This window comes from Brucella gallinifaecis, from assembly GCF_006476605.1.
GTDB lineage: Bacteria > Pseudomonadota > Alphaproteobacteria > Rhizobiales > Rhizobiaceae > Brucella > Brucella gallinifaecis.
On the sequence record NZ_ML636803.1, the window covers coordinates 229,673 to 287,343 of the forward strand.

Sequence of the window (57,671 nt, forward strand, 5' to 3'; positions counted from 1 at the left end):
CCCTTGATAGTGAGAATATCGTTGTTAACACTGCACCGGGTGCAATCGAATATCTCAAAGGTGCACAATGGGGCGACAGACTGCCTAATCTGGTTCAGTCGCGTCTGGTGCAGGCATATGAAAACACTGGCGTATTCGGTGGTGTTGGTCGTCCTGGCGATGGTCTGGCGATCAACTATCAAATTCTCAGTGATCTGCGGGTGTTCAGCATTCAGACCTATGGTTCACAGCGCGCAGCAGTCGTAGAGATTGCCGTCAGGCTGATGAATGATAAGAATGGTGAAGTCCGTTCCACGCGCGTTTTCCGCGCTTCAACACCTGTTTCCGGCACATCAAACAACGAATATGTAAGAGCCTTGGATAAGGCTTTTGATCAGGTCGCAAGTGAGATTGTCAGATGGACGATCTCTTCGCTTTGATTGGCTAATAGCTATAAACACTTCAAAGGCAGCCGGTAAAACGAGCTGCCTTTTTTTATTAACAACCAAAAACTTGATGCAAAAAAACGCAGCCCATAGGCTGCGTTTTATTAAAGCGCATCCCGAAAAGTGTGAAACGGTTTTCGGATAAAGATGCGTGTTAAAATAAATATTTAGAGCGCCGATCTGATTCAATCAGATCGACGCTCTAATTTGATGCACTTATTTTACTTAGCGCAAACGTCCACTTGCGTGAGCAAGCATGGTGTAAACTTTGCCCGTATCTGAAGTCAGGTAAGTCTGTGTAACCATGTTGTCACGGTCGTTACGTGCAACGTCTTCTAACAAACGCTGGAAGTCGTCCATGTAGCGATCAACAGCGCGGCGGAACTCGCTATCGGTCTGGTATTTGCGTTTGATGTCATCAAACGTCTGCTGTCCCTTGAGGGTATAAAGTCGGCGCGTGAAGACATTGCGCTCACCGCGGCGATAGCGATCCCACAACTCGACAGATGCCTCATGATCAATCGCACGTGTAATATCGACTGAAAGGGAGTTGAGCGATTCAACCACATGATTTGGCGAGCGGGAAGTCTGTGTGGACTGGGTTTGTGTCGGTGCAATTTCTTCATCTTCACGAGAAGCACGTGCCAGAAGATCAGATACCCAACCACGTGGCTTTTCAGACGACTGCGCTGGCTGAGGCGCTTTTGGAGTCTCGATCGAACGAGCACGAACTGCTACATCAGCCTGTTGTGGGCGTTGCGTTGCCGCAGGTGCCGTGACAGGGACAGGACGCTGGGTTTGAACCGGTCGGGAAACAGGGCGATCTGCGCGACTTTCACCAACATCAACCAGACGTCCAGACTTGTTGACGATTTCTGCCAGCTCCTTGAGAGCATTGATCTGTTCGCCAACAGCTTTGCGCATTGCGCTTGTCGTTTCCTTGGCTTCGGCAGGCATATCAAGAACGCCGCGCTTGAGTTCGCTGCGTGTTGTATCGAGCTCTGCACGAATTTCTGTAGCTGTGCGACGAATATCGTCAGTTGCCGCAGAGAACTTCTGCGAAGCCTGTTCAACGATTTCAGCAACGCTTTCGCGCATCTTTTCAGCCGAATTGCGTGTCTGACCCTCTGCACGCTGGAAAGCCAGTGTCACGACGGCCTCAAACGACTGCATCAGCTTCTCTACACTTTCAGACTTTTCAACCAGACCTGCAGCCAGCTTATCAAGTGCCTGATGACGATCTTCAAGCGTGCCGGCAAGACCATTCTGCGCGGTGCTGATCATGTCGGAAGCAGATGCGAGTACCTTGCCATGCTCTTCAAAGCGTTCTGCAATATCTGCAATCTGCGACAGCGTACCATCGGACAGCGCACGAAGCGTACCGATATTGTTATCAATGAGACCAGTCGAAGCCTGGAACATCTGCGCCGCACGATTGGCATTTTCAACAAAGCTGCTTGTTGTTTCAACAAGGCGCCCATCAATATTCGTGAGATTGCTTGCAGCGGCATCAATCAGTTTGCCAAGTTCACCATTTGAAGCGGCGAGGCGGTCAATCAATTCGCTGATATTGTCAGACAGACCAGCCTTAGCCTGTTGAACGGCAGCAATGGTTTCTGCTGTTCGGCTTGCCAGAGCATTGACCAGAGCTGCATTTTCCGCACGCAGGCGATCTGTTGCTGCATGCGTTGCTTCTCCGAGCTGTTCAGCAAGGCCACGTCCGCTATCCGCCAGACGCTGCACGAGCGGCTCGGCAGTATCATTGAGAATCTGAGTGATTTCCTGTGAACGCGCTGCGAGAACTGCATTAAGTTCACGGGTACGTTCTTCCAGCGTGACGGCCGTCGTGTCTGTAACCTGAGCAATACGGGCTTCAACAGAACCCAGTTCCATCGTAATGCGCGAACCAATGTCACCAAGGCGCATTGCAATGGCATCTGCACGTTCTGTAAGACGAGCTTCAGTTCCAGAGAGGTTTTCTGTAACGCTTGACGAGAAAGCTTCACTATATCCAGCAAGCGTTTCACTTGTCTTGGCCGCAGTATCTGCAATGCTGGTTTCAATCTGCGACAGGCGCGAAGCAATTGCATTCGCACGTTCGCCAAGACGCTCTTCGGTTGCTGCAAGATTGGTGTTGAGATTGGTGCTGAAGCTTTGGCCAAACCCTTCCAGCGCTTCGCCAGCCTTGGCAGCTTCTGCTGAAAGAATGCCGGCTGATTCCATAATCTTTTCACGCAATGAACCTGCGACTACACCTGCGCTCTGTTCAAGTGCACGACGCACATTATCGACACCGATTGTGAGAGCCTTTTCCATGGTCTGGGTGCGCTCTTCGATAATGCCGGTCTGACCTTCAAAGGCACGGCTGATCGTAGCACTGCTGTTTTCAATCGAATCATGCAGACTGGCCGTACGCTGCGAAAGAATATCACCATGATCCTGTAATGTCTGGCTCAGCGAAGCCGTGCTTTCGGTTAGCGTCTCGCGAATTGCAGATGTACGACCTTCAATGGTCTGCTCATGTCCTTCAAGAATATGGGCGAGGGCACTGTTATGGTCACTTAATACTGTACGCAACCCACTTGTACGCTCTTCAACATGCTGCACATGATTGTTGAAAGTTGCCTCAAGCGCATCACGGCTTGCACCAATCGTTTCGCTGATAATATGCGACCGCTCTTCAAATACGCGTGCAAGCTCCTGCTGATTATCCGCAATAAGTGCCTGTAGCGTGTTTACACGTTCATCAAAGGTACGGGCCAGCACGTCACGATTTTCATTGAAACTATCGCGCAGTGTCGCTGTGCGTTCATCCATCAATTGAGCGAGCATGGCCTGATTGCCAGCAATTACGCTGTTAAGAGAAGCTGCACGTTCGTCTAGTGAACGGGCATGGTCCGCAAAACTTGCATCAAGACGCGATGCATTATTGGCCATTGCTTCCTGAAGAGCACTGGTTCTCTCGGCAAGAATAGCGGCATGCTGTTCGGCAGCCGAATTAAGCGCTGACGCACTGTTGCTGATCGCATTTTCAATATCGCCAGTACGTGCGGCAAGCGTATCTGCATGGCTGCGAATAGCAGCCGAAGCACGTTCTGTTTCGCCTTCAAGAGAAGTTGCCAGAGCATCGCGGCTTTCAGCCAGCTTGCTGGCAAAGGCAGACGCCTTGTCATTGAGAACTGTGCCAACGCTTTCGCTGATCGAATTCAGATCATCACTGATCCTGACCTTGGTTTCATCGATCATTGTGCTCAAGGCATTGCGGCCACCGGTGAAGGTTTCGGCAATTTCCCGTGTTCTGGCAATGAGGTTTTCATTGATCTGGCGTGAACGGGTTTCAAGAGCAACATTGAGCTTTTCCGTGCTGCTATCGAGCGCATGAGCACGGGTTTCAAACTCTGTGAGCAACGCGCGACCACGTTCATTGAGCGTTGTGTCAAGCTGTGTAAGACGCTGATCAAACTCGCTGATCATCGATTGTGTTGCACCACCAAGCAGTGTTGCAATACCGGCAGTGCGCTCGTCAAGCGCAGAACTTACGCGCTCTGAAATCTCACGCGACTGCTGGTCAAGTGTAGAAATGCGACTGTCGAGCTCGTTCGAAAAAGCTTCACCCGACGAGGTGATACGTGTTGCAATATCACCGGTGCGGGTCTCGATTGCCTCGGCAATCGCGCTACCGCTTTCATTAATGCTGGTAATCAGGCGTTCACCGGAATCACCAAGCAGCGAACTAAGTTGTTCAGATGCCGATGCAACATTATCGCGTATAATATTGGCAGCACTGGACAATTCTTCCTTGAGCTGTTCATGCGCTCCTGTGATGGAAGAGCGGACACGTTCGGCATGGCTGACAACTGCTTCGCGTTCATTACCAAGGTCGCTGACGAGCGAACGAATACGAACTTCATTGTCACTGTAAGCGCGTTCAAGCTGATTGACCTCTGACTGAACGAGAGTTTCAAGTTCAACAGCACGTGCAAGTGTGCGTTCAATACCTTCGTTCATCGCAGCAACTTCGCGTCGAACGGCCTGACTGAGTGTCGATACACGATCACTGGCAGCGGCTTCAGGCTGCAAGAGCTTGATGGCTGCTTCCGACATGCTGCGTGCCGCAACATGCATTTCCTGTGCTCGCTTTACGATATGAGCAAAGCCCCAGAACATGGCAACAGGAAGTGCCACACCTGCCATCACACCGATACCGGCAGGCGAGGTAAAGAAATTGGTGGTTGCCTGAAGGCTTGAGAAAACATCAGGGCTGATTGCCTTGCTGATTGCAACACCACCGGCGGCCCATAGCACGCTTATGGCGGTTGTTGTCCAGTACAGCTTGGAAGAGCGTTCTGTTACGCGGCGCGGAGTAGCGGTAATGGATCGGCTGTTACGGGAATCGTCATTGGCCGGTGTAAGGGCTGCGGCAGGCGTGGCGGCAACAACACCGGATGCTGATGCAGCAGCCGAATTGGATGATTTAGACGCAGCTTGCTGAGAAGGGCTCTTGGACTTTGTCTTCTTGGCGGGTTTCGATGCAACATTGGCAGCGTCAAGGGAGGCAGATGCTAAGGCAGCATTGACAACGGGCGGCACCGGTGGTGCGGCAGGGCTTGCAATGACCGAAACCGTCGCAATTGTTTCAGCCTTGGCAGTTCCTTCAGTGGCAATATCGACAGGAGAGATTTCCGCGGCATCGACCAGCTTCGTGCTTTGTTCTGCAACCAGTTCTTCGGTTGCCCGCGAAATCTGTTCTTCCAGATCATCGACCGAGATATCAGTATCAATCGCACTCAGGTCCATATCAATATCGAAATCATCGCCGAATTCGATATCGAGCGCCTGTTCAAGTGCCTGTTCAACCTCATGGTCGAGCTTTTGCGCCTTGGATTTAGAAGCCATAGCCTTGCCTACCTCGTACTCATTACTGCGACGGCCGGATCAATTCAGAGCCGTTACAAAACTCACTCCGCCATTTTTATCGTATCGGCTCGGACTTGTTAAGGAAATAGGCATCCGAGCAGGATGTGTAAAACTTTAAATACAAGGTTAACAAAAATGTTTGATTTTTTAAAAAACCCAGCAATACAAGGAGATAAAGTAACTGATCATACTGTGGAAATCAAACTGATCATGCTTACATATCTACCGCATGATCGTTAATTCGTTAACAAAAATACACGCATAAAGAGAGTTAAAATCATGTAGCAATTAGAAGTGTATTCGTACTGTGCAATAATTGTAAGCCTGAATGCGTTTTCATTCAACCTTATGCGAGAGGCTTTAATCTCATATATGGAGTTTTTAACGGCATATTGGCGCAGTTTGCCTTCAGGGCAGGTTCGCATGGTTGAAACTCGCTGAATTAGGCCGTATTTGCCTCATCAAGAAATCAATGAAACTTGTTGCGCTAATTTTAGTTTCGCACAACATCTGTCAATCGCGCTTTCGGGCGTGTTCAGGAACTTAAAATGACAAAGATTATCTTCGTATCCGCAGATGGTGCCTCACGTCTGGAGGTTGAAGCAGATAACGGATCGAGCGTGATGGAGGCTGCAATTCGCAATGGTGTTCCGGGCATTGATGCAGAATGCGGCGGCGCCTGTGCATGTGCAACATGTCACGTCTACATTGATGAGAGCTGGACAGAGATTGTTGGCGGACCGGATGCGATGGAAGAAGATATGCTGGACTTCGCATATGAACCGCAGGCCAATTCGCGGCTTTCGTGCCAGATTCGTGTCAGCGATGAAATTGATGGCCTTGTCGTAAAAGTGCCAGAACGCCAGAATTGATTTTTAGAGCATAATCCGATCTTCGTTCAACGAGGATCGATAAGATTATGCTTCAAGTAAAAGACTTTAGAACGCCGATCTGATTCAATCAGATCGGCGTTCTAGTAGTAAGATCTGTGTACCGATGAATTCTGACTACACGATTCATCGGCATATGAACTTCAAGGCTGCTGAATCATTTTTTCAAGATTATATGTCAACAGACGCTCAAAACGCCGTTCAAAATTGATCGTCTCGACCTTGTCGAAATATTCCTGCGCCTTGTCATGAGCAATCATCAGACGATCAGTCACTTTGTCGATATTGGCACGTAATGTAGCGCAATCCTTTTGACTGCGCAGTGCTTTTATCTGACGTTCCATTTCACTGGCATGGCTGCGTGCAATTACAATATGACTTTCTTCGTGGCGACGAATATCCTGATACAGCGTATCCCAGATCAATGCGAGTTCAGGACCGGCTTTTCGGCGTTGTTTCCAACGTGGCAGCATGACTTTGGCATATACATTCACATAAACGTCCTGAACCTTGCAGGCACGATCACCTGTTGCACGTCCATATCGAACTTTGGCATCAAAACGAATCTCGGCTGCACCTGGATGATGTTGCCCGGTCTTTTTAAGAAAAGGTCCGCTGCGTGAAAGCGCCTTGTCCAGATCTTCCGCGGTCTTTCCATTAATATTATAATAGTTGAAAGTGCGGAAGATGGAGGCGGCCTGCACCTGTGGTGACATGATGACAAATGCAAGCCCCAATGCCAGAACCCGTTTCTTCAAAGACATGTTCCGGCACCTCTTCATACATCAAAAGAAAAATAGACATTCATTGATCAGCAACATGGCATGCAATCGTCAAGAGAACTATAACGCAGTTCATAAAATCGCATCATGTGTGGATGGTTGCGTCAAAGCGTCGATAAACAATTGGAATATTCATTAATGATCAAACAATGGCAACTTGCTCATGGCCGTAGTCTCCAATTGGGTTCAAAATCTGTCATCATGGGCATTTTGAATGTTACACCAGACTCATTTTCTGATGGTGGTCATCACCTTGATCTGGATAAGGCGCTGATTGCCGCCAAAAAAATGCTCGAAGAGGGTGCAACAATCATCGATGTAGGTGGCGAATCCACCCGCCCTGGCGCTGTGAATATTGACGCTGAAACAGAGGCTGCACGGGTTATTCCTGTCATTCATGCGCTTGCTCAGGAATTTGACTGTGCAATCTCGATTGATACATATCGCGCATCGACAGCGCGGCTTGCGGTTGAAGCCGGTGCACATATCGTCAATGATGTCTGGGGTTTGCAAAAAGAACCTGAAATAGCACAAGTTGCAAAAGATACAGGAGCAGGTCTTGTTATCATGCACACCAGCCGCGAACGAGATCGCAATCGCGATGTGATTGCCGATCAGTTTGCCTTTCTCGATAAATCTCTTGAAATCGCGGGCAGGGCTGGCATTGCTGCTTCCCATATCACTCTTGATCCGGGTTTCGGCTTTGGCAAGGATGCGGACGAAGACATTTCGCTGATGGCGCGTCTGGAAGAATTACAAAATTTCGGTTATCCCTTGCTTGTCGGAACATCGCGCAAGCGTTTTATTGGCGCGATAACCGGGCAGGCTGACCCGTTGATGCGTGATGCAGGAACGGCAGCGACATCTATCGCACTGCGATTGGCAGGAGCCGACATTTTCCGTGTTCACAATGTCGCTTTTAACAAAGACGCTCTTGCAGTTGCAGATGCTATCCTGCAAAGCAGGTCCAACTCGAAACAGGAAGCATAGCCGTGTACACCATCCGCATCATGAATTGCGCATTCTTTGCGCATCACGGCGTTTTTGATGAAGAACACAAGCTTGGGCAACGCTTCTATGTCGATGCGATCCTTGATGTCGATCCCGGCAATTCACTGGAAAATGATGACATTGAAGGCACGGTTCATTATGGCATCGCTTTTGCAGTTATTCAGGATATCATCACGGGCCGCCAGCGTTATCTGATTGAAACCCTCGCACTCGATGTTGGCAAAGCACTGGTGGCACGTTTCCCGCAGATAAAGCGGGCTGAAGTCACCATTCGCAAGCCGAATGCTCCGGTTGCCGGCGTGCTTGATCATGTTGAAGTAACAGTGGTTTACCCACGCTGATGAACCATACCATGCCTTATCGTGCCTGGCTTGGCCTTGGCGGTAATATCGATGACCCCATTCTATCAATGGCAAAAGCGCTGAAGCTGCTTGATAGAAGTGAAGATATAAATGTAGTTGCTGTATCAAAGGTCTATCGCACTCCACCCTGGGGGAAGACCGATCAGGCGTGGTTTCACAATGCATGCGCGGAAATTGAAACGTCGCTTACACCACTTCAACTGATCAAGACCTGCCTTGATGTTGAGCGTTCACTCAAGCGCATACGGCTGGAACGCTGGGGACCACGCATTATTGATATTGATATTCTTGCAATGGAAACGATCGCAGGTGACGCGATCATTATGAATGAAGCGGCACTTGAACTGCCTCATCCACGCATGCAGGAGCGTGCATTCGTTCTGGTTCCGCTCAACGATATTGCACCAGAGCTTGAAGTCGCAGGTCAAAGCATAGCTGAATGGAACGCTGTCTGTGCAAGTTCCGAAATAGAAAAAGCCCGCACGGATGCGGGCTGGTGGCTTGAATAAGATCAGTTTTAATTTTTAGCTATGCTGCCAACAGCAATATTGTCGACGCGCTTGAGGCTCATACCGATCACCGGAACCAGTTCCTTATCAACGCGCACAGATACCGTTACATTCATGGTGTTCTTGTCAGCAACGCGAGCAAGCATGGCCCCATTGAGTTCCTTGCGGTTAAGCCCAAGAACGACTTTATTGCCTGACACAGAACCCGAGGTGACATTCAGGCCTTTGCCTTCTGCACCATCATTGAATTTGCCAGAATAGCTGGAACCATTGCGGGTCACAGTCGCTTTCATCTGCTGTGAGAATACACCAACGCGGCACGTGCCATCAAGCGTCATGCCAACTGTGGTATCAGGCGTTGTACCGGCAAGATTACAGACGAATTTTGTACCTTTATATTTGCCGGCAACGATTTCACCCGGACCAGACCACTTGCCTTCAATCGTCTGAAAGAACTGTTCATCCTTATCTGCGGCCATTGCTGGCGCAGCAAAAAATGATACGGGCAGTAGCGTCAGGCATGCAGCAATGTAATTTTTCATAGTCAGCTCTGTCCCGAAATCTCGATCTGAAAGGCACTATTCCAATAGATTATTTACCAACACGCCGCAACCGGATACCCCATATGCTCCAGAAGCCAGAGTGTTTTAAAGGTACCGGAATCGCATTATCGAGCACCTATATTTTCAGTCTATATTCGCCGTTAATGGTTAACGGTTGGTTTTCTTTGCCGTTGAAGCTACAAAATTCACGGATTATTTGCGCTCGTTTTTTGTCGGCTTTTCACCATTAATACGCGCAATATCGCCAATGAAGTCACCAATACCGGGACGTCTTTCTGCATTGAACGGGAAGGGGCGCACAACATCCATAGCTGCAATACCGATGCGTGCTGTCATCAAACCATTGACAACACCTTCGCCGAGCTTGGCCGAGAGGCGCGATGCCAGTCCATGGCCGATAAGCTGCTGAATGACACTGTCGCCCATTGCAATGGTTCCTGTGACCGCCAGATGCGCTACAACACGACGTGCAAGTTTAAGAAACCCAAGTGTTCCAGGGCGACCACCATAGAGTTGCGATAATCTGCGAATGAGACGTGCGGATTCAAAAATCACATAACCGATATCAACAAGCGCACGCGGACTTATCGCTGTTACGATAGATACCCGCTTGGAAGCATTGAGAATCAAAGCACGCGCTTCACGATCCAGAGGACGCAATATTTCGGTTTCAGCAAGGCGGATGAGATTGCGCCCATCAATGATCTCGTCGCTCAGCCCATCGAGCATCTGGCGACCGCGTGCCGTTTTTGGCAGGCTGACCGCAATTGCACGCAGCTCATCAACGGATTTACGCGCTGCCACCATATCATCATGTTCGGCTGCATCGGCAGCATGTTTTCGCAAATGCTGTACAGATGCCAGCCGGCGCAAGGCAATCAGTTCGCGTGTAATTATTGCTGCAAAAGCCGCAAGTGCGACCATTGCCACACCAAATGCTGTCCAGCCCAACCAGTCAGCTCTGGCGAAAAGCGACTGGATGAGATCCTGTATCCAGATGCCGATGGCAAAAGAAGCGAGAATACCCAAGGCACCGAATAAAACCTTGCTCAAAGACCAGCCACGGCGAGAAGGTGCTTCAAAAGCCGGATCCAGAATTTCAAGTTCTGCCGCTTCCTCTTCGCTCAACGCAAAAACATCAATCTCCGGTATAATATTTTCGAGATCCGTCACAGCGCGGGGACGGCGCGGAATTTCTTGCTCAGCCTGTTTTTCGACAGGCCGCTCAACGGTAAATGACATCGGCTTGCGGGGAGGTTGCTCACTCATGCCAGTCGATCTCCAATCAGAAACTGCAATGCACGATCAAGCCGGATATGGGGCAGTGAAAGAGTTATGCCCTCTGCCGTCCTCTCCAGACGCGGAGGCCTGAAGCGTACAAAGCGTATTGCTGGCTCATCATTGGAAAGGGAAGATTCAAATATTACATTAGGATTCTTTGGTAAATCACCGGGAAATATAGCAGTTTCTGTTTCACCATCAAAGACTTCACCGTCAATGCGCTCACCTTTAAGTGGCGTTCCGATGATAACAGGTAGCGTGTCCCTGCCTTCTTTCACAGTAGCCTCGCGGGTGGAACGAACGGCAGCCATGGCCAGCACTTCAATATCGGCACCCGAAAAATCCGCACGCTCAATTGCACGTTCAACGAGACGACGAACAATAGCCTGCAACCTGTCATGGCTTTCATGATGCAGATGATCCGCCTTGGTAGCTGCAACGAGAATTCGACCAATGCGGCGCTGTATGAGACCGGTAAGCAGGTTAACACGTCCAGGTCGGAAGCAGGAAAGAATATCTGTGAGTGCACGTTCAAGGTCGGCAACCACGGCCCCACCGGCATTCATCGCCTGCATGGCATCAATCAGGATAATCTGACGGTCAAGCCGTGCAATATGCTCACGAAAAAAAGGCTTTACGACATGGGTTTTGTAAGCCTCATAACGACGCGCCATCATCGCTGCCAGACTGCCGCTTTTAAAATTTTCCGCTTTTAGGTCGGGCAAAGGTGCAAATGTGAGTGCTGGCGAACCTTCCATGTCACCGGGCATCAGAAAACGCCCTGGCGGAAGGGTCGACAATGCACGCTCGTCGGCCTTACCAGCGCGTAAATATGCGGTGAAGCTTTTGGCCAGTCTTTGCACAATCAATTCATCGGCATTATCAGAAGGCCTCACTGCTTGCGCTTCTGAAAGCCAGTCCTGCGCCAGATCGATATGGGTTGGTTCCTTGGCAAGGGCGAAGGAATCCGCACTGAATTCACTATAGGTTTTGCCGAGCAAGGGCAGATCAAGCAGCCATTCACCGGGATAGTCAACAATATCAACGGACAGGCGCCCCGGTGAAAGCCAGCGTCCCCACGCCGATGCCGTCTCATATTCAATGGTTAAACGTAGCTGGGAAATTGCACGTGTGGAATCCGGCCAGATGCGCTCGTCCAACAGCGCTGCAAGATGCTCTTCATATTGAAAACGAGGCACGGCATCATCGGGCTGAGGCTCCAGAAGCGAGCGTGAAATACGACCGGATTTATATGCTTCAAACAAGGGCAGGCGGCCACCATGGAGCATATTATGCACCAAAGCTGTGATGAAAACAGTTTTTCCGGCACGCGAAAGCCCTGTTACTCCCAATCTGAGCGAAGGCGATATCAAGCCTGTCGCCCGCTCGGTCAGGGTGTCAAATGCAATCTTTGCTTCATCGCCGAAACTGGTCAGTTTTGCCAATTCGTCCCTCGCAGAATTTATCGCCTCAAAACCATAAATAGGAACTTGCAAGCTCTATCAACAGGGCAGGGCCTCTCGCCCTGACGAAACTGGTTAATGAGGGTGCGGAAAACTTTCCAGATACCCTTTGCCGGGTGCAATGTCTGAAAGAGGACCATCAAAAGCAATGATTGCAAGAGCAGCCGTTGGAAATCCTGCTTCAAGACGAGCCATACTGGGTTCGTGGCCATCATTGCAAAGCGCAAGTGCCAGATCCTCGATGCTCGGATTATGCCCAACCAACATTAATTGTCTGGAGCCTGCATTGTTTTTTATAGATTGCAGATACTCCGCCGCGCCGCCGCTATAAATCGTGTCGTCAATAATCATTTCAACATCTATGCCGAGGCACTCAACCAGTATTTCTGCTGTCTGTCGCGTACGATGAGAGGCTGAAAGCACGATACATTCAGGGAGAGTACCAGCTTTTTGCATGGCTTGTGCCAGATTCTCCAAAGAGGCAATTCCTTCTTCCTCCAGTGGTCTGTCAAAATCCTTTGTCGAAGGTTTTGCCCATTGAGCTTTGGCATGTCGGAGAAGGAAAAGACGACTCATGAAAGGTTTCCAACTGCATTTTGTGACCGAACGGGCATCAGTCTATGCTAAAATTTCTACAAAAGATTGCCATAAGTCGCAATTTTGGCTGATTTTTTTGACGAAAAGAATAAATATACACAGATAGTTATGCTGCAATAATGGGCATTATTTTAACGAAAGATTGTATAAGTCTGGCAATTATGTTTCACAAAAGCATATCAATCTGAAAAGATTAAAATGTTTTTTAGAAATAAAAACGAATAAACTATAATTTGAAATTTATTTGCTTATTATTTCATCATAATCACACAATTTTGATGCATTAAAAAATTGCGAACCACGTGTGATTAATGTTGTGTCGCAGTTATGATCGACTTATATAACCGCACGCGTCTCCTAGATGTGGGGTGATTCAGAATGAGTGAATTGATCGACCTTGACTATAGGCCCACTGAAGACGAGCCGTTCATGAATGAACGGCAGAAGTCTTACTTTCGTGCAAAGCTTGTTGCATGGAGGAATGATATCCTGCGCGAAGCTCGGGAAACTCTCGATGCTCTACAGCAGGAAAATGCAAACCACCCGGACCTGGCGGATAGGGCATCCTCCGAAACGGATCGGGCAATTGAACTTCGCGCTCGTGACAGGCAGCGCAAGCTGATTTCTAAAATCGATGCAGCCATGAGCCGTATTGACGAGGGGACTTACGGTTTTTGTGAGGAGACCGGTGATCCAATCAGCTTGAAAAGGCTGGATGCACGACCAATCGCAACACTTTCAATTGAAGCACAAGAGCGCCACGAGCGCCGCGAAAAGGTTTATCGCGACGATTGATTTCCAGACAATCGACAAGAATTTTACAGGCTGCGATTTTCGCAGCCTTTTTCTTTTTAATCGCAACCTGTAAAAAAAGGCGCTACTTGCTTAGGGTCAGGACTCATTAATTTGACGGGAATGGTGTGAGGCCATCCGTTCGGATACGAGAAGGAAAGGCGAAGGAAATGTGGTTCATTTTCAAGACTTTACGACGAAGTAGGCCGGGCGGATGGACCACATCCTTCGGACATCGAAATGACTTGGCGATCTGCTGCGTCGAGCCGCTCAACCGGGGGAACCACCCCGGTCCTCACGTCTCTCCTTGCAAATCTGGTCATTTCAGATGCCATTTTCATCAAATTAATGGGTCCTGACCCTAGAGCATGATCCGATCTTCGTTCAACGAGAATCGATAAGATTATGCTTAAGGTAGAAAGAGTTGGAGCGCCTTCCTTCTTTTCATATCGTTCACTTGGAATTCAATAGAGTTTATACATCAGAGCTTGCGTGCTTCATCGCGCGTAAGTTCTCCAAGTAATTTTTCCATTTCATCCTCAATACTACTATCTGACTCCCCATCACTTGGAGAAATATCAAGTGATCCCAGAAGTTCTTCCTCGAAAATATCAACTTCCAATATGCCGGGGTCCTGGGCATTTTCAGCCGCCGTATTGTCACTTCTGAGATCGGCCATGATCGCATCATGTAAAGCCCCGCCAATATCGCCCAGATCATCATCTGGCGTAATTGCTACTGCTGGTTCTGGCTTTTTGGAAGCAGATAAGTCAGGTGCTGATACTGGCATGACAGGTGGACTGGGCATGGCAGTGCTGGTTTCAGGCGTTTTTGCTTTGATATTTGTCGGCGCATCAGCGACAGGCGTTACGTTGCCAAGACTGGAACCTGCAAGCGTGGCAGCAGCGGCTGTGACATTTGAACCCGTGCCGGAAGTTGAATTCAGAACACCGCGTGAGACCTGACTTAATGGATAAGCTGGATGCAGGCGTTGTGTATTTGATTGTTCCGCTGAATGTGCGGCGGGAAGAACCGTGCGTGGCTGCGGCGGATAATTAGGGGCAGGGCGCGGTGTCTGGGAGCGTGCTGATGTCGTGACAACGGGTGCTGGGGGCGTAACCGGCGCACGCGGAGGTGTACGAAACTGGGGTGTTTCCTGCTTTATGTGCTGTGAAGGAGTTTCACGGATTGGTTCCGCTTTGCGCTCCAAAAGTGGTTCGATTGCTGAGTTAAGCTGAATGGGTTCTTGTTTTTCCACCTGCGGCTCAACAGGTTGCGACAATGCAGGGCGATCTGTTTCATCAGAAGTAATACCAGCTTCATGCTGGCGAAAACGTTCAATATGTTCCGGGTCAATGCGTGATGGTTGCGAACGTGGATTCGTGCGCGATTCCATAACAATATTCTGTTCAACAACAACATCCGACGGTCCACCGATCAGCAGAAGATGCTCAACATCATCGCGGCGGATCAGAACGAGTTTACGACGGCTATCGACTGCGGCCGCATCCATCACCGAAAGTCTTGGCTGGCGCCCTGATCGACTATTCGAGGAAAAAGTTCCGCCACTAAAACGCCGGATTATGCTCAAAACAACAAAAATACCACCAAGAATGATCGCAAAAATAAGGATGAAGCCGACAATATTTGCCATACCTTCCCCGACAAGACCGCTGAGCCATTCCTTCATGCGGATATCCCTCTCAATATAAAAACGATAATGCCGGCAATGGGAAGCTGGAATTCCACACGCTTCCATTCACTGCGACAACAGATGTTTAACGCAATAATAGTTTAATTAGACCGCATTGGGAATGTTCCATTGATTGATGAAAACATATGATCCCAAGCCAAAACAGTGCAAAACACATAGAGCCATACAGTTTTAAAGGCTCAACGCTTGTGCTGTCCGGCAATTAACGCATTCTGCGAATCGTATATACCCTGCAATATGTGTGAAACTCTGGCACGACACATAAAGCTGGAAAACGTTTCAAGAAACGTGATTGGTTTTGCTTGATGAATGAAATAGCGCTTAAGCTGAAACAAACAGCAAAAGGATGCTTTTACGTCCTTGCAGCTCAGCGAAACAGCAGGAAAGGGCGGTGGGCATGATGTCACGACCGACGGACAATAATTATCCGAAACCGCTCGTTATGCCAAAGCGTGGCTCAAATTCCGCCCTGCGGCTTCTGTTTATCGGTATTGTTCTGATCGTTGCAGCAGTTAGCTATTTCTTGTTTCGCGATCAGCTCGGAGATGGGTTTGCAATCATATTGATGGGCATCCTGTCCATGATCGGTGTTTTTTATCTCTTCGGAGCCGCCACCGGCCTGATCGGGTTCAGTCAGCGCCACGGCGCACAGGATCTTGCACATCGCTTCATGGATACCATGCCAGAAGGCACAGTCATTTCTGATGCACGCGGCCAGATTATCTATGCCAACAACGCCTATACCAATATGATTGGTGCAGCGGCTGCGGATGGAGTGCGCTCCCTTGATAATATTCTGACAACAGAGCCAGCGGCTTCCGATGCAATTTACCGCCTCACAAATGCTGTGCGTGATGGTCTGTTTGCGCAGGAGGAAGTCCGTATTTCTGGCGGGCTTGCACATGATGAGAAAAATATAGCTATCCCGTCCTGGTACAGGATCAAGGCAAGGCCGGTTGATGGCGGACAGGATTACAAGGGGCAACTTGTTGCCTGGCAGATTTCGGATATCTCCGATGAGCGTGCTGAACAGGAGCGCTTTTTTCAAGAATTGCAGGAAGCAATCAATCACCTTGATCATGCACCGGCAGGTTTTTTCTCGGCTGATCCTTCGGGGCGTATCATCTATCTCAATGCCACGCTTGCAGAATGGCTTGGCGTTGACCTAACACAGTTCACGCCGGGTTCTCTCACGCTCAATGATATTGTTGCAGGCAGCGGCATGGCGCTTATCAAAGCCGTCAAAGTAGAGCCGGGCACCAGCCGTAACACAGTCATAGACCTCGACCTTATCAAGCGTAATGGTCAGAGCCTCGCTGTTCGCTTTTATCACCGTGTTCAGGCAGCACGCGACGGTACGCGCGGCACAAGCCGCACCATCGTTCTTGATCGTGCCGAGGGTGAAGATTCATCCGCCGCATTGCGTTCGGCTGAGGTGCGTTTCACACGCTTTTTCAACTCGGCTCCAATGGCAATTGCAGCAGTTGATGCCCAAGGACATACTTTACGTACCAATGCACGTTTTCTTGATATTTTCGCACCGGTCGTTGATCGCGATGCCGTAGATAACCGTATCAAGCTTGAAAATGTTGTTCATGAACGTGATCGAGAAACCTTTAATAAGGCGCTGGCTGCGGCTTTTGCAGGGCAGGCCAGCATCTCACCGGTCGATACGGTTCTTCCGGGCAATGAAGACCGGCATATCCGCTTTTATCTTAGTGCCGTTACAGATTTGCGCGAAACCAGTGAAGAAGCAGCCATAATTTCCGCGGTGGAAACCACCGAGCAGAAAGCACTTGAAAATCAGATGGCACAAAGCCAGAAGATGCAAGCTGTCGGACAGCTCGCCGGCGGTATTGCCCATGACTTCAACAATGTGCTGACTGCTATTATCATGTCGTCGGATTTGCTCTTAAGCAATTACCGTGCTTCCGACCCGTCTTTCCCGGACATTATGAATATCAAGCAAAATGCTAACAGGGCTGCATCTCTTGTGCGGCAATTGCTTGCATTCTCACGTCGTCAGACGCTGCGTCCTGAAGTTCTGGACCTGACCGATGTTCTGGCTGATTTGCGGATGCTGCTTGCGCGTCTGGTTGGCAAAGACATTACACTTAAAATCGAGCATGGACGCGATGTATGGCCAGTAAAGGCCGATCTTGGCCAGTTTGAACAGGTCGCGGTGAATCTTGCCGTAAATGCCCGTGACGCAATGCCTGAGGGTGGCGAGATCACGCTTCGCACGCGCAATGTCAAAGCGCAGGAAGTCGCTACCCTTAATTATCGCGATCTGCCGGAAGCAGATTATGTCGTCTTTGAAGTTGAAGATACTGGTAGCGGTATTCCGGCTGACGTACTGGAAAAAATCTTTGAACCGTTCTTTACCACCAAGGAAGTCGGCAAGGGTACAGGTCTTGGCCTCTCGATGGTCTATGGCATTATCAAACAAACCGGTGGATTCATTTATTGCGACTCTGAAGTCGGCAAGGGAACCACATTCAAAATCTTCCTGCCAAGCCATATTGAAGAAAAAGGCGCTGAAAATGCGCCTGTAGCGACCAAGGAAAAGAAGCAGGAAAAGGCGGCAGACCTTTCGGGTTCGGCTACAGTTCTTCTTGTTGAAGATGAAGATGCGGTTCGCATGGGGGGCGTACGCGCTCTGCAATCACGGGGCTATACAGTGCACGAAGCGGCATCAGGCGTTGAAGCACTTGAGGTGCTTGAAGAACTCAACGGTCAGGTTGACATTGTTGTTTCTGACGTTGTCATGCCTGAAATGGACGGGCCGACACTGCTGCGTGAATTGCGCAAGACGCACCCGGATATCAAATTCATCTTTGTTTCCGGTTATGCAGAGGATGCATTTGCACGCAATCTGCCTGAGGATGCAAAGTTTGGATTCTTGCCAAAGCCGTTTTCTCTCAAACAGTTAGCGACATCTGTTAAAGAAATGCTGGAAAAAGAAGATTGACCCATGTCTTCAGCGCTGAAAGCGATGCGTAAGAAGGTTGTTGCTATCTTCGGTGGTGGGCCTGCTGGATTGTTCGCCGCCGAAATTTTATCAGCGCTTGGCTATTCTGTCACTGTTTATGAGAAAATGCCGACAGTCGGGCGCAAATTTCTGCTGGCTGGAAAATCGGGTCTCAATATCACACATTCCGAAGATTTTGTGCGCTTTGCGCAGCGCTATGGTGCGAGCAATGATCTGCTCTCATCAGCCTTGCAGCAATTCACACCTCAGAATTTACGAGAATGGGCAGATATGCTCGGTGCTGAAACCTTTGTCGGTTCCTCAGGTCGGGTGTTTCCCAAGGCCATGAAAGCTTCTCCATTGTTGCGCAGATGGATACAAAAACTGGAAGCGCAGGGTGTCAAAATATGCACTCGCCATAAATGGATCGGTTTTCAGTCGGGTAAGCCTGTAATCCAGACCCCTTCAGGCACAGAAATTATATCCTGCGATGCCGCTTTGTTTGCTTTCGGTGGCGCAAGCTGGCCCAGGCTTGGATCTGATGCTTTATGGATGAAACCATTCGCAGAACAAGGTGTTAAAATTGCTCCTATGCGCCCAGCCAATTGCGGCTTTGATGTCAAATGGAGTGATTTTTTTGCTGAGCGTTTCGCAGGCGAGCCAGTCAAATCAGTGACGATCACCAGCAAGGCCGGTGTAACGCAGGGCGAATTCGTAATCACAAGCAGCGGTGTTGAAGGCAGTCTCGTCTATGCCCATTCAGCTGCCTTGCGTGATGAGCTTGAACACCAGGGCTGTGCCAATCTGCTCCTTGACCTCGCGCCCGGCCGCTCTCTTGAACGCCTGACACTTGATCTTTCTCGTCAAGATAAGAAAACAAGTATAAGTAATATATTAAGAAAAGGAGCTTCACTGACAGGCGTCAAAGCGGCTCTTGTGCTTGAATTCCAGCGGGACAAAGATCCTGTCAGGCTTGCACAGAATATCAAAGCTCTGAAGGTTCCTCTTTTGCGTGCTCGCCCTATTGATGAGGCTATATCTTCTGCAGGTGGCATAGAATGGAGCGAGATTGATGAGCATTATATGCTTATCAAAATGCCAGGCCTTTTTGTCGCCGGTGAAATGATTGATTGGGAAGCCCCAACCGGCGGCTATCTTTTGACGGCATGTTTTGCAACTGCGAAAGCTGCGGCAAACGGAATGGATAACTGGCTGAGAAAAAGCACTTAGCCCTTGCAGCATTGGGGAGGAGACATAATGCGTTTTTTGAAAATTATCGGCTTTATTTTCCTCCTATCTCTGCTGGCCATTATCCTATGGCTGAGTTTAAGGCCACCAGAACTTCTTAAAGTTGGCACCGGTTATGCTGCCAAAATTGTCTGTTCCAATGTATTTCTGGCAAACCGAAATCCGCAGGATGTATTGGCGCTTGATGTGCAGGCTCCGGGGCATCCACTGCTTAAATTTGTAGATGTTTCAATCGATAATGCCAGTGACACAGTGACGGCGCATATCTTTGGCTTCTTTGCACCAAGTAAAGCCACTTATCGCCCGGGGCTTGGTTGTGCCAATATTCATGCTGCTGACCTGCGCCCGAAACTTGATATGACTATCGACGCTGCGGCGTCCACGGCTGACATAAATATCAATCCGGCTATCCAGAACATCATTGAAAACCCGGATTTGGCAGGAGCGGGAATGCGCGCCATTGCGGTCTTGAAAGATGGGCAACTTGTCGCTGAAGCATACGGAGAAGGTTTTGATGCCAACACAGCTTTGCTCGGCTGGTCCATGACAAAATCAGTTATGGCAATGCTGATCGGAATGCGTATTGCTGAAGGCAAAATGAATTTACAACAAGACCACCTCTTGCAAGAGTGGGAAAAGGATGACCGCTCGAAAATCAGGCTTTCTGATCTGTTGGCAATGGAGAGTGGTCTCAAATTCGATGAAGATTATGGAAATGTTACAGATGTAACGCGCATGCTTTTCCTCGAAAATAATATGGCTCAATTCGCAGCCTCGTTGCCGCTGGAAGCGCAGCCCGGCAGCCATTTTAACTATTCAAGCGGTACCGCCAATATTCTGTCAAAGCTTTTTATGGACAGTTTCGATACTCCAGAAGAAGCTTTTACTTATGTGCAGGAAAAACTCTATCAACCTTTAGGGATTACGAGCGCCACGTTGGAAGCTGACGCCAGCGGTGTTCTTGCCGGTTCATCATATCTTTATGCCAATGCACGTGACTGGTTATCGATTGCCAGTCTATTGCTTGATAAGGGCAAAATCGGTCAAAAACAGTTATTGGATGATGATTTTATCCGTTTGATGCAAAAGCCTTCAGCGGCCTCCAAGGGCCGTTACGGATCAGCCCAGACATGGCTACAGAGTGCAGGAGTGAAAGCCGGAACAGATGGCATCCCGTCTGATGCCTTCTGGATGTCGGGTCATGATGGTCAGAGCCTGATCATCGTACCATCGATTAAACTGGCGATTGTCCGCCTTGGTCTGACACCAGGGCGAACAGGATATAAAGTTCCTGCACTTCAGGCCGAAATTATCAGGACCCTGCAGAAGACGGAGTAATATCCGCAAGATTGAGCTTGCGAAAATCGCCACCGCTTGGATTCTGGAATGGATAAAGGCCAAATTCCGGCATCACCGCATAGAGATGGTCGAAAATATCGGACTGGATTTGCTCATAAGCAGCCCAGACCGTCGTATTGGTAAAGCAATAGATTTCGAGCGGCAGACCATCTGGTGTCGGATCCATCTGGCGCACAAGCAAAGTCATGCCTTTATGAACATTGGGGTGGTTTTTCAGATAGGTTTCAACATAAGCGCGAAAAGTTCCAATATTGGTAAAGCGGCGCCTGTTAACCGGGTTCTTCGCCTTATCGCCGAGTTTTGCATTCCATTCGGCGATTTCCTTTTCTTTCTTCGACAGATAGACGGATAACTGATCAATAGAAGCAAGGCTTTGAATCTCATCTTCGCTCAGAAAACGGATTGTTGCCTGATCGATAAACAGCGCTCGCTTGATGCGGCGGCCACCGGATTGCTGCATTCCACGATAGTTTTTCATCGGTTCAGTGATGAGTTTGCGGATCGGAACTGTCGTAATAGTCTTGTCGAAATTCTGAACTTTCACCGTATAAAGCGCGATCTCGACCACATCGCCATTGGCATCCAGATTTTTCATTTCGATCCAGTCACCCACGCGTACCATATTTGATGACGCAATTTGCATACTGGCTACAAGGGACAAAATCGTATCCTGAAATACCAGAATGAGTACTGCCGCCATAGCTCCAACACCTGAAAGCAGAATGACAGGTGATCGGTCGAGAAGTGTAGCGATGATCAACACCACCGCCACAATATAAATGACGAGCTTGCTGACCTGAACATAGCCCTTGATGGGACGATCTTTTGACTCTTCCCGGCGGCTATAAAGCGTATCAACAACGCTCAGTGCTGCGCTGATCGTAAAGGCCAGTGTTAAAATAATGAATGCTATCGCAACATTGCTGATAATTTTGTAGGCAGTATGCGGAAGCTCTGGCACAGCTGCAATACCCGCCGAAATGATCAGCGCCGGAACAATATTGGCAAGACGAGCAATCACGCCGTGTCGTTTAAGCTCTTCATCCTGCCCAAATGATGTTTTCTGAACAATCTTATCCAGGATTTTCAGTAATATCGCCTTGATAAGAAAATTTGCTACAAATGCCGCAAAGAAAAGGCCTACAAGGGCTGCAACCGTCTGCGCCCAAGGGTGAGTAGTGAAAAATTCAGACAATAGACTATCCCGATTAACGTCCAAAATATGATTCAGTTATTGGAGTTGAATACACTTATCACTCATAGAGTTACGTGCCGGTGTCCATGAAATCAACTCTCACGGCTATTTTAAAGAAAAATCCCGACCTGAAGCCGGGATTACTGAATCTGGATATGAGTTTCATCTAATTATTGTGCAGGTGCAGGCGCAGCAGGCGCGGGGGCAGGGTCACTCGCTGGCGTATCCACTGCGGGGGCATTTGTTACGCTGGAAGCAGTTGAATCAGCTACACCATCAACAAAGAGTGCCGAACGATCAAAAACTGGCGCTTCGGTCAATTGATCCTTGCTGGCTTTAATTACGAGCCATTTCTTACCATCACTGCGCTTTGCGAGCTGCAACTGGTCGGGACTTACAGCAACATCCTTTTCACCCACTCCAAGAAAGCCACCGACGCCAATGATTGCGGCCTGAATTTGACCCTCAGGGCTGACAATAAGATCGTTGAGTTTGCCAACAGAGGCGGCATCGGCTGCATCACTTTCATAAACGGTTTGGCCTATGAAACTTGAAACAAGTATCTGGCCATCTTTTGCTTCAATGAAACCAATCTTGTCCGTATCTTCTGCTGATGGGCTGCCAAACATATTCTGGGATGAAACAGGGAGATCTGCCGCCGCTGGCGCTACTTCGGCCGGTGCCGGAGTTGCAGTCTGTGCAAAGGCTGATCCACCGATAAACAATGCACACGTCGTTGTCAGAAGTGTTGTTCTAAGCATAACTATCTCCTTTATACGCTCGGTTGCATTGAATGAACGTAAAAAGTCGAATTGAGTTCCAATATTTTTATATCTTATTCAAGTTTTTGAAGTTCAATAACAAAAAGTATCAGGATAATAAATTTTATTACCAAACAAAAACAGGCTGGATCACTCCAGCCTGCTTTCTATGCTTAGCTTACTCTCGGATTTTAGCTGCAGCCACTTGTTGCACCACATGTATCGCATTTCAGACAAGTGCCATTACGCACCATCGTGAAATTCTGACATTCAGTGCAACTATCACCGGTATAACCCTGCATCATCGACTTGATACGACGATCCGCTTCAAGCTTCTTGGCTGCATTATTGGTCTCTGAACGGGCCGAAGCTGCATCAGCGGCCGCTTTGTCAGAGAAAAGTTCTGTGGCAGCCATATTGTCCTGCTGAGGTGTAGCTGTTGGCTGTTCTTCAAACTCACGTTTGAAAGCCGTTGCCCCATCCGTCACCAGACCAACCGTTGCAGAGCGGCTCAGCGAAGACTTGAGCGTGGTTACATTCGACACCTGTTGGGGAGCCGATGTTGCAGACCCCTTCGATTCATTCCCGGACGGGCTGTTTGACACAAGCGTAGGCTTATAGCCTCGAGTCCAGCCCGTGGAAACAAGATTGGTCTTGCCTTCCTGAATGCCTTTGCCAAGTGCCGTATTCGAGAAATCGCTTGTATCCACATGCGCAAGATCGTTGCGGCCCAGATAAGACACAGCCAACTCACGGAACACATAATCAATGATCGAGGTTGCTGTCTTGATGGCATCATTACCGATCACCATGCCAGCAGGCTCGAATTTGGTGAAGGTGAAAGCTTCGACATATTCTTCAAGCGGCACGCCATATTGCAGGCCGAGCGAAACGGCGATAGCGAAATTATTCATCATCGCACGGAAAGCAGCGCCTTCCTTGTGCATATCAATGAAGATTTCACCCAGTCGCCCATCACCAAATTCGCCGGTGCGCAAATAAACCTTGTGACCGCCAACAACTGCCTTCTGCGTGTAACCCTGACGACGGTTCGGCAATTTTTCGCGCTCATGAACGATCTTTTCAATGACCTTTTCGACAACACGCTCGGTGATCTGAACGGCGCGTGCAGCAGCAGGTGCTTCGATCAAGGCATCAACCGCATCATCTTCATCATCTTCATCCGCAATGAGTGAAGCATTGAGCGGCTGTGAAAGCTTGGAGCCATCACGATAAAGCGCATTGGCCTTGAGTGCCAATTTCCATGAAAGCATGTAAGCGCTTTTGCAATCCTCAACAGTTGCTTCATTGGGCATGTTGATGGTCTTCGAGATTGCGCCCGAAATAAACGGCTGTGCAGCTGCCATCATCCAGATATGGCTTTCAACCGAGAGATAGCGCTTGCCGATTTTGCCGCAAGGATTAGCGCAATCGAAGACGGCATAATGCTCCTCCTTGAGGAAAGGGGCTCCTTCAAGAGTCATCGCACCACAAACGTGAACATTTGCAGCTTCGATTTCCTTTTTGTCAAAGCCAATAGCAGGCAATAATTCAAATGAGAAATCATTAAGCTGCTCATCGCTCAGCTTGAGAACATCCTTGCAGAAATCGTCGCCAAGCGTCCACTTGTTGAAAGCAAATTTAATATCAAAGGCGCTTTTCAAGGCTGCATTCAGCGCTTCAATCTTCTCGTCTGTAAAACCCTTGGCTTTCAGTGTCGAAGGATTAACACCCGGCGCCTGATTGAGATTGCCATGGCCGACAGCATAGGCTTCGATTTCAGCAATCTGGCTTTCTGAATAACCGAGTGTCCGCAGCGCTTCTGGTACAGCACGGTTGATGATCTTGAAATAACCGCCGCCAGCAAGCTTTTTGAACTTTACCAGTGCGAAGTCTGGTTCAATACCCGTGGTATCGCAATCCATAACAAGGCCAATCGTGCCGGTCGGCGCGATAACAGTTGCCTGTGCATTGCGGTAGCCATGCTTTTCACCGAGCTCCAGCGCCTTGTCCCATGCAGCGCGTGCGTGGCTGATCATGTCCTGATCGGGACAATCTTCTGCAATCAGGCCAACCGGATTAACCGCCAGACCTTCATAGCCATCACTTTCGCCATAGGCAGCACGGCGATGATTGCGAATAACGCGCAGCATATTTTCAGCATTTGGCTCATAGCTGGGGAAGGTACCCAGTTCTTTGGCCATTTCAGCCGAGGTCGCATAAGCAACGCCCGTCATGATTGCTGTCAATGCGCCGCAGATCGCACGGCCTTCAACGGAATCATATGGAATGCCCGATGTCATCAGCAGGCCGCCAATATTGGCATAACCCAGACCAAGTGTACGGTACTCATAAGAAAGACGGGCGATTTCCTTGGACGGGAATTGCGCCATCATCACCGAGATTTCGAGAACCATCGTCCACAAACGTGCTGTGTGCTCATAAGCCTCAATGTCGAACGAGCCATCCTTGTTGCGATAGGTCAGCAGGTTGATTGATGCCAGATTACAAGCCGTGTCATCCAGGAACATATATTCCGAACACGGATTGGATGCCCGGATCGGGCCAGCAGCAGGGCAGGTGTGCCAATCATTCATCGTGGTGTTGAAGTGGAGACCCGGATCAGCCGAAGCCCATGCCGCATAACCGATTTTTTCCCAAAGATCGCGTGCTTTCAGCGTCTTCATCACGCGGCCATCACGGCGGGCCGTCAGGTTCCAGTCACCGTCATTTTCAACAGCACGCAGGAATTCATCCTTGAGCGACACGGAATTATTCGAATTCTGACCAGCAACAGTCAGATAGGCTTCGGAATCCCAGTCTGTATCATAGGTCTTGAACTGAATGTCAGTATAACCCTGACGTGCAAATTGAATAACACGTTTGACATAGTTTTCGGGAACCTGATTTTTCTTGGCAGCCTTGATTTCGCGCTTGAGGGCAGGGTTCTTGGATGGATCAAAGCAATCATCACGTGTTTCAGAAGAGCCGGCTTCGCAATTGATGCAAGCTTTCATGATTGCGCTCAGATGCTGCTTGACGATCTTGGAGCCTGTGACGAGAGCCGCAACCTTCTGCTCTTCCTTCACTTTCCAGTCGATATATTCTTCAATATCCGGGTGATCGACATCAACAACCACCATTTTGGCCGCACGGCGCGTTGTACCTCCCGACTTGATCGCACCCGCTGCACGGTCGCCAATCTTGAGGAAGCTCATCAGGCCGGAAGATTTACCACCACCCGAAAGCTTTTCGCCTTCACCGCGCAGATAGGAAAAATTGGAGCCGGTGCCCGAGCCATATTTAAACAGACGTGCTTCGCGAACCCAGAGGTCCATGATGCCGCCTTCATTAACGAGATCATCGCCAACCGACTGAATAAAGCAGGCATGCGGCTGAGGATGCTCGTAAGCGGACTTGGATTTCGTCAGCTTGCCGGTCTGCCAGTCAACATAGAAATGACCCTGACCCGGACCATCAATACCATAGGCCCAATGAAGGCCTGTATTGAACCATTGCGGGCTATTTGGCGCCACACGCTGTGTTGCCAGCATAAAGGCAAGCTCATCGCGGAAAGCCCGCGCGTCTTCTTCAGAATTGAAGTAGCCGCCTTTCCAGCCCCAGTAAGTCCATGTACCTGACAGGCGATCGAAAACCTGACAGGCATCCATCTCAGAACCAAAACGCTCTTCTTCCGGCAGCTTCGCAAGAGCATCTTCATCCGGGACCGAGCGCCAGAGCCACGATGGAACATCGTTCTCTTCAATTTTTTTCAGACATGCTGGAACACCGGCCTTGCGGAAATATTTCTGCGCCAGAATGTCGGCTGCAACCTGACTGAACTGCGCCGGGACATTGATATCCTCAAGACGAAACACGATCGAACCATCGGGATTCTTGATCTCACTCGTTGCCGTGCGGAATTCAATCTCCGCATAGGCCGACTGATTTTCTTTCGTAAAACGACGTTCGATCTTCATCTGTCCCATCCAAACATTCTATATATAGTAGCCAGTCTGATTAATTTCAGCCCTGGTTCCGTCTTGGCCCGCAAGCCATAAAAGGCATTCTGCATATCTGCCCCGAGCATAAGTCCGGTACAGATGAGGTGTCATATCAAGGAGCACGCTCCTTTAAAATTCTTCAGCCCTTCTTGCTCTTTTGAGTGTGAGCTGCGTTTCAGCCACAAGTCCTGCTTGATTTAAAGACAAACAAGCTTCCGGGCGACATTTCCTTCATCTGGTACGGTATCATGATTAAAAATACTAAATCTAGTATTAACTCGATATCCACACCAACAAAAAATGTTTCCTGTCAAGCTAAGTCTATAAATTCAGGCGCAAAAAAACTCGCGCGATAAATGCCTATTTAACGCAACGCCCGTCACTCACTTCGCAAAATTGAAAAAAAGACCGACATAATTTGACGCACGGCCACGCCACTTACGCAACGACAATTTTATAAAAAACGACTCGGGCATAAGCGTCAAGCTTTGGTTTACCATAAGCTCCCCAGGACTAGATATTGTGATCAAGGCCTGGGGGCGAATGTGGATAACGGGGAGAATGACAATTATATGAAGACAGGAAAAAACATCATAGCCAGATACCATCTATCCAGTTTGACGGACGATCAGGCATTGTGGCTATAGTTTAAATGTGGCGCTTAGGGTAGGCCTCTAATCAAAACTTGAACTACAAATAAATGTTCATTCATTTATAATTTTCAGGAGGAAACTTGAAACCTTTATATATTGCATCCGTACTTTTAACTGCACTTTCTCTGAACGCGTGCACAGCCACGTCTTCATCTACTCCGCACTCGGTGACAAAGTCTGATACCTGTGGTGCTTCCAAATATCAAAAATTGGTTGGTGGGCCCTCTTCAGCAACAACAGGATTAAAAATTCCTGGAGATTCACGCCATTACGGGCGTAAGGAGACTGTTGCTACAGACACACCGTCGCGTTTGAATTTTGTTCACAGCGGCACAGCAACTGAATCCGTGCTAAATCCGAAATCGACTGTAATACGTGTATTTTGTGGGTAAAAATCCCATAAAGTAGCGATGATACTCAATATAATAAGTTGCTTTATGCCGCAATTATAAAACTCTACAACATGCCTCAATCAGGTTTGAGGCATGTACCCGACAAAACTATTCTAAAAAAGGCTGAAAGCACTATTCAGCGGCAATCGCAGTGGGCAAACCAGTAAAATTGAGAAGAATATCTTTCAGATCATCTTCATCAACACGTTTTGCCGCCTGAGATGGTGACACCCATTCGCAAATACGCTGCTCACGTTCAGGCCAATCCTTTGCACGTTCGACACAGAGCAAAGCATAGACAGCCACTGTAAAGTGATTAATGCATTCACGTGGCAGATCATTTTTTGAATAGTCAAAACTGCCAATTGGGTGAGGTGACACCTCTCCACGCACGCCGGCCTCTTCATAGGCTTCACGCGCAGCCGTCTGGGCGAGTGTACGACCAATTTGTGGCCAACCCTTTGGAATGATCCAGCGCCCCGTACCGCGGCTTGTAATGACAAGAATTTGTAATTCACCGAAATGATAACGGTAAACAAGTGCTGCAACTTGCTGCAAACGACCAGAAGGCGTCAGAATACGCTTCTCCGTTGCTACAAATTTTTTAGCCTGTGGTTTCACCGCGAAAGTCCTGTCATTTTCCATACACAATGGATCGATTCGCCAAAATGACAATGGATATATTCTACAGGACGGCATATCAAAAAGCTAAAAAATGCTTTTATCTTTAAGACCTTACTGAAGTTAGCAAACAAAAAACTTTAAATAAAATGCTTTGTGCCAACACCCATATCATTTCGGTTGACTTTCAATATAGTGTGATTGCGGCGATTTTACCACCGCAAACACCTTTCATTTATTTTCGTTTATCCGCGTTTTCCACCGGCAATCGGTTCCTGATAGGTAAAGCCCATATCCCATGGAAAATAAATCCAGGTATCCTGTGAAACTTCTGTAACGAAAGTATCGACAAGTGGCCGGCCTTTCGGCTTGGCATAAACGGTTGCAAAATGCGCCTTTGGCATCATTTCACGAACGATCGCAGCCGTTTTTCCTGTATCTGTCAGATCGTCGACAACGATTACGCCTTCGCCATTGTTTTCAAGCAGCGGCGCACTGATTCCCTTAAGCACTTCCATTTCGCCTTGCGACGTATAATCATGATAAGAAGCAACACAGACCGTTTCAATCAGGCGGATACCCAGTTCGCGACAAACAATGGCAGCAGGAACCAAACCGCCACGGGTAATGGCCACAATTGCACGCCATTCACGGTTCATATCAGCAATACGCCAGGCAAGTGCGCGGGCATCACGGTGGAACTGATCCCAGGAAACCGGGAATGCTTTATCGGGCAACGACATCAAAACGCTCCATGGTAATCCGGCTATGACCGGATCAATAAAACCAAAAATGCGCGATGACGGATGCCATTCGCGCTGAACTGTATGGATCTGCTGCTTTCCTTAATGCGCGCACAGCATCATATGCATGCAGCACAAAAACAAAAGGCTCTCCGACCGGCACAGTCAGCGCCGGGTGATGCTGATAACCGCAAAAATACCTGTAACGCAAGAGCCGTGTGAGGTGGCTGGGCAGTCAAGAAAGATTTAGCGCTCATAAGCAGCTAAAAACGCAACTAAAAACATTCTGCCCATTTCATTTCACCAGACGGCACAAATGATATTTTAGCGGGAAAAAAGTGTCAGGATCGGCAGATCATTCAGCATGGAACGAGTAACCCCGCCAAATACCAGTTCACGAAGACGCGACCGGCTATATGCGCCCATGACAAGCAGATCAGCGCGCTGGGCAATAATATGTTCACGAAGAACATCCTGCGCATTACGGTTATTGGATGCAAGTGGCACAAGACTGACATTCACATCATGACGTGACAAGGCTTCAGCCAGTTCACTACCAGCCAGCGCCTCATCTTCTCCCTCACGCTCAGGAGGGTCGATCCAGACAAGTTCTGTCCGGGTTGCAATTTTCATGAGTGGCAAAGCATCAAACGCAGCGCGAGCTGCTTCGCGCTTACCATTATATGCAACCACAATACGATCGATAGATTCGAGCGGAAGCACCGGCGCATAAGGCGCCAACAGAACCGGGCAACTGGAATTAAATACCAGTGTATCGGCTGTTTCATCATTGGTTGCAGGATCATCAGGGTCTGGCTGCCCAGCCACCAGCAATTCGGCTCCAAGACATAAACTCAGCACGCCATCTGCGGCTGTGCCTGTTTCCGAACGTATTATGCGGAACTCAGAATTGATCCCCTGACGGCGCATTTCTTCTTCAAAATGCTGCTTCAGGCGCTCCGACAGCTCTTTATGCTGCTTGTCGTGCAGCTCAAACATACCGGGATCAATAAATCCGTTAGGATCCGCATAAACGATAGGAGAGGGAACAGAATAAACGCCTATGACATGAATATCCGGAGTTTTTCGACTCAAAAGAGTAACTGCCGTCAGAACACGATTCAGTTCCGCTTCACTACGGGAGTAAGCCACCACCGTCTTATAGGGCATCTCAGTTCTCCTTCCGTCTATATTTCCATTCTATCATATGATGAATTCTAAGCTGAGATAAATTGAAAAATTAAGCTGCGCCCTGCTTTTGTAATTGAGCAATCATCCCTTCAATTGCACTCACAGCCCTATCAATTTTTACCTCATCACTGCCACGAACAACCAGCTCTGTACTGAACCGGCCATTTTCAAATTTTGGATAGGATCCAATGATCGTTTCCGGGTTTTCTTTCTGGATTTCTGCAAGTGGCGCACCAATAACACCCTCGCCAAACTGACAGCGCACAGCCTTCGACAAAAGTTTACGCCCTGTTTTCAACGTGGGCAGAATATTATCAAGCATGGCCTGAAAAACCGATGGAACTCCCGCCATCACATAGACATTGCCAATATGAAAACCGGGTGCAGCGGATACCGGATTCTCAATATGCTCAGCCCCCTGCGGCATGCGTGCCATGCGCTTTCGTGAATCGGTAAATTCAAGGTCTCGCTTTGCATAATTTTCAGCCAGCAACTGCATGGCTTTTTCATCATAAATGCAAGGCACTTCGAAAGCGCGTGACACAGCATCGGCGGTAATATCATCATGCGTAGGCCCAATTCCACCCGAGGTGAAAACATACTCATGGCCTGAGCGTAAAGCATTAAGTGCTGCAACAATGGCATCTTCATCATCAGGCACAATACGCACTTCTTTGAGATCAATACCGGCAGCCGTCAAAACATCGGCCAGATGACTGATATTCTTATCCTTTGTACGACCGGAAAGAAGTTCATCACCTATAGCAAGCATTGCAGCCGTCACGGTCTGCTGCGGGATATTCGTCATGCCCGGACTCCATTGTGTATATGCATAGTTAATCCCCGGCATAAGGATGCTGCAACTGATTTTATGTATTTTTGAAATTGGAAGACAGCCGTGAGATTATCCACTATCATCTAAACCAGTTGTTACAACTGCTCAAAACAGCTTGAATTTGCTCCACAAATCATGACATAGAAAAGTCCTGCTGCGGTCGTGGCGAAATTGGTATACGCAACGGACTTAAAATCCGTCGCCTTTTAGGCTTGCGGGTTCAAGTCCCGCCGACCGCACCACCTGTCCTCTCAAAAAAACACAACTGTTTTACTCATGTATTTTTTATGTTTCGTGCTTGTTTGCAGCATGAAAGCCATGTAGCCATGCGCAAATATTTTTATGGATGCAGAAAGCCAACCGATGACCGCCTTCGTTAAAGCCGTAGTGCAAGCTGAAACTTCCATGCGAGCACTCTTCCCTGAGACACCATTGCAGCGCAATGACTATCTTTCTCGTAAATACGGTGCGGAAGTCTGGCTCAAGCGTGAAGACCTGACCCCGGTGCGCTCTTATAAAATACGCGGTGCTTTCAATTTCATTTCACGCGCAGTAAAAACTGCCGATGAAAATGCCGTCTTTGTATGCGCTTCTGCTGGCAATCATGCGCAGGGTTTTGCCTTCGCCTGTCGGTATTTTGGTCGCAAGGGCGTGGTTTTCATGCCCGTGACAACGCCACAGCAAAAAATTGATAAAACCCGTGCCTTCGGTGCAGAATTTATCGAAATCAGGCTTGTCGGTGACATTTTCGATGTCTGCTACGCTGCATCGCAGGAGTTTGCCGCAGAGAATGGCGGTGTCATGGTACCGCCATTTGATCATCAGGGCATCATTGAAGGGCAGGCGACAGTTGCGCTTGAAATCGAACGGCAATTGCCGGATGGCAAAAAGCCGGATTATGTCTTTCTGCCTGTCGGTGGCGGCGGCCTGTCTGCGGGTGTTACACAATATTTCGATGGCCTTGGCTGGACAATTGCCTATCGCTTTATCGAACCACAAGGAGCTGCAAGCCTGAAAGGTAGCCTTGAAGCAGGCAAGAGGATCAAGCTGGGACAAGTCGATAATTTTGTCGATGGTGCTGCGGTTGCAGAAATTGGTAAGGAAAACTTCAAACTTCTCAAAGGCTTCGACAAGGATACTGTCATTACGGTTCCGGAAAACCGCCTATGCTCAACCATGATAGAAATGCTGAATATAGAAGGTGTTGTTTTAGAACCTGCCGGTGCGCTCGGTATTGATGCGCTCAAGGATTTCAAGAAAAGCGAACTCAAAGGCAAGCGTATTGTCATTGTCGTATCCGGCGGTAATTTCGACTTTGAACGCCTGCCAGATGTAAAAGAACGTGCCCTTCGCTATGAAGGACTCAAGAAATATTTCATTTTCCGCTTCCCGCAGCGCCCCGGTGCACTGCGCTCATTTCTTGATCTGCTGGGGCCGGAAGATGACGTTGCCCGCTTTGAATATCTGAAAAAATCTGCACGAAATTTTGGTTCCGTTCTGATTGGTATTGAAACAAAGAATGCCGCGAATTTCAAAATTCTTGAAAAGAAGTTTGCTGAAGCAGGATGGGCCTATCAGGATATTACTGACAATCAGGTACTTGCCGATTTCATTATCTGATTAAGCCAAAGACAAATTTAATTTGATTTTTTGGGCAAAACACCCCATATGGCGGTTCAGGCGCATGGGCTGAATAATTTCAGCCTTCCCGGAATCGGACTTGTTGCGTCTCGCCTCTTGCAGTCAAAATGGTTTGGCAGCAGGGGAGACCCGACTGGTTTCGGGCACGGCAGCGCAAGTCGACCGGATTATCCGGCGTCCCGTCGTACATTCACGAAATTCCCGTTCGGCAAGTTGCGCTTGCCCGAAGTTTTTAAAGTGGACCGCAACCATGTGGTGCCGCCGAAAGAGTTTAAATTGACCACTGAAATTATTGGTGAAAATATTGGCGGCTTTGCTGCCCTTGGTATTACCGGCGTATTGCTCAAAGGTGTTGAAGCTGCCGGTATGACCGAGCCAAAACCGATCCAGACACAGGCTATTCCGCATCAGCTGGAAGGCCGTGATATTCTGGGAATCGCGCAGACAGGTTCCGGCAAGACCGCTGCATTCAGCCTGCCGATCCTGCAGAAAATCATTGCCCTTGGTGACAAGCGCAAGGGCAAAACTGCACGCGCATTGATTCTCGCACCAACCCGCGAACTGGCTGTACAGATCGAGGAAACCATCCGCACTGTTGCCAAACAGGCGCATATCTCCACAGCACTTATTCTCGGCGGCGTATCGCGTTTGAGCCAGATCAAGCGCATGCAGGGTGGCGTAGATGTTCTCATTGCAACACCGGGTCGTCTGACTGATCTTGTGCGCGAAAACTGTGTTGATTTGTCCGAAACACGCTGGCTGGTTCTCGATGAAGCAGACCGTATGCTCGACATGGGCTTCATCAATGATGTGAAGCGCATTGCCAAGGGCACACATAAGAACCGTCAAACTGCACTTTTCTCGGCAACCATGCCAAAGGAAATCGCTGCACTGGCGCAGAGCCTGCTTCGCGATCCTGTACGCGTTGAAGTTGCACCTCAGGGTACGACTGCTGCAGAAATTACACAGGTCGTACATCCTGTCCCAACCAAGGAAAAGCGTCGTCTTCTCTCCGGTCTTCTGGGCGACAAGGGCATGAAATCGGTTATCGTCTTCACCCGCACCAAGCACGGCGCGGATGCGGTTGTTCGTCATCTCGAACGCGATGGCTTCGATGTTGCTGCAATCCATGGAAACAAATCGCAAAACGCCCGTCAGCGTGCGCTAAACGGCTTCCGTGATGGTACATTACGCATTCTGGTTGCGACAGATATTGCTGCACGCGGTATTGACGTTCCGGGCATCAGCCATGTTGTTAATTACGATTTACCGGATGAGCCTGAAACCTATGTGCACCGCATTGGCCGTACCGGCCGTAACGGCGCAACTGGCGCTTCGATCACCCTTTACGATGCAGCAACAGAAGATTCGAAGCTGCGTGCTGTTGAACGCGTGACGCGCAACAAGCTGACCATCAAGGAAGCTCCAGTCAAGCTTGCGCCAGCACCGGCTCCAAAATTCGATGATGCGGAAGACAGACCACGTTCGGATCGCAAGCCGGGTTCGCATTCTGTGCCACAGAAGCATCGCCGTCCAGCAAACAAAATGGCAAAGTCTGGCGAGCATCGCTCTGGCCAAAGTTCCCAAGGGGCAAAGCCAGTAGGTGGAGAAGGTGCTGCGAAGCCAAAGCGTCCATTCCATCGCAAGCGTCGCCCCGGCGGCGGTGGCGGCCAGCGCGCTGCGTAATATGTCAGAATGACGTTTCATTTAAACCGCCCTGTTTAGGGCGGTTTTTTCGTTTTTATAGGAATAACTAGTTCGCAATTGCAGTTTCACTTGGAAAATTATTCCCCGCTTGCTTGAAGAACTTCATGCTTCCACATAGTTTCCTCTCAACAGAAGGAACTGAAGCCATGCTCAATTCAGCGCTCGATGCTATCGGCAATACACCACTGATCCGCTTGAAAAAGGCTTCTGATATCACAGGCTGCGAGATCTACGGCAAGGCGGAGTTTCTCAATCCCGGACAATCAGTTAAAGACCGCGCAGCACTTTATATTATCCGTGATGCTGAAAAGCGCGGACTTTTGAAACCCGGCGGGGTTATCGTTGAAGGTACTGCAGGAAACACTGGAATCGGACTGACATTTGTTGCAAAGGCGCTTGGCTATCGCACCGTGATTGTCATCCCTGAAACGCAAAGTCAGGAAAAAAAGGATGCGCTGCGCCTTCTGGGTGCTGAATTGATCGAAGTGCCAGCCGCCCCTTATAGCAATCCAAACAACTATGTTCGACTGTCCGGTCGCCTTGCCGAGCAACTTGCCAAATCCGAACCCAATGGCGCAATCTGGGCCAATCAGTTCGATAATATTGCCAATCGCGTCGCGCATATAGAAACCACAGCACAGGAAATCTGGCGTGACACAAACGGCAAAGTTGATGGCTTTGTTTCGGCTGTAGGCTCAGGTGGTACGCTCGCAGGCACCGCATTGGGCCTGAAAGACAAGAATGCTGATATTAAAATCGCACTTGCTGATCCGCATGGCGCAGCACTCCATTCCTTCTACACCACAGGCGAATTAAAATCTGAAGGTGATTCCATCACGGAAGGCATCGGGCAGGGGCGTATCACGGCCAATCTCGAAGGCTTTTCACCTGATTTTTCCTATTCAATTGGCGATGCAGACGCACTCGATATTCTGTTTGATCTGGTGCAGGAGGAGGGGCTTTGCCTGGGTGGTTCATCCGGTATCAATATTGCCGGTGCAATCCGTCTTGCAAAAGACCTTGGGTCGGGGCACACCATCGTGACCGTGCTTTGTGACTATGGTAATCGTTACCAGTCCAAGCTGTTTAATCCAGCTTTCCTGCGTGGCAAAGATTTGCCTGTACCGGGCTGGCTGGAAACGAAAACTGAAATTCACATTCCGTACGAGGGATAATCATGGCATACGAGACTGAAGCGCTGTTTCGCGAAGATGCATATCTTAAAAGCGCTCACGGTTTGGTCGTGGCTGTGACAGACACCGGCGGGATTATTCTTGATCAGACCAATTTTTACGCCACTTCCGGCGGACAGCCGGGCGATACCGGATATTTTGAACGAGCTGACGGTTCACGCATTGAAATTGCAACAACCATTACCGGTGAGAACAAAAACGAAATCGTCCATGTGCCAGCCGAGGGGCAGGCGGTACCTGCTATTGGCGAAAAGCTTGCGCTGCATATCAATTGGCAACGCCGTTATAAATTGATGCGTATGCATACAGCCTGCCATCTGCTTTCTGTCGCATGCCCGTTTCCAATTACCGGCGCTTCGGTTGGCGAAGAGGAAAGCCGTGTGGATTTTGATCTGCCGGATGCGAATTACACCAAAGAATTCGTTACCGAAAAACTCAATGCCATGGTGAAAGCCAATGATCCCGTTGCACTGCGCTGGATCAGCGACGAAGAATTTCTGGCCAATCCTGATATTGTGAAGTCAAAGAACGTGCGTCCGCCAGTTGGTGCAGGGCGCCTACGCCTCGTGATCATTGGTGAAAATGGTTGTGTGGATTCGCAACCTTGCGGCGGAACACACGTTTCTACCACGCAGGAAGTGGGAGAAATCCACATTGGCAAGATCGAAAAGAAGGGCAAGGAAAATCGCCGCTTTCGCATTCGATTTGGCAACGCACCGCAAGTTTGAGAATTTCAGGAGCAATCATGTCCGATAAAAGCGCATTTGTTATCTCACGTAATGAGCTGAAAGCCCGGCTAGGAGAGCCCGGCCTCGCAATCGTTGATGCCTCCTGGTATTTGCCCGCAGCCGGTCGCAATGGGCGCAAGGAATATGATGCCGCCCATATTCCGCGTGCCGTCTTCTTTGATCAGGATGTGATTGCAGATAAGGATTCTGGCCTTCCGCATACCTTGCCTTCACCGGAGCTTTTTGCACGCCATGTAGGCGCAATGGGCATTACGGCGGATGAAACCGTTATTGTCTATGATGGACCCGGCATGTTTTCGGCACCGCGCGTCTGGTGGATGTTCCGCGTGATGGGCGTAAAGAATGTTCTGGTTCTAGACGGTGGTTTCGATGGCTGGAAGGCAGCATCTTTCCCAATTACCGATGAAATTACCAAAATTGCACCTACACTTTTTAAGCCTTCATTCAATGAAGAAAAGGTGGTTCCTTTTAAGGAAATGACCAAAATCGTTGAAGAACGCAGCTACCAGATTGCGGATGCACGCGCAGCAGGCCGCTTCACAGGCCAGCAAGCCGAACCGCGTGAAGGCATGCGTTCTGGTCATATGCCGGGTGCGCGCAACGTACCCGTTGGTACGCTCTCGGAAAATGGTGAACTCAAGAATCTCGACGATCTTCGAGAAATTTTTGTCAATGCCGGTATCGACCTCAACAAGCCTGTCGTAACCAGTTGCGGCTCAGGCGTAACAGCCGCCGTCATTACACTGGCATTGACGTCACTCGGTCATGAAAACAACAGGCTTTATGATGGCTCATGGAGCGAATGGGGCAGCAGACAGGATACACCTGTCGTGACCGGTGAAGCAGACCAGGCATGAGCGATAAACTGATTGCCAGAGTAACTCATCTGGAAATGACAGCGCGTCCAGCATTGTCATTTCCAGCTCCTTTCGGCCTCCGCCTTGCCATCATGCGTTCAACCGAAATGCCGGTGCATTTCTATCGTTATCTATATGAGCAGGTCGGGCGACAGCATCACTGGATGTTACGCCGCACCCAAAGCGATGCAGAAGTCGCTGAAGCTATTCATGCACAGAGCACAGATATTCATGTCCTCTATGCTGACGGCAATCCGGCTGGCCTGCTGGAACTTGATCTTTCCTCATTGCCTCAATCAGCGGAAATTCTTTATTTTGGTCTGGTTCCTGATTATCAGGGAAGGGGACTTGGAAAATTCTTTTTAAGCGAAGCAATTAGTGAGGCCTGGTCTCACAATCCTCAGAAAGTTACCATTCACACGAATACACTCGATAGCCCACGCGCTTTGCAGCTATATCAAAAAATGGGTTTTGTGCCGGTCGGCTGGTCTGAAGAAGAGGTTACACCTTGGAATTAGTGTGGCGAATCTGAAATTCTTATCATTTTGAAGCAGGGCTTTGATCGGATTTCAGATTCAAAACCGCACTGGGAAATATTCCGGCGCTAAATTATCCTCTTGCAACCTCACGTCCGTTGCTAATGGAAACGACGGACGCATTTGTGATGCGACCACTTTCTTCATCAAACACCACGCAGTTCCGTCCTCGTTGCTTGGCCATATAAAGGCAACGGTCAGCGCGACTTAGCACCTGTGAGTTGGTTTCATTTTTTGGTGCAGATGCAACGCCAATACTGATCGTCAGAGGATATATCTGATATTCTGTGGCATGGAATGGTGTGTTCTCTACCTCCACGCGTATCCTCTGCGCAACCCGCATACCGGTTTCCCCCGTTGCACCCGGAAGAAAAACGCAGAACTCTTCCCCGCCAATACGGCCAACAAGGTCGCCTTTACGTGTTACATTTTGCAAGGCAAAAGCGATCAGTTTAAGTGCCCGATCACCAACACTATGCCCGAATGTATCGTTGATTGCCTTGAAATGATCAGCATCAATGACGAGAAGGGTTCCGCTTTCAATACGCGAACGGCTGATTTTCATCGCATCAAACAGTGCTTCGCGGTTAAGAAGACCGGTCATATGATCGACACGCGAACGAGCTTGAAGCTCGCTATGAGCCTTTTCGAGCTGATGATATGCATTCTCAAGCTTTTCATGCTGCCTGAACACATAAAGCATCGAAGGAAATGCCGTTATCAGGGGGATACCGATGCTTAATCCGATAGCTATACGACCGGGTATAAACCCTGTGATTAACCCAACTACATAGCTCGTTCCGACAGAAAACAGAACTACAGACAACGTTATCAACGTTGCCTTCCATAAAACTGTTTTCATGCTCAAGAACTCCCCCAACGCAACGAATAAACTTTATACGCCTGTTTCTGAACCCTCTATGAACAGGACCGAACCGCTTCAGGACTTATAAGAGAAGTGTACATATGAGAAAAGATACTAATGCAATTTTTTATATACATGTATCATAATTGACGCAATTTAAGGTAGCGAATATATTTTAGAGTATTCTGATAAAATTGTATCTATAATCATATTCTGATTTTATTTATATTAAAAATAAATTGTAAAATAAAATTAGATTATATTCCGCTCTAAACAGGTCGGTTATGCAATTCAACAAATTTTATTTGAAGTATAATCTTAAAGATCAATGTTTCACTGAAGATGAATTATATTCATATTTTTATATTACAATTTAGAATCAAACTCCGTTACAAAAACAGCCTTTTATTTTTTATCTTATATTTGTTTTCTGGAAAACAGCCAGCCATGCCATAAAGCAAAATGCATTATGGCATAAAGATTATCTGCTCTATCATTGTTTTGAGAAAATGGCGGAGAACAGGCCATACAATTCAGGCCCGAATACGAATCGATCCACAGTCATCTCCATCCTTGATACAGACAGAGATGACGTGTCCTGCACAAGTTTATTTCAGCATGGAACCAGTGCTAACGCGACGGCTGTGCCAGCTGAAAGCCTCCTCAAGAAGGTGAGGGGTGTGGCCACCACGCTGACAGGCCCGTTGAAAATAATCATTCAACTGCTCCCGATAATCCGGATGAGCACAATTATTGATGATCAGTTTTGCGCGTTCACGCGGTGCAAGACCTCGTAAATCTGCAAGGCCTTGTTCGGTAACAAGAATATCGACATCGTGTTCGGTGTGATCAACATGCGTCACCATGGGTACAATTGACGAGATGGCGCCATTTTTTGCCTCGGATTTACTGACAAAAATAGAAATATAAGCGTTGCGCGCGAAATCGCCCGAACCGCCAATGCCATTCATCATATGTGTTCCATCGACATGGGTTGAATTCACATTGCCATAAATGTCGAATTCAAGCGCTGTATTAATACCGATAATACCCAGTCGACGAATAACCTCAGGATGATTGCTGATCTCCTGCGGCCGAAGAATTAACTTGTCACGATAACGGTCGATATTACTGAAAACACGCTCACCACATGCAGGGCTTAACGTGATTGAAGAGCCGGAAGCATAATCAAGTTTACCCGCATCGAACAATTCGAAAGTACTATCCTGTAGCACTTCGCTATACATACGAAGATTATGAAAAGGGCTATCAACAAAGCCATTCAGAACAGCATTTGCGATGGTGCCAATGCCGGCCTGTAGTGGATTAAGCGTCAGATCGAGACGACCGGCCTCAACTTCGTCCAGCAAAAATTCTATCAGATGCGAAGCAATAGCAACCGTTTCACTATCAGCTGCTTCAACCGTTGAAGCGCTGTCATTTTCCTGGGTTATGACAATGCCGGCAATCTTTTCAGGCGGGATCGGAATATAAGGCAACCCGACACGGCTATCGCAGGCTGTTACCGGGATTGGATCGCGGGAAGGGCGCTTTGTAGGAATATAGACGTCATGCAATCCCTCCAGCGCCAAAGGCTGATTGAGATTGACCTCGACAATGACCTTTTCTGCCAAAATTGCAAAACTGGCCGAATTACCAATCGATGTTGTTGGAATAATGCCGCCATTTTCAGTTATAGCCAGTGCTTCAACAACAGCATAATCGATAGGACCAATCTGGTTTGAGCGTAACTGTTCAACAGTTTCAGATAGATGCTGATCGATGAACATGACTTCACCGCGGTTGATAGCGGCGCGTAAAGTACGATCCACCTGAAAAGGCATACGACGCGCCAGCACATGCGCTTGCGTCAGCAGCTTATCGACATCATGCCCAAGGGAGGCTCCAGTAATCAGCGTGATTTGAAATGGATCATCGGCAGCGCGTGCAGCCATAGCGAGGGGAACAGCTTTCGCATCGCCAGCACGGGTAAATCCACTCATCCCAACGATCATGCCATCTTTGATCAGGCTTGCGGCATGTTCTGCAGTGATGATTTTATCACGCAAAGACGCGTTCCTGATACGATCTTGCAACATGTTTTCTACCTTCTTTACAGTCCGGCCTCAGACCTTGAATACTTCCTCCAGCCTATAAACGTTTAAGCTGGTGGCCAAATTCGACGTTAGGAGTAATAGCCGAAGCGCATAAATATTACATGCATGCTTTGGTCTTATGAGATCGGCAATCAGCAATTACATTGAAATGCCGTATCAGGAAAATGATTATAATCAAAATATGAACAGGTGAGTTTCTTGCACTGGGTAAACAATTGATATTATTGCAATAATCACTTCAAACCAGAGTCATACCCACTCCATATAATAAAGTCGCATAAGATAGATTATGGAACCAAACGATCTTGATCCCATATTAAATAAGCCATCCAGGACTCAAACACGTTGCGCTATAAAAAGATGTCCCGGAACCGGTGCTCCTTGTTCATTACGAACAACTATATCCTCGCAGCGAATGCATTTCATTCCATGCTCAGATAGCAGCGAACGCACATAGGACTGTGCATGAGCAAAGCGCTGATAATCACCCACCATAAAATCACGTTCAGCAAACCGCTCGTCAGGCTGCGTTTCACTGGAGAAACAGAAATAACCTTCCATATGCAAATGATTGGCTACACCGGAAAAAAACTGATCCAGCGCCCCCATATATGGCAACACATCGGTTGCGACAATCAAGTCCCACTTACCTTCTTCAGTGGTCTCAAGAAAACGTACCGCTTCACCAACGAAAAGAGCGTCGTAATCGCCTTTTTCATAGGCCACTTCGATCATGTTTTCAGATATATCGACACCGGTCTTGTGATCGGCCATATCGTCCAGAGCATCGGCAGAAAGCCCCGTTCCGCAACCAATATCCAACATTCTACTGGCCTGAAAGTCAGCATCCATCTCCAGAAGCATATTACGCAATTGAAGCGGCACATCATAATCAAGCTGATCGACAAGAATCGTATCAAACATTTCTGCATGCTGATCAAAAAGCGTTGCTACATAAGCATCAGGTGCTTTTGAAGGAACCGCGCCACGCCCCATACTGGCCAGACGGACAGCCACGCCGCCATGGTCTTCAGGATCCAGCTTCAATACGTCTTCATATGCTGCCGCAGCAGCATCAAAATCACCGGATTTTTCAAGCGAAAGCGCATGATTATATGCTTTTGCCAATGCTTCGTGATCAAACACATCACTATGCTTGTTTGACATCCAAACTTAGCCTTTCCAGCCATACACAGCAAAATACATATCCAGAAAAATATGCAACACACTACAAGACTCATTTCCCGCTCAAGCTTTATTAAACCCGGACAGGATCATGAAAAACGCCCCTGCCCGTTTTCCTACGCTTATCCATTTATGCTTGCAAGCGCGGCTAGGGTCAGGACTCATTAATTTAATGAGAATGGCATCTGAAATGACCAGATATGTTAGGAGAGACGTGAGGACCGGGGTTGTTCCCCCGGTTGAGCGGCTCGACGAAGCAGATCACCCAAATCGCATAGTTGGCATTTCGATGTCCGAAGGATGTGGTCCATCCGCCCGGTCTACTTCGTCGTAAAGTCTTGAAAATGAACCCGAACTGGCTCTGAAAATATTTATTCACAAGAAAACAGATTGTTGATGAACTTATAATCAAAATAAAAATACAGATATAATAGAAACCATGCTAAATTTTAATTAAATTTATTGCATTATCTATAAGTAATGGAGAATAAATTGATTAATAAAATTATTACATTAAATATAAGTATAATTATTATTATATCTATTCTTCATCCTGCCCGGTCAGATTCAGAGCAGAATTTAGCAAAAAAGCTCGCCAATCCGGTTTCAAATCTGATCAGCGTACCATTGCAAAGCAATTATGACTGCTGTTATGGGCCAAAAGACGCCTATCGATACACGTTAAAAATTCAACCTGTCGTGCCTTTTTCTCTAAATAGTGAGTGGAATATTATCGCACGTACTATTGTACCGATTGTCTATCAGCAGGCTCCGGCTGATGGTTTCAATGATCGTTTTGGTCTGAGCGATATTGAGCAAAGCTTCTTTTTCTCACCTAAAGAGACACTTGGTGGCATAACATGGGGTTTTGGTCCAGTATTGCTGTGGCCAACTGCAACCAGTCGAGAACTTGGAACGGGAAAATGGGGTGCGGGTCCTACTGGAGTTATACTCAGACAACATGATGGCTGGACCTATGGTACACTGGCCAATCACATCTGGTCTTATATGGGAAACAGTGATCGCGCAGATATAAACCAGAGTTTCATACAACCATTTATAACCTATAATTTCCCGGATACGACTGCACTAAGCCTTTCAACGGAAACATCTTATGATTGGACGTCCCGGCAATGGACTGTTCCAGTCAATGCAGGCATATCTAAAGTATTCAAGTTCGGCGAACAACGCGTCAGCATAGGTGTTTCAGCACGTTATTATGCACAAGCACCATCAGAGGCACCTAAATGGGGTGCTCGTTTTGTAACGACATTCCTGTTTCCTGAAAGATAAATTGCTATTCTGCCGCGGTCTTTGTTGCCATTTGCATATGCTGCTGATCAGCGAGTTTTCGCGCAATGACTGCACAGGCCATGAGCTGTATCTGATGGAACAGCATGAGCGGCAATACAATACTGCCCACATCTGCGCCAACAAAGATCGCACTGGCCATAGGCGCACCACTGGCGAGGCTTTTCTTTGAACCGCAAAACATGATCGTAATACGGTCTGCATGATTAAATCCAAGCCATTTGCTGCCATACCAGGTAGCAAGCATGACAATGACCAACAATAAGATACTGACACCGGTCATGACACCAAGATCGTTCCATGAAACCCTGTGCCACAATCCTTCTACAACCGCTTCACTGAATGCAAGATAAACGACCATAAGAATCGAACCGCGATCAACGAGTCCGAGCGATTTGCCATGACGACGCATGAAATTGCCAATCCAAGGCTGGAGTATCTGTCCCAGTACAAATGGCGCAAGCAATTGCAGCAAAATAGACTCAAGTGCATCAACTGAAATTCCGCCACCGCCCTTGACGGCAAACAGCAGCCCCACAAGCATGGGGGTTAGAAACATACCAAAAATGTTGGATGCTGACGCAGCGACAACGGCTGCAGATACATTACCACCGGCCATCGAAGTAAAAGCAATCGAAGATTGTACTGTCGAAGGCAGAACACAAAGATAGAGAATACCCAGATAGAATGGTGACTGCGAAAGTCCCGGAATCGTCCAGCCTGCAATCAGACCTAAAATCGGAAACAGAACAAATGTAGAGCAGATGACCGCAAGATGTAACCGCCAATGCGTGACACCGGCAACCACAGCCTCGCGCGACAAACGCGCCCCGTGCAGGAAGAACAAAAGCCCAACTGCGATTTTGGTTGCGATACCAAACCATTCTGCAAAGTCTCCCTGCACCGGAAGAAATGATGCAAGCAGAATGGTGACAATCAACATACTAGTGAATTTATCGGGCAGAAAACGCATAATGTTCTCAATCCTGTAGAAAATCAGCTTTTGTGCAGTACTTCAGGATCGAATGAGTACGGTCACTTTTACGGAAAATGGGCTGTGATAGGTTTGAAATTTTACTTGATTTCATAGCCATCAGGGTTTTTCGACTGCCAGTTCCACATATCCTTGCACATTTCACGTAACCCCTTCTCAGCAGTCCAGCCAAGAAAATCACGAGCAAAAGCAGGATCCGCATAACATTCAGCAACATCACCCGGACGGCGCGGAGCAATCTCATATTTGATTTCGCGGTTTGAGACATGTTCAAAAGCCTTGACCACATCAAATACGCTATACCCCTGCCCTGTCCCCAGATTAACCGAAAAACATTGAGGATCATCCAGTTTTTTCAATGCTTTGAGATGACCTGCTGCCAGATCCACAACGTGAATATAATCCCGAACACCTGTGCCGTCTGGCGTAGCGTAATCATTGCCCCAGATATTGAGCTTCTCACGGCGCCCAGTTGCTACCTGTGCAATGATCGGCATCAGATTATTCGGAATACCTTTTGGATCTTCGCCGATAAGACCACTTTCATGGGCCCCAACCGGATTGAAATAGCGCAAAATAGCGATCTTCCAGCTATTGTCACTGTTATAAAGATCGCGCAACATATCTTCGACCACAAGTTTCGTACGACCATAAGGGTTAGTGGCAGAAAGCGGCTGATCTTCTGTAATTGGCAGTTTTTGCGGATCGCCATACACCGTTGCCGACGAACTGAAAACAAGTGTTTTCACACCTGTCGTTTCCATGGCCTGCAAAAGACGCAATGTGCCCAACACATTGCAGTCGTAATAATGCAATGGCTTTTCAGTCGATTCACCAACAGCCTTAAGCCCGGCAAAATGAATAACCGCAGTACATTTATGACGAGTAATGATTTTTTCGATCAAGGCACGGTCACGAATGTCGCCCGGCTCACGTATAGGTGCTCGACCAGCAATCTTCTCCACGCGATGGAGTGCCTCAGGATTGCTGTTATCGAAGTTATCAACCACAACAACATCATATCCTGCTTCAATCAGCTGTACGCATGTATGCGAACCAATATAACCAGCACCACCAGTTACGAGAATCGTCATTGTTTCCATACCTGTCTGTTGAACATGCCGCACCAATGTGCAATCCCATGAGTGTTTAATACCTGACTATGCAAAATAACAACCAACAGCAACCCAAATTCCCTGCCCTCATTTTATAACCATCGTTTGTTTTAACCAAACGACATCAATTCTTACGGAGCGAAGATGGAACCCTCGCAAAATATCGACCGTCTTCTTGAGATAATGGTTGCCTTGCGCGACCCGCAAACCGGTTGCCCTTGGGATATAGAACAAACCTCCAAGTCAATAGCACCCTATACGCTCGAAGAAGTCTATGAAGTGCTTGATGCTATTGAACGCGACGATATGGATGATTTTTGCGAAGAGCTGGGCGATCTGCTTTTACAGGTAGTTTTTCACGCACGCATGGCAGAAGAAGACGGAAAATTCGCTTTTGGTGATGTTGTAGAAGCTATTACCCGCAAAATGATCCGCCGCCATCCGCATGTGTTTGGCGATGAGGAAGCCAGAAATGCAGGCATGGCAAAAGGATCATGGAACCGTATCAAGGCTGAAGAAAAAGCAGAACGTGCTAAACGTCGGGCAAAACTCGGCCTGGAAACAATTGAGAAGAATCGCTATCTTGATGACATTCCCAACGCTTTTCCTGCCCTGCTCCGTGCTTTGAAGCTTCAGCAGAAAGCCGCCAAGGTTGGTTTTGACTGGTCAGAAGCAGCGCCAATTCTGGGTAAGATTTCTGAAGAAACGGCAGAACTTAAAGAAGCAATGGCATCTCAGGACAAAGCGCATATCGCGGAAGAATATGGTGATCTGCTATTTGCGATGGTCAATCTTGGCCGCCATCTCGAAATTGATGCGGAAACAGCCTTGATTGCTGCTAATGACAAATTCAAGCGCCGCTTCGATTTTATTGAAGCAACTTTAAATGCCTCGGGAAGCAGCCTTGAAGCGGCACAACTCGATGACATGGAAGCCATCTGGATCGAAGCGAAAAAAAATGGGCTTTAATCAGCCCCTCTTTTCAGACCTTATCGTCCCACTTTGGACGGAACATTTGATAGACATCTTCCGTCGTCGCATAGTCCATATAGCCAAGCCGTGTCACAGGCTTGGCTTTTTTGATGTCAAACAGTCCGTCCGTCAGCACGCTTTCATCAATATGAACACCGACGACTTCGCCGATCACCATATAATTATCAGTCAAGCGGCCTTCTTTGCTTTGCAAGCGTTTGATCTCGACTGCAACACATTCAAGGGCTGCATAAGCCTCTTTAACAAAAGGCGCTGCAATCAACTTGCTGTGTGCGGCTGTCAAACCTGTATAGTCAAATTCACTCACGCCGCGCGGTGCATTCACCGAAGAAGCATTCATCTGTTCTTTGAGATGATCGCTGACCAGACTGGCAGTAAATTCCCCTGTCTCTTCGATAAATGAAACACTGTCTTTAAAACCGCTGGATGAAAACATAATCATCGGCGGCGTGTCACATATTGCATTGAAAAATGAATATGGTGAAAGATTCATCGCGCCATCTTTAGACCGAGTACCTATCCAGCCGATAGGACGGGGCGCGACAATCGCCTTTAATGGATTATGGGGAAGAGTATGCCCAACCGATGGTTCATAAAACATATATGTTTTCCGATAGTTACAACTTTTTATATATAAAGGGTCACGATTCCCATGGGCCGCTGTAATCAGAAACAATCTTATCCATATCAGCACGAGGGCGCTCCGGCATTTTGTTTGCAGCCGTGCCGATGTGAATAAATCCTGCCACACGTTCTTCCGGGGAAAGTCCGAGATATGCACGTGCACTTGCATCATCCGAATACCAGTTGGTAATCCAGTTGGTTGCATATCCAAGTGCATTGGCCGCAATGCAAAGGTTCATGGCAACCGCGCCCGCTGATAAAAACTGCTCCCACTTGGGAATACGCTCATGTGCGACCGGTGAAGAAACAACCCCTATAACCAGTGGCGCACGCGCAAATCGTGCCCTCTCCTGATCTTTGCGGCTTTCAGTAAGCACCCCTTCCCGCTCCTCGGCGCGATTGGCCAAATACTCACCAATCTTATGACGAGTATCTCCGCGATAGAGAATAAAACGCCACGGCGTCAAACGGCCATGATCAGGCACGCGTGCGGCCACTTTCAGCAATTCGTCAAGTTCAGCGCCTTGCGGAGCAGGTTCGGAGATTGCGGAAATAGGTGTGGAACTGCGCTGCGCCAAAAACTCAAAGACCGGATGCGTCACGGGGGAAACCTCATGGCTAAAATCTGCATATACACTCCATATAAATGGAGATATCTCCTTCTCACCCGCCATTATCGAAGTGTAAAGACAATAATTTATGACGACACTTATCGCGTAATTGTAAATTTACACTGGTATCGGTCAGTTTGTCCTTGAATTCGCCACCCGCTTCGGTTCAAAACATCAGCATGTCAGATATTCAGGATCTGTTTCGGGCAAACAGTGCAAAATCATCGTGCTGCAAGACAGTTGCAGCGACACTTTCGTTCGTCCTTATTGCATCATCTGCTTTAGCGCAGTCCCTTGGCAGCACCGGTGCTGAATCAGCCGGTTTTGACAGTGGCTTCAGATTACCGAGCTTTCAGCTGACACGACCAGAAGCAGCGATATCTCCCACCACCCAATCGCCTTCTGTAAATACTGCACAGATTCAGTCTAACAATGCGATTGGTTTGCCTGATTTTCCTGATCCCAAACTGAATTTGCCATCAATCAGCCCCTACGCCAACCCGACAAGCCCGGAAAACAACCCGCTGATCCAGACGAGCGAACTTGATCTGAAGGCACGTCTTAATCAGGATGGGCCGGATATTTCTTCAGGAGTTGTATGGCGTGTTTTTGCACCGGAAGTGGGTGCAGACGGACAACTTGCTCTGATTGCTTCAGCCAAGGGGGGCAGCACCGTTTTCAACCTGCCAGAGGGTAGCTATCTGGTCCATGCCGCATATGGTCGTGCGGGTGCAACCAAGCGGATTACACTAAGCAATCATACCCGTCACGAAGTGATGATACTTGATGCTGGCGGCATGAAACTAAGTGCTGTTCTGCCTGACGAAGGAAAAATCAAAAGTGATCTTGTGCGTTTTTCCATCTATGCCGATGAAGATAACAACGACCGTTCACTTATTGTCCCGGATGTGAAACCAGATACGATCATCCGGTTAAACAGCGGTACCTATCATGTCGTTTCCAATTACGGCACCGCAAATGCTATTATCCGTGCTGATATTCGCGTGGAAGCCGGAAAGCTGACCGAAGCAACTGTTCAGCATCGCGCGGCTGAAGTCACGCTCAAGCTTGTAGCTAAAAAAGGCGGTGAGGCCCTGGCTGACACATCCTGGTCAGTTCTCAATGCTTCGGGCGATGTTGTTCGTGAAAGCGCAGGCGCCTATTCATCCATGGTTCTGATAGAAGGTGATTATGTCGCTGTAGCTAAAAACAAGGACCGTATTTATCAGCGCGATTTCAAGGTGGCATCCGGCGCCAATGAAGAAGTTGAGGTTATTGCGAACCGCGAATCCGAAGCGCTGACGGATGAGGATGCGGCACAGGACTGATAACCTTGTTTTCATGTAGAAAAGGCCCGCTTGAAGCGGGCCTTTTGCCATTATGCATTACGTAAACGCAGCAAATCTGGTGGCGTTGCCTCTTCAGTCAAGCGGGCAATCGCCTCATCCAGCGTCATCGATTCCTGATCACGCGAACCAAGACGGCGCATATTGACCGTCTTTTCTTCCGCTTCACGCATACCGCAAACAAGAATGACCGGAACCTTCTGAACTGAATGTTCGCGGACCTTGTAATTGATCTTCTCGTTACGAACGTCAGTGATGACCTGCAAACCGGCAGCCTTTAATTTTGCAGCAACCTCGGCAGCATATCCATCCGCTTCCGAGGTAATTGTCGCAACAACAACCTGAACAGGCGCAAACCAGAGCGGCATATGACCGGCAAAGTTTTCGATCAATATGCCAAGGAAACGCTCCATAGAGCCGCAGATCGCACGATGGATCATGACTGGCTGCGTTTTTTCCGAATTGCTGTCGATATAAAATGCGCCGAAACGTTCCGGCAGGTTGAAGTCAACCTGTGTCGTTCCGCACTGCCATTCACGACCGATCGCGTCTTTGAGCGTATATTCAAACTTCGGACCGTAGAACGCACCCTCGCCCGGCAGAATGCCGGTCTTGATGTCTTCCGACTGTTCCTTGATTTGCTCAAGAACCGTCATCATCACGCTTTCAGCGCGATCCCACAATTCGTCCGAACCAACACGCTTTTCAGGGCGGGTAGAAAGCTTGATCGTGATCTCTTTAAAGCCGAAATCCTTATAGACCGACAAAATGAGATCATTGATACGAAGACATTCAGAAGCCATCTGCTCTTCGGTACAGAACACATGCGCATCATCCTGTGTAAAGCCGCGAACACGCATCAGACCATGCAGAGCACCCGATGGTTCATAGCGATGCACATTACCAAATTCTGCAAGCTTTATAGGCAGATCACGATAAGACTTAAGACCATGCTTAAATATCTGGACATGCCCCGGGCAGTTCATTGGTTTCAATGCAAACACGCGATCATCATCAGTATCATCACCGGCAACAGTCACCTTGAACATGTTGTCACGATACCAGCCCCAGTGACCGGAAGTCTCCCAGAGTGACTTGTCCAGCACCTGTGGTGCATTGACTTCCTGATAGCCATGACTGTCGAGACGACGGCGCATATAAGCGACCAGTGTCTGGAACATACGCCAGCCTTTGGCGTGCCAGAACACAACGCCCGGACCTTCTTCCTGAAAATGGAACAGGTCCATTTCACGGCCCAAACGGCGGTGGTCACGTTTTTCGGCTTCTTCAAGCATATGAAGATAGGCGTTGAGATCATTGTCATTGGCAAATGCCGTGCCATAAATGCGGGTCAGCATCGGGTTATTTGCATCACCACGCCAATAAGCACCTGCAACCTTCATCAGCTTGAACGAGTTGCCGATCTGACCTGTAGACGCCATATGCGGACCACGGCAAAGATCGAACCATTCGCCCTGATTGTAGATTTTCAGATCCTGACCTTCAGGGATAGCATCAACTAGTTCAACCTTGTAGCTTTCGCCTTTATCGGCAAAAACCTGTTTGGCCTTCTCGCGTGACCATACCTGTTTGGTGAAAGGCTTGTTGCGCTGAATGATTTCGCGCATTTTCTTTTCGATCACCGGAAGATCATCGGGTGTAAAAGGTTCATTACGCGCAAAGTCGTAATAAAAGCCATTTTCAATGACGGGACCAATTGTCACCTGCGTACCGGGGAAAAGCTCCTGAACGGCTTCGGCCAGAACATGCGCTGTATCGTGACGGATAAGCTCGAGCGCACGCGGATCTTCGCGGGTCAGAATTTCGATAGCACCGGAAGCGCCAAGCGGATCAGAAAGATCACGCACGGTGCCGTCTACGGCGTAAGCGACAGCCTTTTTAGCAAGTGATTTGGAAATTGATTCAGCTAACTCGGCACCGGTTGTTGCGGCATCATATTCGCGTACAGAGCCATCCGGAAACTGCATGGAAACATTCGACATCATATTGTCCTTATCCAGTCCCGCCAACGATTGCGGGTGGTTAGTCATAAAACGATCCTGCTCAATGTGCAGAACCACCTATATGTTGCTTGCGCAACAGAATTTGAAGACCGGCTATTAGCCTTTTTGGGTGTCAAGGTAAAGTAAAAGCACCGTGGCAAACTGCATCACGGTGCTTTCGGAGTTTTTGAAAACCCGATCACATCAATTGCGAATAGCAAGACAGGGAACGCCCTGCAATTTAAGCTGCGAACAGGTCTTTTGTGCAGCATCCGCATTTTTAAAACCAGTGAAGCGAACACGATACATCTTGCGACCACGCGGCGCTGTCGAAATCTCAGCCTTCGTGCCCGGAACCAGCCGGCTTACAACAGGCAAATATCTGGCCTGCAATTCATCAGCGCCCTTTCGTGATGGCGTCACACCAAGCTGAACACGCCATGGTGACATTGCTGCATTTACCAAAAAGCCGCCATCGCCCTGCTCAATTTTGTCATCGTCAATCACATCAGAACCGGATTCGACCTTGGATTCGCTTATTTTGATCTGCGTCACAATCGGTAAAGAATTTTCTACCGGCGCTGCAAAGGCAGCAACCTGACGCCCTGCAAAACCGGCACCTTCAGTACCAAAACGCGTGAGAAGTTTCGACATGCGATCATCACGCTCACGCGATGACCCTGCCCCAAGAACAACGCCGACAAGATGCTTGTTATTGATGATAGCCGATGAAACCAGATTATATCCTGAAACATCAGTATATCCGGTCTTGATGCCATCAACGCCCTGATAGCGATACATCAGATTGTTATGACCGTTAAATGGACGGCCTTTATATTCAAAGGAACGCTGCGAAAATAATGCATATTCCTGCGGAAAATCACGACGCAGCGACATTCCAAGAACCGCCATATCCCGCGCAGTGGTTAGCTGCGGCAAATGCCCTGTCAAACCCGACGGATTGACAAAATAGGTGCTCTTCATACCAAGGTTTCGGGCTTTCTGCGTCATCAGACGGCCAAAACCTGCTTCCGAACCGCCAAGATATTCACCAACAACCGTCGCAGCATCATTGGCTGAAACGACGATCATACCATTAACCGCATCACGAACAGAAATCGTCGAATCCGGCTTCAGATAAAGCTTCATGCGGACTTTTGCAGCAGCATTTTTCGTGACCGGCATTTCGTCATCCCAATGGATGCGGCCTGTCTTCAATGCTTCAAAGGTAAGATACAGCGTCATCATTTTGGCCAGCGATGCTGGCGCATGCTGCTCCGTCGCCCGTTCCTGCCCCATAACGACGCCCGTATCCGCATCAAAAACCACCCATGAAACATTGGCCATGGCGTTGGTTGCACACAAAACACTGGCACCAAGCGCAACACCGGAAATCAATCGGCAGATGCGGTATAACGATTTATGCATATTGGCTCGCAAGACTAGAAAACACGGTGCAAATGCAGTTAAATTGCGGCACGAAGAAGACGCTGGGACAAACCGATTTGCGTTTCCCGATAAAACAGATTTATGATTAACAAATTCTAATCAGCATGAAGCTAATCAACAGTTATTTATTAGTTTTTCGGCATTGAAACATGCCAGTAACGCCACGGTAAGTACCAGCGATAGTAAGGCGGCAACTCCTTAGGGACCGGATCAAAACCATGGGTGCCCATCGGCCCGCAGCGCATAAGCCGAAACAATCCCATCCAGCTACCGTTCCACAAGCCATAACGAGCCACTGATTCAAATGTATATTCTGAACAAGTTGGCAAATGACGGCAGGAATTGCCGATAAATGAAGAGAGCGTGAGCTGATAAAGCCTGATCAGACTGGTTCCAAGCACCCGGCCCGGCGTCTTGCGCCACGGATCAGTAAAGTTACGGCTATAGCGCTTTTTTAATGTTGCAGCCTTTTGTGAATGATCTTTCCCGCAACCGCACATGACAGAGCCTAAGCCGCCTGAACTTTTTCTTCTATCTGACGGATGCAGTCGGCAACCGCATCAAATGTAAGAAGTGTAGAAGCATGACGCGCCTTATATTCACGTACCGGCTCAAAATATTTGAGATCCTCAAAACGACCTGCGGGTGCCGGGCCATTTTCTTTAAGCATGCGAATCATCGTTTCACGTACAGCACGCAAATCTTCCGATGAACACCCCACCACATTGCGTGCCATAACGGAAGAAGAAGCCTGCCCCAAGGCACAGGCCTTCACCTCATGGGCAAAATCAGTCACAACGCCATCACGCATCCGAAGATAGACAGTAACCGTAGAACCGCACAATTTTGAGTGAACTGTTGCAACCGCATCAGGGTCGCTCATTTGCCCCAGTTTTTCAATATTCCCTGCAAATTCAAGGATACGTTTATTATAAACTTCGTCGATCATTGAGGCGAACCTTCCGCTTTGCCGGATAAATACGTAAATTTGTCGCCCGGTCACGGTTTGAAGTTGCATTTTGATGTCTATATAATAGGCAAGTAGCGACTGCGCCATAGCCAGATTATCATATGGCTATGAAGTCGCATAATCAGCTATCCGGCGACCTGTTGTTGCCGGATCAATACACCGCACGCTCATAAGACATATTGTTGAGCGCATCGTTGTATTGTCCGTTTAACTCGTCTCCTCTGAGAAGGAGACTACTGGAGAATAACGATGGACGCTCGTATCCTCAAAGTCGATGACGAAATCAACGCGACTGCAAATTTGAAAAAGCCAACCCAAGCCGAAGCCGAAGCCGCTGTTCGCACCCTTCTATTATGGGCTGGCGAGAACCCTGAACGTGAAGGTCTTCTGGACACCCCGACGCGCGTTGCCAAATCCTATGGTGAGCTTTTTGGAGGCTATGCCGAAAGCCCTGAGGACGTGCTTGGCACCACTTTTGAAGATGTGTCCGGCTATGATGATATGGTGCTGGTAAAGGATATTTCCTTTTTCTCGCATTGTGAACACCACATGGTGCCGATTATCGGCAAGACCCATGTCGCCTATCTGCCGGACGGTAAGGTGCTGGGCCTGTCGAAGATTGCCCGCGTTGTTGATATTTTTGCGCGACGCCTGCAAACGCAGGAAAGTATTACCGCCCAGATCGCTGACAGCATTCAGCGCATTCTGAAGCCACGCGGCGTTGCTGTAATGATTGATGCTGAACATATGTGTATGGCCATGCGCGGGATTCGCAAGCAAGGTTCAAGCACAATCACCACAACTTTTACCGGTGAATTCAAAAGCGAAGTGAATGAACAGGTTCGCTTCATGAATCTTATCCGTAAATAAAACCTATTATCAGGCGCAACAATGATCAGTTTTCCAGCCCAGCCTTCTGACAAGAAGGCGATTGAAGAAGGCGCGGTTTTCATGCCGCGCTTCGACGCTTCCGGTCTTATTACAGCTGTCGTCACAGATGTACGCGATGGTGAGTTGCTGATGGTCGCTCATATGAACGAAGAAGCATTGCGACTGACGCTGGAAACAGGAATTGCACATTACTGGTCGCGTTCACGCAGCAAGCTTTGGAAAAAGGGCGAAACTTCTGGCAATCTGCAAAGCGTTATCGAGCTGCGCACGGATTGCGATCAGGATGCACTTTGGCTCAAAGTTCACGTGGCTCACGATGGTCCAACCTGCCATACGGGCCGCCGCTCGTGTTTTTATCGACAGGTCATCTCCAAAGATGGCAATGCCAGCCTTTCGGTAGAAGGTGACTGCGACCATAAGCATTGACTTTTATCGTACACCTTCAAATTGCAGCCTTTATTGTTTCGATAAGATATTTTGATAATATCCTCAAAACAAAAGGTGCTTGGTCAATATGCTCGCATGGGGTCAAAGGCGCAAGGCTGCCAATATGCAACCCTTGACGCCAGTAGAAGAAAATATCGAACTGCCGCAAACAAGGCATGAACCACGCCGTATTGCCCTTGCTCTGGGCGGCGGCGCCGCACGTGGCTGGGCGCATATTGGTGTGCTTCGAGCGCTCGACGAGGCCGGTATCGAAATCGAAATGATTGCCGGAACGTCGATTGGTGCCCTGGTTGGAGGCTGTTATCTGGCTGGAAAACTCGACCAGCTGGAAGAGTTTGCACGCAGTTTAACGCGTCGGCGCATGTTTAACCTTCTTGACATCACATTTCGCGGCAGCGGACTATTTGGAGGCATGAAGCTCGATAGCCGTATGCGTGAACATCTCGACGGCTTGCGCCTTGAAGATCTGGATCGTCCATTCGTGGCCGTCTGTACTGAATTGCGCACGGGTCATGAAATCTGGCTTTCATCCGGCCCACTCGTTGAAGCCATGCGTGCTTCTTATGCACTTCCCGGCGTTTTTGAACCTGTTCGCTGGCAGGAACGTGTGCTGGTCGATGGTGCGCTGGTCAATCCGGTTCCGGTATCAGTATGCCGTGCCTATGAACAGCGTCTCGTTCTGGCAGTCAATCTGCATTATGATCAGTTCGGGCGTGCCGCCGTCATCAAACATGCTCAATCCCGTGAAGGCGCAGCTGAAACTTTACATGGTGAAAAAGAAAGCCGTCTGGGTATTACCGGCGTCATGATGGAAGCCTTCAATATTATTCAGGATCGCATTTCACGCGCCCGTATGGCAGGTGATCCACCGGATTTATCCTTGATGCCAACAGTCGGTCAAATCGGTCTGGCAGACTTCCACCGCGCATCAGAAGCGATTGATATTGGTTACGCTGAAACAGTTAAACGGCTTGAAGACATCAAGCGGCTTCAAGGGATCAGTGACTGAACAGAAACTAGATTCGCCAAATTCCATGGCAAAGTCGTAAATTTCATGCGCTCTCATCAAAATAATTACTATGCTCATCCTGCAAAAGTCAAAAAAATCGATGTTTTCAGCACCTTGAATTGCAGCATTGCGGCTTTTACCCGGTCTTTTTTGAAAAAGATTGGCAGAAGATAAAGAACGGCCTTGTGCCAGTCTGGTCGATTTGCTAGATGGCTCCTCGCTGACATGTTCAGCTTCTACCACGTGCGGTCGTGGCGGAATTGGTAGACGCGCAGCGTTGAGGTCGCTGTGGGGCAACCCGTGGAAGTTCGAGTCTTCTCGACCGCACCATTCTTCCCAGCATACAAGCATCATGCTATATGGCTCTACAAGCTGGAAAACGCCCAGCTATGTGGATATTTACATTTATTAATCAGAGACTTAACTGGATAATAAAATAAGTTCATTCAAATGTGCTGAACTTGAAGAATAGTCTTGTGCAGTCGAAACTGATTTGCTACATGCCGTCTCGCTGACATTGTTCAGCTTCTACCACACAGTGCGGTCGTGGCGGAATTGGTAGACGCGCAGCGTTGAGGTCGCTGTGGGGCAACCCGTGGAAGTTCGAGTCTTCTCGACCGCACCATTCTCCTTCCTGAGAAAATCTGCTCTTTGTGCTTTAGCAATCAAAACTGTCTCAAATTTGGGATGTTATGCAAGTTGCTAAAATGCTTTATTGCATCATGCAGACGCCAATTAACAACGGGAAGAAACTATGAAAATCAGCGCACGCAATCGCCTCAAAGGCACAATCGTCGATGTCACCAAAGGTGCAACCACGGCGCATATCCGCATTGATATTGGAAATGGTGTCGTTGTTACATCTTCCATCACCAATGAGGCCGTGGATGAACTCGACCTCAAGATTGGCAAAACGGCCTATGCCGTCGTCAAGGCTTCCGACGTTATGGTCGCCACTGACGATTGATAATTACCCCCGCTTTAAAGCGGGGTTTTTGTTAAACATCACTGCTATGTTCACCAAGATTGGGTGATCGCTTATCCAGTTTCAGTTCGGCATCCGAGAATCGAATTGGTGTACGCAACCCCGGCACACCATCAGGATCAATCCTCATCTGACGAGCGATAAATTGCGGATCTTTAAACACGTCTTCAACTGTGTTTATCGGTCCGGCAGGCACTCCTGCCTTGGCAAGGGCAGCCAGAAGATCATCTCGCGACCATTGTCTGGTGCGCTCTTCCAGCAAAGCGGTGAGTGCATCGCGATTGGCGACGCGCGACGAATTGGTGAGAAAACGGGAATCGCTTGCAAGTTCGCCAATTCCCAACAAAGCAGTCAGCTTTGCAAACTGCCCGTCATTGCCGCAGGCGATGATGAAATAGCCGTCCGATACAGGCAATGTCTGATAGGGGGCGATATTGGGATGCGCATTGCCCATACGTTTGGGCGAAACACCGGACGCCAGATAATTCATTGCCTGATTGGCAAGAACAGCCGACATACAATCAAACAATGCCATATCGATATGCTGGCCCTTGCCCGTGCGTTCACGCATGATCAATGCTGACTGAATGGCAATGACACTGTAAAGCCCGGTGAAAATATCAGCAAAAGCCACCCCGATCTTTTGCGGTTGTCCGTCCGATTCTCCTGTCAGGTCCATTATGCCGCTCATGCCCTGAATCATGAAATCATAACCAGCCCGTGCAGCATAAGGCCCGCTATGGCCAAAGCCAGTGATAGAGCAATAGATCAGCCGTGGATTGATCGCCTTCAGA

47 protein-coding genes, 3 tRNA genes and 2 pseudogenes (2 of these 52 running past the window's edge) are annotated in these 57,671 nt (G+C 48.5%); 25 read left to right on the forward strand and 27 right to left on the reverse strand.

Features of this window, described 5'->3' with window-relative positions:
* Window positions 1-419 carry the 3' portion of an ABC-type transport auxiliary lipoprotein family protein gene (locus tag FHY56_RS07680; protein WP_235889450.1) on the forward strand. It extends 130 nt beyond the left edge of the window, so only the last 419 of its 549 coding nucleotides appear in the window; its start codon lies beyond the left edge, outside the window; its stop codon occupies window positions 417-419.
* A 231-nt stretch (window positions 420-650) separates the two neighbouring features.
* Here FHY56_RS07680 and FHY56_RS07685 read toward each other — a convergent pair whose 3' ends face one another.
* The gene (locus tag FHY56_RS07685; protein WP_140904587.1) at window positions 651-5,321 is read right to left on the reverse strand and encodes an apolipoprotein A-IV repeat region-like domain-containing protein; all 4,671 of its coding nucleotides are present in this window, start codon (window positions 5,319-5,321) and stop codon (window positions 651-653) included.
* Between the two features lie 569 nt (window positions 5,322-5,890).
* On the opposite strand from FHY56_RS07685, the gene FHY56_RS07690 reads away from it, so the two are divergent.
* On the forward strand, window positions 5,891-6,214 hold the full coding sequence (locus FHY56_RS07690; protein WP_140904588.1) for a 2Fe-2S iron-sulfur cluster-binding protein: 324 nt from the start codon (window positions 5,891-5,893) through the stop codon (window positions 6,212-6,214).
* Window positions 6,215-6,375: 161 nt separating this feature from the next.
* On the opposite strand, the gene FHY56_RS07695 is transcribed toward FHY56_RS07690, so the two are convergent.
* Entirely contained in the window at window positions 6,376-6,996 is a 621-nt protein-coding gene (locus FHY56_RS07695; RefSeq protein ID WP_140904589.1) for a DUF922 domain-containing Zn-dependent protease, read from the reverse strand.
* 156 nt (window positions 6,997-7,152) lie between these two features.
* On the opposite strand from FHY56_RS07695, the gene folP reads away from it, so the two are divergent.
* The 3 genes from folP to folK are packed head-to-tail and all read left to right on the forward strand — an operon-like array spanning window position 7,153 to window position 8,896.
* A complete protein-coding gene (gene folP, locus FHY56_RS07700) occupies window positions 7,153-8,004 on the forward strand; it encodes a dihydropteroate synthase (RefSeq protein WP_140904590.1) in 852 nt (283 codons plus the stop codon).
* Between the two features lie 2 nt (window positions 8,005-8,006).
* Complete coding sequence (gene folB / locus FHY56_RS07705) at window positions 8,007-8,366, forward strand: dihydroneopterin aldolase (RefSeq protein WP_140904591.1); 360 nt, start codon at window positions 8,007-8,009, stop codon at window positions 8,364-8,366.
* Complete coding sequence (folK, locus tag FHY56_RS07710) at window positions 8,366-8,896, forward strand: 2-amino-4-hydroxy-6-hydroxymethyldihydropteridine diphosphokinase (RefSeq protein WP_140904592.1); 531 nt, start codon at window positions 8,366-8,368, stop codon at window positions 8,894-8,896. Before folB ends, folK begins: the two co-directional genes overlap by 1 nt.
* 8 nt (window positions 8,897-8,904) lie before the next feature.
* Here folK and FHY56_RS07715 read toward each other — a convergent pair whose 3' ends face one another.
* The 4 genes from FHY56_RS07715 to FHY56_RS07730 form a co-directional block, all read right to left on the reverse strand.
* Window positions 8,905-9,438 (reverse strand): hypothetical protein, encoded by a 534-nt coding sequence (locus FHY56_RS07715; RefSeq protein WP_140904593.1) that lies wholly within the window; start codon window positions 9,436-9,438, stop codon window positions 8,905-8,907.
* Window positions 9,439-9,651: 213 nt separating this feature from the next.
* Window positions 9,652-10,728, reverse strand: coding sequence for a YcjF family protein (locus tag FHY56_RS07720; RefSeq protein WP_140904594.1), 1,077 nt, complete (start codon window positions 10,726-10,728; stop codon window positions 9,652-9,654).
* Complete coding sequence (locus FHY56_RS07725) at window positions 10,725-12,185, reverse strand: YcjX family GTP-binding protein (RefSeq protein ID WP_140904595.1); 1,461 nt, start codon at window positions 12,183-12,185, stop codon at window positions 10,725-10,727. Before FHY56_RS07725 ends, FHY56_RS07720 begins: the two co-directional genes overlap by 4 nt.
* Window positions 12,186-12,278: 93 nt before the next feature.
* Window positions 12,279-12,779, reverse strand: coding sequence for a SixA phosphatase family protein (locus FHY56_RS07730; protein WP_140904596.1), 501 nt, complete (start codon window positions 12,777-12,779; stop codon window positions 12,279-12,281).
* Between the two features lie 399 nt (window positions 12,780-13,178).
* On the opposite strand from FHY56_RS07730, the gene dksA reads away from it, so the two are divergent.
* Complete coding sequence (dksA, locus tag FHY56_RS07735; RefSeq protein ID WP_140904597.1) at window positions 13,179-13,595, forward strand: RNA polymerase-binding protein DksA; 417 nt, start codon at window positions 13,179-13,181, stop codon at window positions 13,593-13,595.
* Window positions 13,596-14,073: 478 nt separating this feature from the next.
* On the opposite strand, the gene FHY56_RS07740 is transcribed toward dksA, so the two are convergent.
* Complete coding sequence (locus FHY56_RS07740) at window positions 14,074-15,282, reverse strand: flagellar biosynthetic protein FliO (protein ID WP_140904598.1); 1,209 nt, start codon at window positions 15,280-15,282, stop codon at window positions 14,074-14,076.
* A 424-nt stretch (window positions 15,283-15,706) separates the two neighbouring features.
* Here FHY56_RS07740 and cckA point away from each other — a divergent pair, with 424 nt between their 5' ends.
* From cckA to FHY56_RS07755, 3 genes are read left to right on the forward strand one after another with little or no spacing between them, the layout of a single operon-like run.
* Entirely contained in the window at window positions 15,707-18,277 is a 2,571-nt protein-coding gene (gene cckA / locus FHY56_RS07745; protein ID WP_140904713.1) for a cell cycle histidine kinase CckA, read from the forward strand.
* Window positions 18,278-18,301: 24 nt separating this feature from the next.
* Window positions 18,302-19,507 (forward strand): TIGR03862 family flavoprotein, encoded by a 1,206-nt coding sequence (locus tag FHY56_RS07750; protein ID WP_140904712.1) that lies wholly within the window; start codon window positions 18,302-18,304, stop codon window positions 19,505-19,507.
* A 27-nt stretch (window positions 19,508-19,534) separates the two neighbouring features.
* Window positions 19,535-20,863 carry a serine hydrolase domain-containing protein gene (locus tag FHY56_RS07755; RefSeq protein WP_140904599.1) on the forward strand — a complete coding sequence of 443 codons (1,329 nt, stop codon included), beginning with the start codon at window positions 19,535-19,537 and terminating at the stop codon, window positions 20,861-20,863.
* Here the strand turns inward: FHY56_RS07755 and FHY56_RS07760 are convergent.
* The 7 genes from FHY56_RS07760 to FHY56_RS07790 all read right to left on the reverse strand — a co-directional run bounded on the left by FHY56_RS07760 (window position 20,838) and on the right by FHY56_RS07790 (window position 31,252).
* A complete protein-coding gene (locus FHY56_RS07760; protein ID WP_140904600.1) occupies window positions 20,838-22,079 on the reverse strand; it encodes a mechanosensitive ion channel family protein in 1,242 nt (413 codons plus the stop codon). The genes FHY56_RS07755 and FHY56_RS07760 overlap by 26 nt on opposite strands.
* Before the next feature lie 170 nt (window positions 22,080-22,249).
* The gene (locus tag FHY56_RS07765; RefSeq protein ID WP_140904601.1) at window positions 22,250-22,840 is read right to left on the reverse strand and encodes a PRC-barrel domain-containing protein; all 591 of its coding nucleotides are present in this window, start codon (window positions 22,838-22,840) and stop codon (window positions 22,250-22,252) included.
* A 191-nt stretch (window positions 22,841-23,031) separates the two neighbouring features.
* Window positions 23,032-26,820, reverse strand: a complete 3,789-nt coding sequence (locus FHY56_RS07770; protein WP_140904602.1) for a vitamin B12-dependent ribonucleotide reductase — start codon at window positions 26,818-26,820, stop codon at window positions 23,032-23,034.
* Window positions 26,821-28,021: 1,201 nt separating this feature from the next.
* Window positions 28,022-28,510, reverse strand: a complete 489-nt coding sequence (locus FHY56_RS07775) for an NUDIX hydrolase (RefSeq protein ID WP_140904603.1) — start codon at window positions 28,508-28,510, stop codon at window positions 28,022-28,024.
* A gap of 245 nt (window positions 28,511-28,755) precedes the next feature.
* Window positions 28,756-29,253, reverse strand: coding sequence for a xanthine phosphoribosyltransferase (gene gpt, locus FHY56_RS07780; protein ID WP_140904604.1), 498 nt, complete (start codon window positions 29,251-29,253; stop codon window positions 28,756-28,758).
* 324 nt (window positions 29,254-29,577) lie between these two features.
* Complete coding sequence (locus FHY56_RS07785) at window positions 29,578-30,423, reverse strand: universal stress protein (protein ID WP_140904605.1); 846 nt, start codon at window positions 30,421-30,423, stop codon at window positions 29,578-29,580.
* A 70-nt stretch (window positions 30,424-30,493) separates the two neighbouring features.
* Entirely contained in the window at window positions 30,494-31,252 is a 759-nt protein-coding gene (locus FHY56_RS07790) for a competence/damage-inducible protein A (protein ID WP_140904606.1), read from the reverse strand.
* 183 nt (window positions 31,253-31,435) lie between these two features.
* On the opposite strand from FHY56_RS07790, the gene FHY56_RS07795 reads away from it, so the two are divergent.
* Window positions 31,436-31,521, forward strand: a tRNA-Leu gene (locus FHY56_RS07795).
* Window positions 31,522-31,530: 9 nt separating this feature from the next.
* Here FHY56_RS07795 and FHY56_RS17900 read toward each other — a convergent pair.
* Window positions 31,531-31,686, reverse strand: a complete 156-nt coding sequence (locus FHY56_RS17900; protein ID WP_168927593.1) for a hypothetical protein — start codon at window positions 31,684-31,686, stop codon at window positions 31,531-31,533.
* On the opposite strand from FHY56_RS17900, the gene ilvA reads away from it, so the two are divergent.
* The 6 genes and pseudogenes from ilvA to FHY56_RS07825 all read left to right on the forward strand — a co-directional run bounded on the left by ilvA (window position 31,643) and on the right by FHY56_RS07825 (window position 37,944).
* Complete coding sequence (gene ilvA, locus FHY56_RS07800; protein WP_140904607.1) at window positions 31,643-32,899, forward strand: threonine ammonia-lyase IlvA; 1,257 nt, start codon at window positions 31,643-31,645, stop codon at window positions 32,897-32,899. The two genes, FHY56_RS17900 and ilvA, sit on opposite strands and share 44 nt — an antisense overlap.
* A 64-nt stretch (window positions 32,900-32,963) precedes the next feature.
* Window positions 32,964-34,606: pseudogene (locus FHY56_RS07805) on the forward strand (DEAD/DEAH box helicase).
* A 167-nt stretch (window positions 34,607-34,773) separates the two neighbouring features.
* On the forward strand, window positions 34,774-35,802 hold the full coding sequence (locus tag FHY56_RS07810) for a cysteine synthase A (protein WP_140904715.1): 1,029 nt from the start codon (window positions 34,774-34,776) through the stop codon (window positions 35,800-35,802).
* Between the two features lie 2 nt (window positions 35,803-35,804).
* A complete protein-coding gene (locus FHY56_RS07815) occupies window positions 35,805-36,548 on the forward strand; it encodes an alanyl-tRNA editing protein (RefSeq protein ID WP_140904608.1) in 744 nt (247 codons plus the stop codon).
* A gap of 17 nt (window positions 36,549-36,565) precedes the next feature.
* Window positions 36,566-37,426, forward strand: coding sequence for a 3-mercaptopyruvate sulfurtransferase (gene sseA, locus FHY56_RS07820; protein ID WP_140904609.1), 861 nt, complete (start codon window positions 36,566-36,568; stop codon window positions 37,424-37,426).
* Window positions 37,423-37,944 carry a GNAT family N-acetyltransferase gene (locus FHY56_RS07825; protein WP_140904610.1) on the forward strand — a complete coding sequence of 174 codons (522 nt, stop codon included), beginning with the start codon at window positions 37,423-37,425 and terminating at the stop codon, window positions 37,942-37,944. Before sseA ends, FHY56_RS07825 begins: the two co-directional genes overlap by 4 nt.
* 91 nt (window positions 37,945-38,035) lie before the next feature.
* Here FHY56_RS07825 and FHY56_RS07830 read toward each other — a convergent pair whose 3' ends face one another.
* The 3 genes from FHY56_RS07830 to FHY56_RS07840 all read right to left on the reverse strand — a co-directional run bounded on the left by FHY56_RS07830 (window position 38,036) and on the right by FHY56_RS07840 (window position 42,111).
* Window positions 38,036-38,824, reverse strand: coding sequence for a GGDEF domain-containing protein (locus tag FHY56_RS07830; protein ID WP_140904611.1), 789 nt, complete (start codon window positions 38,822-38,824; stop codon window positions 38,036-38,038).
* Between the two features lie 611 nt (window positions 38,825-39,435).
* Complete coding sequence (locus FHY56_RS07835; protein WP_140904612.1) at window positions 39,436-40,926, reverse strand: acetyl-CoA hydrolase/transferase family protein; 1,491 nt, start codon at window positions 40,924-40,926, stop codon at window positions 39,436-39,438.
* A 354-nt stretch (window positions 40,927-41,280) separates the two neighbouring features.
* On the reverse strand, window positions 41,281-42,111 hold the full coding sequence (locus tag FHY56_RS07840) for a methyltransferase domain-containing protein (RefSeq protein ID WP_140904613.1): 831 nt from the start codon (window positions 42,109-42,111) through the stop codon (window positions 41,281-41,283).
* Between the two features lie 510 nt (window positions 42,112-42,621).
* On the opposite strand from FHY56_RS07840, the gene FHY56_RS07845 reads away from it, so the two are divergent.
* The gene (locus tag FHY56_RS07845) at window positions 42,622-43,422 is read left to right on the forward strand and encodes a hypothetical protein (RefSeq protein WP_140904614.1); all 801 of its coding nucleotides are present in this window, start codon (window positions 42,622-42,624) and stop codon (window positions 43,420-43,422) included.
* Window positions 43,423-43,426: 4 nt separating this feature from the next.
* Here the strand turns inward: FHY56_RS07845 and FHY56_RS07850 are convergent, their stop codons facing one another.
* Window positions 43,427-44,413, reverse strand: coding sequence for a bile acid:sodium symporter family protein (locus tag FHY56_RS07850; protein WP_140904615.1), 987 nt, complete (start codon window positions 44,411-44,413; stop codon window positions 43,427-43,429).
* A gap of 101 nt (window positions 44,414-44,514) precedes the next feature.
* Window positions 44,515-45,528: a UDP-glucose 4-epimerase GalE gene (gene galE, locus FHY56_RS07855; RefSeq protein WP_140904616.1), complete on the reverse strand. Its 1,014-nt coding sequence runs from the start codon at window positions 45,526-45,528 to the stop codon at window positions 44,515-44,517.
* A gap of 165 nt (window positions 45,529-45,693) precedes the next feature.
* Here galE and mazG point away from each other — a divergent pair, with 165 nt between their 5' ends.
* The gene (mazG, locus tag FHY56_RS07860) at window positions 45,694-46,518 is read left to right on the forward strand and encodes a nucleoside triphosphate pyrophosphohydrolase (protein ID WP_140904617.1); all 825 of its coding nucleotides are present in this window, start codon (window positions 45,694-45,696) and stop codon (window positions 46,516-46,518) included.
* A 13-nt stretch (window positions 46,519-46,531) separates the two neighbouring features.
* On the opposite strand, the gene FHY56_RS07865 is transcribed toward mazG, so the two are convergent.
* Both FHY56_RS07865 and FHY56_RS07870 read right to left on the reverse strand, forming a co-directional pair.
* Window positions 46,532-47,143, reverse strand: a complete 612-nt coding sequence (locus tag FHY56_RS07865; RefSeq protein WP_140904716.1) for a flavin reductase family protein — start codon at window positions 47,141-47,143, stop codon at window positions 46,532-46,534.
* Window positions 47,144-47,183: 40 nt separating this feature from the next.
* On the reverse strand, window positions 47,184-47,768 hold the full coding sequence (locus FHY56_RS07870) for a nitroreductase family protein (RefSeq protein ID WP_140904618.1): 585 nt from the start codon (window positions 47,766-47,768) through the stop codon (window positions 47,184-47,186).
* A 458-nt stretch (window positions 47,769-48,226) separates the two neighbouring features.
* Between FHY56_RS07870 and FHY56_RS07875 the strand changes: the two are divergent.
* Window positions 48,227-49,105, forward strand: a pseudogene (locus FHY56_RS07875) (hypothetical protein); the annotation flags it as partial.
* 50 nt (window positions 49,106-49,155) lie between these two features.
* Here the strand turns inward: FHY56_RS07875 and thrS are convergent.
* The 4 genes from thrS to FHY56_RS07895 form a co-directional block, all read right to left on the reverse strand.
* Entirely contained in the window at window positions 49,156-51,129 is a 1,974-nt protein-coding gene (thrS, locus tag FHY56_RS07880) for a threonine--tRNA ligase (RefSeq protein WP_140904717.1), read from the reverse strand.
* Window positions 51,130-51,330: 201 nt separating this feature from the next.
* Window positions 51,331-52,554 (reverse strand): D-alanyl-D-alanine carboxypeptidase, encoded by a 1,224-nt coding sequence (locus FHY56_RS07885; protein WP_140904619.1) that lies wholly within the window; start codon window positions 52,552-52,554, stop codon window positions 51,331-51,333.
* 149 nt (window positions 52,555-52,703) lie between these two features.
* Window positions 52,704-53,075 carry a membrane protein insertion efficiency factor YidD gene (gene yidD / locus FHY56_RS07890; RefSeq protein ID WP_140904620.1) on the reverse strand — a complete coding sequence of 124 codons (372 nt, stop codon included), beginning with the start codon at window positions 53,073-53,075 and terminating at the stop codon, window positions 52,704-52,706.
* Between the two features lie 8 nt (window positions 53,076-53,083).
* A complete protein-coding gene (locus FHY56_RS07895) occupies window positions 53,084-53,524 on the reverse strand; it encodes an iron-sulfur cluster assembly scaffold protein (protein ID WP_140904621.1) in 441 nt (146 codons plus the stop codon).
* Window positions 53,525-53,794: 270 nt separating this feature from the next.
* Here FHY56_RS07895 and folE point away from each other — a divergent pair, with 270 nt between their 5' ends.
* The 6 genes from folE to FHY56_RS07925 all read left to right on the forward strand — a co-directional run bounded on the left by folE (window position 53,795) and on the right by FHY56_RS07925 (window position 56,859).
* The gene (gene folE / locus FHY56_RS07900) at window positions 53,795-54,415 is read left to right on the forward strand and encodes a GTP cyclohydrolase I FolE (RefSeq protein WP_140904622.1); all 621 of its coding nucleotides are present in this window, start codon (window positions 53,795-53,797) and stop codon (window positions 54,413-54,415) included.
* A 21-nt stretch (window positions 54,416-54,436) separates the two neighbouring features.
* A complete protein-coding gene (hisI, locus tag FHY56_RS07905; protein WP_140904623.1) occupies window positions 54,437-54,862 on the forward strand; it encodes a phosphoribosyl-AMP cyclohydrolase in 426 nt (141 codons plus the stop codon).
* Between the two features lie 88 nt (window positions 54,863-54,950).
* Complete coding sequence (locus tag FHY56_RS07910; RefSeq protein WP_140904624.1) at window positions 54,951-55,892, forward strand: patatin-like phospholipase family protein; 942 nt, start codon at window positions 54,951-54,953, stop codon at window positions 55,890-55,892.
* A gap of 245 nt (window positions 55,893-56,137) precedes the next feature.
* Window positions 56,138-56,222, forward strand: a tRNA-Leu gene (locus tag FHY56_RS07915).
* Window positions 56,223-56,432: 210 nt separating this feature from the next.
* Window positions 56,433-56,517, forward strand: a tRNA-Leu gene (locus tag FHY56_RS07920).
* 129 nt (window positions 56,518-56,646) lie between these two features.
* On the forward strand, window positions 56,647-56,859 hold the full coding sequence (locus FHY56_RS07925) for a TOBE domain-containing protein (protein WP_140904625.1): 213 nt from the start codon (window positions 56,647-56,649) through the stop codon (window positions 56,857-56,859).
* Window positions 56,860-56,890: 31 nt separating this feature from the next.
* On the opposite strand, the gene FHY56_RS07930 is transcribed toward FHY56_RS07925, so the two are convergent.
* On the reverse strand, window positions 56,891-57,671 hold the 3' portion of the coding sequence (locus tag FHY56_RS07930; RefSeq protein WP_140904626.1) for a CaiB/BaiF CoA transferase family protein. It continues 344 nt past the right edge of the window; only the last 781 of its 1,125 coding nucleotides appear in the window; its start codon lies off the right edge, out of view; it ends in the stop codon at window positions 56,891-56,893.

Bases quoted from the DNA above. Each gene is read 5' to 3' on its own strand.
- FHY56_RS07685 (WP_140904587.1), bottom strand. From the start codon at position 5,321: ATGGCTTCTAAATCCAAGGCGCAAAAGCTCGACCATGAGGTTGAACAG.
- FHY56_RS07690 (WP_140904588.1), top strand. From the start codon at position 5,891: ATGACAAAGATTATCTTCGTATCCGCAGATGGTGCCTCACGTCTGGAG.
- FHY56_RS07695 (WP_140904589.1), bottom strand. From the start codon at position 6,996: ATGTCTTTGAAGAAACGGGTTCTGGCATTGGGGCTTGCATTTGTCATC.
- folP (WP_140904590.1), top strand. From the start codon at position 7,153: ATGATCAAACAATGGCAACTTGCTCATGGCCGTAGTCTCCAATTGGGT.
- folK (WP_140904592.1), top strand. From the start codon at position 8,366: ATGAACCATACCATGCCTTATCGTGCCTGGCTTGGCCTTGGCGGTAAT.
- FHY56_RS07715 (WP_140904593.1), bottom strand. From the start codon at position 9,438: ATGAAAAATTACATTGCTGCATGCCTGACGCTACTGCCCGTATCATTT.
- FHY56_RS07720 (WP_140904594.1), bottom strand. From the start codon at position 10,728: ATGAGTGAGCAACCTCCCCGCAAGCCGATGTCATTTACCGTTGAGCGG.
- FHY56_RS07730 (WP_140904596.1), bottom strand. From the start codon at position 12,779: ATGAGTCGTCTTTTCCTTCTCCGACATGCCAAAGCTCAATGGGCAAAA.
- dksA (WP_140904597.1), top strand. From the start codon at position 13,179: ATGAGTGAATTGATCGACCTTGACTATAGGCCCACTGAAGACGAGCCG.
- FHY56_RS07740 (WP_140904598.1), bottom strand. From the start codon at position 15,282: ATGAAGGAATGGCTCAGCGGTCTTGTCGGGGAAGGTATGGCAAATATT.
- cckA (WP_140904713.1), top strand. From the start codon at position 15,707: ATGTCACGACCGACGGACAATAATTATCCGAAACCGCTCGTTATGCCA.
- FHY56_RS07750 (WP_140904712.1), top strand. From the start codon at position 18,302: ATGCGTAAGAAGGTTGTTGCTATCTTCGGTGGTGGGCCTGCTGGATTG.
- FHY56_RS07755 (WP_140904599.1), top strand. From the start codon at position 19,535: ATGCGTTTTTTGAAAATTATCGGCTTTATTTTCCTCCTATCTCTGCTG.
- FHY56_RS07765 (WP_140904601.1), bottom strand. From the start codon at position 22,840: ATGCTTAGAACAACACTTCTGACAACGACGTGTGCATTGTTTATCGGT.
- FHY56_RS07770 (WP_140904602.1), bottom strand. From the start codon at position 26,820: ATGAAGATCGAACGTCGTTTTACGAAAGAAAATCAGTCGGCCTATGCG.
- gpt (WP_140904604.1), bottom strand. From the start codon at position 29,253: ATGTCGTTGCCCGATAAAGCATTCCCGGTTTCCTGGGATCAGTTCCAC.
- FHY56_RS07785 (WP_140904605.1), bottom strand. From the start codon at position 30,423: ATGCCCTATAAGACGGTGGTGGCTTACTCCCGTAGTGAAGCGGAACTG.
- FHY56_RS07790 (WP_140904606.1), bottom strand. From the start codon at position 31,252: ATGACGAATATCCCGCAGCAGACCGTGACGGCTGCAATGCTTGCTATA.
- ilvA (WP_140904607.1), top strand. From the start codon at position 31,643: ATGACCGCCTTCGTTAAAGCCGTAGTGCAAGCTGAAACTTCCATGCGA.
- FHY56_RS17900 (WP_168927593.1), bottom strand. From the start codon at position 31,686: ATGGAAGTTTCAGCTTGCACTACGGCTTTAACGAAGGCGGTCATCGGT.
- FHY56_RS07810 (WP_140904715.1), top strand. From the start codon at position 34,774: ATGCTCAATTCAGCGCTCGATGCTATCGGCAATACACCACTGATCCGC.
- FHY56_RS07815 (WP_140904608.1), top strand. From the start codon at position 35,805: ATGGCATACGAGACTGAAGCGCTGTTTCGCGAAGATGCATATCTTAAA.
- sseA (WP_140904609.1), top strand. From the start codon at position 36,566: ATGTCCGATAAAAGCGCATTTGTTATCTCACGTAATGAGCTGAAAGCC.
- FHY56_RS07825 (WP_140904610.1), top strand. From the start codon at position 37,423: ATGAGCGATAAACTGATTGCCAGAGTAACTCATCTGGAAATGACAGCG.
- FHY56_RS07830 (WP_140904611.1), bottom strand. From the start codon at position 38,824: ATGAAAACAGTTTTATGGAAGGCAACGTTGATAACGTTGTCTGTAGTT.
- FHY56_RS07835 (WP_140904612.1), bottom strand. From the start codon at position 40,926: ATGTTGCAAGATCGTATCAGGAACGCGTCTTTGCGTGATAAAATCATC.
- FHY56_RS07840 (WP_140904613.1), bottom strand. From the start codon at position 42,111: ATGTCAAACAAGCATAGTGATGTGTTTGATCACGAAGCATTGGCAAAA.
- FHY56_RS07850 (WP_140904615.1), bottom strand. From the start codon at position 44,413: ATGCGTTTTCTGCCCGATAAATTCACTAGTATGTTGATTGTCACCATT.
- galE (WP_140904616.1), bottom strand. From the start codon at position 45,528: ATGACGATTCTCGTAACTGGTGGTGCTGGTTATATTGGTTCGCATACA.
- mazG (WP_140904617.1), top strand. From the start codon at position 45,694: ATGGAACCCTCGCAAAATATCGACCGTCTTCTTGAGATAATGGTTGCC.
- FHY56_RS07865 (WP_140904716.1), bottom strand. From the start codon at position 47,143: ATGTTTTATGAACCATCGGTTGGGCATACTCTTCCCCATAATCCATTA.
- thrS (WP_140904717.1), bottom strand. From the start codon at position 51,129: ATGATGTCGAATGTTTCCATGCAGTTTCCGGATGGCTCTGTACGCGAA.
- FHY56_RS07885 (WP_140904619.1), bottom strand. From the start codon at position 52,554: ATGCATAAATCGTTATACCGCATCTGCCGATTGATTTCCGGTGTTGCG.
- yidD (WP_140904620.1), bottom strand. From the start codon at position 53,075: ATGTGCGGTTGCGGGAAAGATCATTCACAAAAGGCTGCAACATTAAAA.
- FHY56_RS07895 (WP_140904621.1), bottom strand. From the start codon at position 53,524: ATGATCGACGAAGTTTATAATAAACGTATCCTTGAATTTGCAGGGAAT.
- folE (WP_140904622.1), top strand. From the start codon at position 53,795: ATGGACGCTCGTATCCTCAAAGTCGATGACGAAATCAACGCGACTGCA.
- hisI (WP_140904623.1), top strand. From the start codon at position 54,437: ATGATCAGTTTTCCAGCCCAGCCTTCTGACAAGAAGGCGATTGAAGAA.
- FHY56_RS07910 (WP_140904624.1), top strand. From the start codon at position 54,951: ATGCTCGCATGGGGTCAAAGGCGCAAGGCTGCCAATATGCAACCCTTG.
- FHY56_RS07925 (WP_140904625.1), top strand. From the start codon at position 56,647: ATGAAAATCAGCGCACGCAATCGCCTCAAAGGCACAATCGTCGATGTC.